The following is a 56,674-nucleotide window of genomic DNA, read 5'->3' as shown; positions in this document are numbered from 1 at the left end:
GCGGCGATGGCGTCCAGCTTGCTCTGGACCGCCCGTTCGGCCCGCAGCTCGGAGTTCTTGAGCAAGGCCAGCAGGAGCAGGGTCACCGCCGACATCGCCTCGCCCGCGAACAGGAGCCACTTGATCGGCAGGCCGATCAGGTGCAGTACGACAGCCACGGCGACCAGGATCAGGCAGGCCACGAAGAACGTCGCTGAGCTGGTGAACAGTGAGGCATTCTCGGCCAGCCTCTCGAACGGTTTGTTCCGCGAGCCACCTCGGTCGGACGGGTGCTTGAGAATCATGCGACTTCTCTACAGCGGACCGTGGCCCGCCCGGCGCTGCCACGCACACTGACGGACCGGCTTGAGCAGTCGGTCAGCCTGTTTGTCGCAAGGGGGCGCTGGCGTGGTGCAGGCTCTTGATTGCTTGCCTGTAGGAGTCGATCAGTCCCGTCTGGAGGTACGGCACGTCCAGTTGCTCGCAGTACCGGCGGACGATGGCCTGGGCGTGTCGCAGATTCGGTGACGGCATGCTGGGAAACAGGTGGTGTTCGATCTGGTAGTTCAGGCCGCCCAGGATGACGTCGGTGATCCGTCCGCCGCGGACATTGCGTGAGGTGAGGACTTGGCGGCGCAGGAAGTCGGGGCGGTGCGGGCCGGTCAGGGTGGGCATCCCCTTGTGGTTGGGCGCGAAGATGGAGCCCAGGTACACCCCGAACAGGCACTGGTGCACAGCGAGAAAGGCCACGGCCTTGCCCGGCGGCAGGACGGCGAACAGCAGGGCGCAGTAGAGCGTGAAGTGTCCGAACAGCAGGATGCCTTCCAGGTGGCGCTGTTTGAGGGAACGGTCCGCGAGGGCACGGACGCCGGCTACGTGGAGGTTGAATCCCTCCAGGGTGAGGAGCGGCAGGAAGAGGACGGACTGGACCCTTCCGACCATGCGGGGCAGCTTTGAGGCTTGGCGGGCCTGGGCCTGGCTCCAGACAAAGATGTCGGGTGCGACGTCCGGGTCGAGGTCCTCGTGGTTGGGGTTGGCGTGGTGGCGGGAGTGTTTGTCCTGCCACCATGCGTATCCCATCCCGATCCCGAGGTTTCCCGCTAGGCGACCTGCGCGGGCGCTCGCTTTCTTGCGCCTGAACACCTGCCGGTGCCCCACGTCGTGCGCGACCAGAGCCACCTGTCCGAACACCCCCGCCAGAACAACACCAACGGCGAGCGTCCACCAACTGTTGCCCACCAGCAGGAAGGCACCCCAGCCGGCCAGGTACAGGGCAACGACGAGCACCATGCGCACGGCGTAGTAGGCGGGGCGGCGACGCATCAGACCGGCCTGCTTGATCTGTTTCGACAACCGGGCGAAGTCACTGCCGCCCGTTGGGTGACTTTCAGCAGCGGATGAGCGGAGCGGCGCCTGGGTACTCATGACCGTTCCTCAGTCCCGGATGCCGGGCTCATCCCACTCAGGCTGCCTGCAACGCCAGACCGTTTGCCAGAACCGCGATCCGTCCGGACCGTCTCGTACCGAAGCTGATGAGGGTGGCCTTGAGGGGACGTGACGTGGACGAGCTGTTGTTCCGACATCGTGGTCAGTCCATGTGTGTGGGTCGGAAAGAGGGCGCGGGGCATATACCGGGCGTTGGGGTCGTCGGCGAGGTTCGCCGTCGGCGTCAGAGGGCCGATGCCTGGCGTGGGGCCCGCGATCACGAGGCACTTGCCGGGAAGAGGCGCAGTACCGGAGCGGTGACGGGCCATCGATGAGGAAGCGGGTACCGGTCACGGCCAAGAACCGGACGACAGCGGGCAACGCACCGTGCAGACGCACAGAACCTCCCTGATACCGGCCCGATGTGCGGGCGGACAGCAGAGTATTCAGACCGCTGACGTCGCAGAACGTCAGCCCCCTGACATCGATTTCGATGTCCAAGTCCACCAAGAGGATGTGCGCAATATTCATAGCGCCTCAGTCAGAAACGGCCCGACACCGCAGCAACACACCCGGGGTCAGGCGGTCCCGCACGCCGCAAGTGCGGACCTTCCTCCGGACAAAACGCAGGAAATGAGCCACCACGTGATCACACACGCTGCTCCCGCCACGCAAGAACTCCGCTCCCAAGGAAGCGCGCTTCTGCACGGCCCTGCATCACCGCTGTGCTCAACACGCCAAGGGTCCGGGGCGCTGGTCCCACCCTACGCCCCCCGGCCAAGTCCCGGACAGGGTGCGGGACGTACTGACGGCGGTTGAGCGCACGGCATCCGCGGCGACGATGTCTCCGAGCACGACCCGGCGCTCCAACACTGGCCTCCTTGGAAATCCAGCGCCTGGCACCTCTCGCGGGCGAGGAAGCCCGCACCGCTGTCAGCCGTGCGCTGCCGCAGATGTCATGTCACGGCAGATCCCCGGGGCCGTCACGCCTGAGGACCATCCGGCGACGGGTTGGAGGTACCGGTGGCGGCGTGGGCCTTGTGCTTGCCCACCGCTCAGGGTCACCGAGCCGGAAGAGGAGTGCGGCAGGTGCAGCCGCCGGGGGTAGGCAGCTACGGGGCTGCATTTCCTCTGCGGCGTTTCAGTGCGTGCGCCATGCGTGAAAAATCCTCGTACAGGAGCCGACCGGCCAGCGCGCCGCCGAAGACGACGACACCCACACCGACCAGCCAGGACTGGATGACAGGACAGTTCCGACAGGGCCGTAGGTGACGGTGCTGGATGCGATCAACGGCGAGAAGACGAGCCTGGAGAAGACCCGCAGACCGAGCAGTCCGATAACGGTGAGGACGGCGCCGGGAAACAGGGCGCAGCGAATCCGCCCGCCGAGCAGCAGGCGCTGGGACCACCAGAGGAACAGGACGGCGCTCAGCGACGCGACCGCCCCACCCGCCAGCGGCTCGCGCCGCAGAGTCGTGGTGGCGGAGAAGAAGAGGTATCCGGTGAGGACGGCGAGCCACACCACATGCCGCCACCTGGCCCACCACCGGGCCGCCGGCGGCAGGTCCCAGACCTTCTCGTAGCCGCTCTGCACCGCCGCACCGAAGGTCAGGCCGAACACGGCGAGGGCGGCAATACCGAAGGCCGTCGTGGTCCGCAGGGCCTGGCCGGGCCCGATGAACAACTGCTCGACCTGTTCTCTGGAGGCCGTCGACACGCCGAGCCCCTCCCCCAGCCACTGCGCGAACCCCTGCCCCTGCTTGGGATCGCCCGAGGAGACAATGATCAGCAGCGGAACCAGCGTGAGGAATCCGAGCGCGGCGACCCAGGGCGCGCTGCCCCAGTCCGAGTTCGCTGCTCCGCCGCCACACGCGCCCGACTGGTGAGCGGCTGACCGTTCGGCGTACCCGACGCAGCGGAGACGAACGGTTCCCGGCAGTGGAAGGCTTCATTGACATGGTGCTCGTGGATCGGCGGTCCGACATCTACCGCACGGGTCAGTGGGCCGGGCGACGGCGCGAGCGCGATATCGAGCGCACGAGCAGGTACAGCACGGCGACCACGGCAAGCAGCACCCCTGTGGACAGTAGATACAGGAGGCCGTCCACGACAGCGCCGATGACGACCAGCGCGATGGCGCTGCCGAGCAGAACCAGGAAGAAGATCATGGCGCTACGCCTCCTGGAGTCGTGGCGGCGGTAGGGACTGGTCGACGGGGTCGCACCAGGGCGGGCCCAAGCCGTCTACCAGTAGTGCCGGCGTCCGCCGACCGCGTGACCGACCGCCCCCAGGACCCACAGGATGAGCCCGATGACGACCAGGATGATCCCGAGGGTCCACAAGATGGCGATGCTGGCCACGAAACCGATGACGAGCAAGATGACCCCGAGAATGATCATGATGACCTCCGATCTCGCAGGCACCTCAATCTCAGAGTAGGCGCAACCTGTGACGGTAGCCTGGCGGCTGGCCCCCCCTTGCGCGTACCCGCGGGTAGGTCTTCGCACGAGCTGCTGGAGCGCTCGGCACTGCTGCCCGACCGCACCGTCGAGAGCTGCGGGTGGACCGACCCAGGATCGCGTAGCGAAGGCGACCGCGGGACGTCCACGCTTGTGACGAGGCACGTTCGGCACAGATGCGCAAGGCGCGCTTCCGATGGAGCGCGGTCAACCTCTCGACGCAGCCGGGGCTCGGGGATGCTGATGCACCGTGCACGTCAGGCGTTGCCGCACTCCGTGAAGAGGCGTCAATTTTGCGATTCAGGCCGTTCCTGCAGCCCGAGGTAGGGGCGCTATCCGTAACCTTCAGGCAGGACTACGGTGTTGAGTGAAGCCCCAGTCCCCGGCAGCGATGTTCTGTTGTGCTCCGGGAAGGTTGGCCGTGTCCGTCTTACTTCTCATCCTCATAGTGGCCCTGTTCGGCCTCGGCTTCCTCAGCCCCGTCTGGTGGGTGGCCGCAGCCGTTCTCATCTTCGGTCTCGTGCACTCCGGCCGAGGTGGCGCCAGGGGTGGGTCCCGCGGCGGCCATTCCGAGTACCAGGGTTACCAGGACTACCGGGCTTACAGGGACCGTCAGGACCGCTGGGACCGCCGGTACAGGCGACAGCGCCTGAGCCATTGGAACCGTCGGGACGGCCCGTGAAGCCGGACGCCGGAGGAACGTGCCGCGGGGTCGGTGGAAGGCGGTGGCCGAGGAACGGCTGCCGGGGGGTGGGCGCGAGGGCTATGCTGCGATGGACGTCCCAGACCCCGGCGTGGCCCAATGCTGTTGTCGTGCTGGTGCCTGCGGGGAGTGACAGTTCGTCTGGATCACCACAGGCCCACCTTCGAGGCGAAGCCGGTCGGGTTCACGGCCCTGCAACAGGGTTGCCATCCGTCGCTCTTGCCTGCCCTGTAAAGGCGTCCGACCACGCGGAATGCGTGCCAGGCGTAGCCGAAATCCCAGGCCCGCCCAGCGCTGCACCAGGTGGTCATAAGACCTGAGGCACTATGCCTGTTCTGTCAAGCTTGAACATCCACCGGCGCGACCGGGGAAGCCACGCGACCATCACCCTGGCGGGTGAACTCGACCTGGAGACGGCACACTCCGTGCGCGTGGTGGTCGAACACTGCCTGGGGGACGGAATCCGTACGGTCGACATCGACCTGACCCTCCTCACCTTCTGCGATGTCAGCGGCCTCAATGCCTTCCTGGTCGCATCTCGGCTCACCACCACGGCCGGGGGGTCGCTGTGTCTGCGCCACCCGAGTCCGATGCTGACCCGCCTCCTGGATCTGACCGCCACCGGCTTCCTCCTCTACGACCGGCCCTTGGTATCCGCGTCGCGTGCCGCCGTCGCGGACGACCTGGCCGCCGGGCGTCCCACATCGCTGGCCTCGTGACCGGGCCGGGAAGCATGACCAAGAGCCCGCTCGGCGCCGGCGGCACGGGGCAAGGTGGTGGTAGGTGATCAGTGACCGCATGGTCAGGGTTCTGCGCCTGCTGCAGTCCGACGACGGCTCCGGCCAGGTCGCCGATGTCACCGCGGCCGGCGCCGCCGCGCTGGGCGTGGACGGCCTCGCGGTCTCCATGGTCACCGAGGGCGACCTCACCGAGCTCCTGTGGTGCTCGGACGCCGCGACGCGCCGCTTCGAGGACCTTCAGCTCACCCTCGGGGAGGGCCCCGGGCCCGACGCGGCCCGTACCGGCGCGATGGTGTGGGTGCCCGACCTGGTCGGCGTTCGCCTAGCGCGCTGGCCCGCGCTGGCCATGGAGGCCCCCGCCCTGCCGACCCGGGCGGTCTTCTGCTTCCCGATGGGGATCGGCGCGATCCGCACAGGTGTCCTGACCGCCGTACGCCGCACCCCGGGCCCGCTGACCGCACAGCAGGCCGACGACGCGCTGATCCTGGCCGACGCCCTCACCGCCCGGTGCCTGGGCAGCGGCGAGCCACGCGTGGCCGGGCCGACCCCGGCCGGCTCCCCGCCCACCCTGCAGCACGCCGTGATCCACCAGGCGACGGGCATGGTCAGCGTCCAACTCTCCCTGCCCCTGCCCCAAGCCCTGCTGCGGCTGCGCGCGCATGCCTACAGCAGTGGGCGCTCCATCACCGACATCTCCCAGGACGTGGTGGACCGACGGCTCCGCCTGGACCACAACGGCAACGGCAAGCCCCCGACCGTCGTAGACAAGGACTGATCGACATGCCCCGCGAACAACGGCTCACCGAGGTCTTCGTGGAAGTCGCCGACTCCCTGACCGACGACTTCGACCTCATCGACTTCCTCCAGCAGCTCTCGGTGCGCTGCATGGAACTGCTGGACGTGGCGGCGGTCGGCATCCTGCTGGCCGACCAGCACGACACCCTGCAGACCATCGCCGCCTCCGACGAACACACCCGGCTGCTGGAACTCTTCGCCCTGCAGCACGACCAAGGCCCCTGCGTGGACTGCTACAAGAGTGGCCAGGCCCGCACCAACATCAACCTCACCGATCCGAAGACCACGGAGAGCTGGCCGCAGTTCGCCACCCGCGCCCACGAGACGGGATTCGTGGCCACCAACGCACTCCCGCTACGGCTGCGCGGCCGCGTCATCGGCGCACTCGCCCTGTTCCAGACCGACCCCGAACCCCTCAGTGATCAGGACATCACCCTCGCCCAAGCCCTGGCAGACATCGCGACCATCGCCATCCTGCAGCAGCGCACCCTGGACCACAGCCACATCGAGCGTGCCCAACTCCAGTACGCCCTCACCAGCCGCATCGTCCTGGAACAGGTCAAGGGCATCCTCGCGGAACGCTGGCACATCTCACTCGACGACGCGTTCACCGCCTTCCGCTCCTACGCCCGCGCCCACCAACGTCAGCTCGCACAGCTCGCCCGCGAGATCGCCGACGGCGACTTCGACACCACCCTGATCCCCCACCCGGCCACTCGCCACCCGAGCGGTGACCCGACGACACCGGGTGCCGTCAGCCGGCACCCCGAACATCCGCTGCCGTAGAGGTCTCGGCGCCGAATCCGCCCACCGCTGCCTGTCGGCTCTGGACCGACTGGCAGCGAAAAGCCATGTTTCCGCAAAGCCGGACCGGACAGCTCCGCCCTTCAACCGCCTGAGCAGCATCAACAGCGAGGTGACACCCCCTCAGAATGAGCGTCAAGATATCGCCCGTAACACCCACACCGCACATAATGCGCATGCACAGAACCGCAGGTCAGGCGTCCTTCTTCACCGGCTCAAGGATCGCCACGCACTCCACGTGGTGGGTCATCGGAATGCGGTCGAAGCAGATCGTCTCGCCCCGACCAGTACACCCGCTCCACGATCCCTTGGCTCACTGCCTGAGCGCGACACCGCTGTACGATTACTCTCCGTTCTCCGGTGGCCGACGCTTGATGGCTGGCTGAAGCACGCCGAGATCGCGCTCAGCGGCATCTCTCAATGGGCTCCCTGGGGAGAATCTGGGGAGAAACGACAGAGCTGGGGAGCCACACCCCTTCACCGGTTCGGGCCAGCGGATGCGCGCCGGCCGCACAGCGGAGTTCGTTGTTGACCGGCATCCCCTCCGCGAACAGCGACCAGTCCGCCTAGCAGATCACCCTGGCCGTGCCGTCAGTTGCCAGCCGTTCGTATCGTCGCGCCACCGTGCGGGCCGAACTGCCCAGCAGGCGGGCCAGAACATCGAACGGGGCGCGGGGCGCGATCTGCAGCGCAGCCGAATACAACACGACGAGGTCCACTCCGGGCGTTGCCGCACCTCAGGCGCCGGCCTTCGATGCCTAAAGGAGAGAAGAAAGCATGAACCGAACCACTGCAGGGGCGTCCAGCCTCCCCACGCGGTGCAGGTCGCCTTCAGAGCGGCCTGTGTAACGGTCTTTCTTGAAGCGGGTGCTGGGTACTGGCGGTGTTCGTCATACCCCCCGCGGGTTTCCGGGAGTTGCGCGGTCACCTGGGTTTTTCGGGCGCGCTCCTGCAGCTCGCCCTGTTCGCGGGTGTCCTCGTCGTTCTCGCTGCAGTGTGGCTGCTGTGCGCCTTCTTGATGCGCCGGGGAAACAACTGGGCCCGGCTGGCCATGATTGCCGTAGGCGGTCTCTTCCTGCTGTTCGTGCTGAACGACATCAGCATGAGTGGACTGCCACTCGACTGGACGGCCGTATACCAATACGTACCCGACCTGTTCACTGCCGCCATCGCGATCGTATTGCTCCTGCCTTCCTCCAACGCCTATTTCTCAGCGGTCAGACGCACGACCTGAATCACCAGGCGGTCCAACCGTCTTCGCAGTGGGAGCACCGCTTCCTCACCATGCACACCACCCCGGGGACAACATCCGCATACAGGGAGGGAATTCCGTGTCCAGACGCATCTGTGCGTCGCGGCGGGTCGCTCCCGAGCTCGAGGCAGTCGTCGGAGGGTGAAGAACGGGGCGGCAGCCCCCGGGGGCACGATCCACGTCGATGGGGACCGTCTTCCTTCCGGCGATGCCCGACGCGCCCGGGCTTCGGCCTCCCGCAGCTGCGCACACCACATGCAGCGGTCCACTTCAGGCCCCTGAGCGGCCAGCCGGTACGCGCCGACAAGCCGGGCGTCGGGAGCCGGGATCAGGGCGTTACCGAAGGCGGTCATGTCCGGTCCAACGGCACAATCGAGCCACAGGGAACGGCTGTCCCCGGCCTGCAACCCAACCGTCACCCACTCGCCAAGAAGTCAACCCCGTCTCCTCCGCCAACTGTTTCCGGCTCAGCCCGAAGGGTTGATCGTGGAACGCGCGGCCGATCTTCCCCGCTCACAGCTCTTCACTCACGAATCGCCGCTGTTTGTACTGGCCCTCGAGCTCACTGAGGTGGTCATTGGAGCAAGCGACCAGGAATCGCTCCACGTCCAGCTCCGGGTCACGCGCATGGATCACAGACGAATCCCCCATCAGGCCGCAGACCTCCAGCCCGTAAGGGATCGTCATACCACAGAAGTTGCACAGCCCGGCAAGCAGCACGCCTTCGGCCTGCGGGTAGTCCCCCTTGCCGCGGCCCTTCCACCAGCGGCGGATGGATTCGACGGCGAAGGCTGCGGTCATGGTCGGTGCCGACGCTGACCCAGCCAACCTGCACGGGGTCACCTGCGGGCCGCCATTCGCGGCCGCCGTTCCTGTACGGCCCCATGATTTCCTTCTTCTTCGTATCGACACTGATCACCGGGTCTCCGGCGTCGATATGGTCCTTGGCCTGCTCGTTGATGTAGCGGAACTGGCCGTCCCGGTCCGGGGTGCTGGCCGCCCTCGACGGTCTTGGCGTTGCCCTGCAGGCTGAAGCCCTCCTCGCGCACCACGTCAGCGACAGTGTCGGCGGATATCCGGTGGCCCTGGCGGGTGAGTTCGGCGGCCAGGTGACGGGTGGACGTCGTCGTCCACCGCAACGGCGACATCGGATCACCCCGCACATCCGGCTCGACCAGAGCCAGCAGCGCCGGACGCAGTCCCGGGTCCAGATCGACCGTCCGCTTGCGGCCCCCGCCCGCCCGGCGCACCCCCCCCCAACGGGGCCTCGCCGGACTCCAGTTCATCCGCACCCAGCGAAACCGTGGCCTCCCGGACGCCGGCGGCGCCCCGCCTCCAGCACCCCGCTGGGCTGGCTGAGGTGTGGTGTTCCAGGCGTTCCAGGATGAGCCGGATGCCGGGACGGCACCGCACGGCCGCCGTGGGCACAGAGGTCGGCGACGGCCTCGGAGGTGATCCGGCGGCCTGGTGTGACGGGGATCACGTGGAGATGAAATCCTGTCGTCCGTGTCCGGCGTCTAGAGGGTGTGAGATCAGTCAGGAAGGCACCGGGCGAGCTGGACGAGGAGCATCTCGTCCGGAGGGTGGCCAAGGGGGACCGCGCGGCGTTCGAGGAGCTGTACCGGCGTACGTCGCCGTGGATGGCGGTGCGGCTGCGCCGACGCTGCGCCGACGAGCAGATCGTCGCCGAGGTCATGCAGGAGACGTATCTGGCGGTGTGGCGCGCGGCGGGCGCGTTCGCGGGGTCCTCGGTCAGTGGGACGGCCGTCGGTTGGCTGTGGACGATCGCGGCGCGCCGCCTCGTCGACGCGTTCCGGCGCAGGGCTCATCATGCCGAGCCGCCGCCGGCAGCCGCTCTCCCCGACGCGGCGCCCGCCGCCGAGGAGGAGGTGCTCGCGGCGACCGTCGGCGGGGACGTCGGCGACGCGCTGCGGCGCCTGGCACCGGAACTCAGCCAGGTATTGCAGGCCATGGTTCTCGACGGGCTGTCCGTCCGGGAGACCGCGGTCCTGCTGGGGCTGCCCGAGGGCACGGTCAAGACCCGTGCCCGCCGGGCCAGGAGCGCGATGCGGGAGGCGCTGTCATGAGCGTGGAACACGTGTCGATGCGGATCATCGACGGTTACGCGCGCGGCGACACGGACCTCGCCGCCGACGAGGTGTGGGCCCTGGAGGCCCATCTGGAGACATGCGGGACGTGCCGTGACCGGCTGTCGGCCGCCGTCACGGCCGAGGCGCCCGCCGTGGCGGCACTGGTCGACACCGTGTGGTCCGGCCTCGAACCCCAGCTGGCCGCCACGGCCACGGCGCCGCGCCGACGGCAGTGGTCGGCGCGGCTGTCGAGGTGGCTGACGCCGACGATGGTGCCGTGGCTGGGCATGGTCGTGAGCGTGACACTGCTCGCGCTGCTGCTCGACCTGGTCGGCACCGGCTCCGGCGAGGTGTCGCTGGTGCTGCTGCTCGCGCCTGTCCTACCCGTGCTGGGAGTCGCGGCGTCCTGGTCGCGCAGCCTGGACCCGGCGTACGAGCTGACGGCCTCCGCGCCGAGAGCCGGGCTGTACCTGGTGCTGCGGCGCACCGCTTCCGTGCTCGCCGTGGTGCTTCCCGCACTGCTGGTGGGCGGATGGGCAACGGGGGTGATGGCGGCCCAGTGGCTGCTGCCCTGCCTCGCCTTCACCTCCGCGACCCTGGCGCTCGGCGGTGTCGTCGGCGTGACCCGCGCCGCCGTTGGGCTGGTGGCCGTGTGGACCGCCCTGGTCGTGCCGCCGAGCCTGGCCACCAGCCGTACGACCTTCGCCCTGGACACGGGCGTGCTGCCGGTGTGGGGGCTGATCCTCGCGCTCGGCATCGGTGTCGTGATCGCCCGCAGGGGCGCGTACTCCGTGCTGGGAACCCATCGATGACCATCGGAAAGGACCAACACCCCATGCCCACGGTGAACGCGGCTGACATCGCACCGACGGCCTACGCCTGGGAGATCCGCGCCACCGGCCTGAAGGTCAGGGTCGGCAGGAAACGGATGGCCGTCGACGGGCTCGATCTGTCGCTGGGCACCGGCGTACACGGTCTGCTCGGCCCCAACGGAGCGGGCAAGACCACCCTCATCCGGGCGCTGGCCACCGTGCTGCGCCCCACCGGGGGCACGCTGGAACTGCTCGGCGAGTCCGTCGGCGGCGTGGGCGAGTACCGTGCGCTGCGCCGCCGGATCGGCTACCTGCCGCAGGAGTTCGGCTACTACAAGCGCTTCACGGTGCGCGAGTTCGTCGAGTACATGGCGTGGCTGAAAGAGGTGCCCAAGACGGACATCCCTGCGGCGGTGCAGCGCGCCGTGGAGCGGGCCGGCCTGGCGGACCGCGCCGACGAGAAGATGAAGTCCCTGTCGGGCGGCATGGTGCGGCGGGTCGGTATCGCCCAGGCCATCGTCAACGACCCGTCGATCCTGCTGCTGGACGAACCGACGGTCGGCCTTGATCCGGCGCAGCGGCTGCGCTTCCGTGAGCTGCTGCAGGAGCTGGGTGGGGACACGTGCGTGGTGGTCTCCACCCACCTGGTGGAGGACGTGGCCGCGGCCTGCACCGACGTGGTGCTGCTCGCCGAGGGGCGGCTGGTCTTCCAGGGCACCCCGGACGAGCTGGCCGCGGCGGGCGGTCCCGAGCACGTGGGCGACAGCCCGCTGGAGCGCGGCTACTCGGCGCTTCTGCGGGTCCCCGGGCAGGAAAGGGGCACCTGGTGAACACCCGTGTCCTGCGCACCGAACTGAAGCGTTCCGTCGCGCCGTGGGCCGGCATCGTGGCCCTGGCGACCGCGCTGGCGTTCCTCTACCTGATTCCCGGACCGTGGTGGGACGGCACCGCGCTGTGGACGGCCCAGTGGACCCCCATGGCCCTGTGGACCCGCATGCTGCTGGCCTTTCTGTGGCCGCTGGCCCTGGGGTTCGGGGCACTCCAGGGGCTGCGCGACCACCGCTCGGCGATGTCCGAGCTGCTGACGAGCACACCCCGGCCAGCCCGGCACCGCGCGGCCACGCTGGCGTGCGCGACCGCGATCACACTGGTCTCGGCCTTCGTGCTCCCCGTCCTCTTCGGCTCCGTCCAGGTGCTCACCGGCAGTGCGTACGCACACCTCGGATGGCTGCCGATCTCGCTCGTCGGGGCACTCTCCCTCGTCGCGGGAGCCGTGCTGGGCATGGGAGTCGGGCGAGCCCTGCCGTCCCCCCTCACCCCGCCCGCGCTGGCCGTGGTCGCCTTGGCCTTCACCACCCTCCTGCGGCTGTCGTCGGACTCGGCGGTGCCGACGGGCGCGGTGCCGATCCGGTTCCCGCTGCTGTCACCGGCGGTGGCACCGGTGCGCGAAGTGCTCCTCACGCTCTCAGCCTCCGTGCACATCGGGCAGACGGTCTGGCTGCTCGGCATGGCCGCGACAGGCTTCGCCCTGCTGCTGGCGGCGACCCCGCGCGCCCGACTCCTCGCCCTGGCCCCCGTCCTGGCGGGCGCGGCGATCGCCCTGCTCGTCCTCCCCTCCGATCCGCGCCGGACGTACGTCGTCGACGAGGCCGCCGCCGCGCAGGTGTGCGACGGCCCGGTGTGTGTGACGAGGATGCACCAGGCACGACTCGCCGACCTCGCGGGTCCCGGCAAGGAAGCGCTGCGCCTGCTGAGGAAGACCCTGGGCAGCCAGGCTCCGGTCTCGATCCGGGAAGTCACCGCCCCACGGGCATCGAGCGCCACGCTCGAGCGGTCCCGCACGTCCGTGCTCATCGACTTCGACGACGGGGCGATCTCCACCGTGAAGGGAAAGGACCTGACCCGGGCTCTGCTCGCCCAGGGCATGGCGCCGCACTGCTCCCCCCGCACCACCGTCAGCAGCAGCGGCATGCCCAGCGAGACCGCCGCGCAGAGCATCGTCGCGGGCTGGGTCCTCGGGGACCTCACACCACTCCGCGGCACCCAGCACCCTGAGAGCGACCTGATGGTGCTGGCCGAACCGGTGTGGAAGGAACTCAAGGCGCTGCCGCGGGCCGAACAGCGGTCGCGGATCCGTGCCACGCACGCCGCGGCGCTCTCCTGCACGAGCGACACGCTCTTCGTACTGTCCGGCGGTGAGTCCCCGTGAGATGGCTGACGCTGTACGCGCGCTCACGGCAGGTGCCCGCGTCGTTCGCCGTGGTGGTCGCCAGTGCGGTGGCGGTGTGGGCCCTCACCCGGGAGGTCAGCGAAGGGCCCGGTGATCCGCGGCTGCCCGCGCTCGTCCTCGCCGCGGGCGCGATGGCGGTGTCAGTCGGATTCGGCGGGCAGGACGTCGCCCTGGACCGGACGGCAGCGATCCGCTGGGTACCCCGCAGGGCGGCTCATGTGCTGCTCGGCGGTGCGGTCATCGGCGCGGTGCTCCTGGCAGTGCAGACGATGGGCGAGGACCTGGCCACCACCGCGTTCGTCATCCGCAACAGTGCGGGGCTGATGGGGCTCGTCGCCGTCGGAGCGACGGTATGGGGGGCGCAGTACGCGTGGATGCTGCCGATCATCTGGCTCTCGTACGCGATCTTCGCTCCGTCTCCGGTGGGTGTGCCGACGCAGGTGGCGAGTTGGATGCTGCTGCCGCCCGGCACGGCGGCGGGCACCTGGACGGCTCTGGTCATCACGTTCGTCGGCACCGCGGCCTACGCCGTCGCGGGACCGAGACGGTAGCCGGTCCCGGCCACCGGATCGGGCGACCGGCCGGCAGAGTCCTGGACCGGCCCGACCACGGGACAGCGGCCGCACCACCGGCGTCGTTGTCCTTGGTCCGTTGTCCCACGGGCCGTCCGCCGAAAGGTTTGTGCAGCACCACCCGCACCGGGAGCAGCCATGCGAACCCGAGTAAGCATCAGCGACGTTGTCGCGACCTTCGTACTGATCTGCTGCATCGCAGTCGTGATCGGACTGGTCAACAGTCGCTGAAATCCACCAACACCACGGGGAGTCGATCCACTATGAACACCATCCGCACCCGCACCGCCTGCATGACCAGCTGGAGCACATGCGCCACCGCTGATGGTCCTGCCCCAGCTGGCTCTGACCGCACCTGCACTGCGGACAAGCGCCCCCGCGCCACAGCCAGCCGCGGCGCCGGAAACCGACACGGAGGCCGTCAAGCGCCTGCGTAGGGAACTGGCCGATGTGTCGTGGCCCTCGTCCTCGCCGAGCCGAGGCCCCCCAGAAACGGCCATGGCTCTAACGGTTGGCGGGGGCGCGCCGACCGGCTGCGCCCCCGCCAACTACGGGGGCGACGCCTGTGTCACCAAGCGTCCGTATGCGCGGCTGACGGTCACGCCTTGCTGAGCCGCACCACGTCCCCTGCCCTGCCGCCCGCGAGGACATCGATCCGGGCTCCGGTGTCCGGATCGGTGAAGGTCTGGCCAGGCGCGTAAGCGGCCAGGTCCAGCTGGGTGCAACCAGTGGGCGGGGTGGCGGTCGGGTTGGCGTTCATGATCCTGACCGGTCCCTCGCCGGTCTGGGTGGCGGAATCGACCTTGTAGATGAGCACGCCGGTGGAACAGGCGGCCTGGTCATTGCCCTCGGCGCGGCGGGACTCCACGACGTACGCCGTCGTCTCGCCGGTGCGCAGTACGGCGATCTTGGTCCCGCCGGGGCGCTCCACCGGGGTCAGCCGTACCGTGCGGCGTCCGGGCCTGGGCAGACACGCGACCTGGTTGTCGCGGGTCCAGCCGAGCTTCCACGAGTGCCAGCCGAGGTACTGCGGGGCGGGCCCTGCGATGTTGCCCATGACGTCCCAGCCGCCGGCGTACTGATGGGTGGAGCCGGTGAAGGAATACAGGTCCGGGAGGCCGAAGGTGTGACCGGTCTCGTGGGCGGCGACCTTGTATCCCCAGCGCCACATGTCCTGCCCGAAGGTGACCGCCCACTTGACCCGGGTGCCGTCGGCGGTGACACCGGGCGTGGTCGGGTCGTAGAGGTAGGTCGGGGAGAAGGAGATCGCGCCCGCTGCCTTCGTGGGGACGACATAGACCATGTCGTACTGGGAGAGGTCCACGTAGGGGTCGGCGGCGGTGATCGCGTCGCGTACGTACTTCTCGTGGATCTCGAAGGTGAGGCCGCGCGCGAACCCGTACGAGGTGGAGTCCGCGGGCATCCGGATCCAGCGGTGCAACGAGCTGATGGCGAGCCGGGAGCGGCCGTAGCTGGCTCTGCTCATCCAGTCGGCGGCCGGGGCGAGTTGGGCAGCGTACCCGTCCGTGGAGTCCGTGGCCTGCGCGTCGGGGAAGTCCACGAAAAGGGTCAGGACGCGGCGGGTGCCGCTGGAACGCTGGAACTGGATCCCATCGGTGTTGTGGCCTTCGTCGGTCCAGCCGGTCTTGCCCGGAAGAGCACAATCTGCCGCCGGAGCTGGCGAATTGGGCTTTGCGGCAGCGGTCGCCGTGGTCGGGGCGGCAAGACAGGAGACGAGGGCGAATGCGGCGGCGAGAGGCCGCAGGCGGGTCGGCAGAGCGGACATGTCTCTCCCTTAGGGGGCAGTGGTGGCAGACGGAAGCGGAAAGGAAGGACAAAAGAGGATGGGGTTACACGCGGTCTGCGGCCAGATCCATCAGGCGGGCCAGCACACGGCCGCCGGAGGCGGTGACGCCATCGTGCTCCCATTCATTGGTGATCCAGACGCGGGTGGCACCGACCTCGCACGCGGTACGCAGGGAGAGTGCGGCGTCCACATACATGTCGTCGTGGTAGACGACCGCGGCGAGGGGGACCTGGTTGGCGGCGAGGCGGTGGGGGTCGTACAGCGGCGGCCAGTCGGCGCGTTCGGCCAGCAGGTCGGCGGCGCCCGCGAAAGGGCGCAGACCCGTGATGTCGCGGAACATCCACGGGTAGATCATTTCTCCGGTGAGGAGGAGGGGATCCGCATCCTCGGCGAATTCGGGCAGGTCCGCGAGCGCCCGCGAGGCGGCCCAGCCGCTCGAGCCCGCGCCCTGACCGTAGAGCGTCTCCTGCATCACGGCGAACAGCGGATTGTCGGTGAAGCCGGTGAGGGCCATCACCTGGTGGAGGAAGGTGTCGCTCGGCTCGCCCTCGGCATCCAGGGATTCGTCGAGCAGCCAGTGGATCCGTTCGAAGCCGTCGCCCATGCCGAGGACGAGTCCGAGGGTGCGCAGGCGGCGGGTGGTGAGGCGGTCTCCATTGGGCAGGTGGACCTCGGTGGCCGCGAGGAGATCGGCGATCTTGCGGAGGCGGGGGGCGTCGTCGGGGTAACGGGCGTAGAAGTCGAGAGCGCGGTCCCGCACCCGCGGGTAGGTGCGGGCGTATACGTCGTCGGCGGTGGCGGTGAGACCGGGCAGACCACCGGTCACGTAGCAGGCCCGCAGTCCCTCGGGCGCCTGGGAGAGGTACGAGAGGGTGATGAAGCCGCCGTAGCTCTGGCCGAGTGTCTCCCAGGGCTGTTCAGCGCAGAGCTGACGGCGAATCAGTTCTGCGTCGGCAACCACGGCATCTGCACGGAAATGGCAGAGATGCGCGGCGAGTTGGGCGGCGGAAGCGAAACGGGCGGCGGACCGGGCGGTGATCGGGGTGGAGCGGCCGGTGCCGCGCTGGTCCAGCAGGAGCACCCGGTGGGTCTTGAGCGCCTGGGGCAGCCAGCTCGGTGAACCGGCCGACGGACGGGGTGATTTGCCGCCCGGGCCGCCCTGCAGGTAGAGCAGCCAGGGGAGTCGCTCGCCGACGCGGGCCGAATCGTTGACCTCACGGGCGAAGACCTGGATGTCCGGCCCGTTGGGGGCGGAGTGGTCCAGGGGGACGGTGAAGACGTGGTCGACGGTCGCGTACGCGGGGTTCATGGATCCCTTTCACAGCCCAAGAACTGCGGTATGAAGTGTGACATTGCATGGATCAGCATGGTGCGGCCGACTGTCGGTGGGGAGCCCCCAAGTCCGCATAACTCCACGTTATGGAGGGCTGTGCCGCCTGAGTCAGCCGTGGCCCGCGTCGACCGGGGCCGCTAACCGGCTGTCTTCGCCGCGGTCTCGCTCTTGGCCCAGAGGGAGCGGACATGGCCCAGGTGCTTGGCCATGAGCTTCTCCGCTCCCTTCGCGTCACCGGCGAGCATCAGGTCGAGGAGTTCCAGGTGTTCCTCGGCCGAGGGGATCAGCCCGCCGCGCTCGTCGAGGGCGGTGAGTCCGTACAGGCGCGATCGCTTACGCAGGTCGCCGACGGTTTCGACGAGCCTCTCATTGCCGGAGAGGGTGAGAAGCGAGAGGTGGAACTGCCGGTCGGCCTCCAGGTAGCCAATGAGGTCGTGGTCGCGCGCGGCCCGGACGATCTCCTCGGCGACCGGCCGCAGTGCCTCCAGTTCCTCACGAGCGGCGGACCGGGTGATCCGGCCGACCGTGGGGATCTCGATCAGGGCACGGATCTCGGTGTACTGGTCGAGATCGCGCTCGTTGACCTCGGTGACCCGGAACCCCTTGTTGCGGACGGGCTCGACCAGGCCCTCCCGGGCCAGGTCGAGCATCGCCTCGCGCACGGGCGTCGCGGAGATCCCGAAGTCCTCGGCAAGGACCGGCGCCGAGTACACCTCGCCCGGCCGCAGCTCGCCGGAGATCAGGGCGGCCCGCAGGGCATGGGCGACCTGGTCGCGCAGCCGCTCGCGGGTGGCGTTGAGGTCGCGCTGCTTCAGGTGCCCCATAACGGTGGTGATCCCTTCATCCCGGAGCGGATCACCAGCGTACAATGTCACGTTGTTTGCACAGGTGACAGGGTGTACGTACGGCTGGAGGTGTAGAACTCCAGGGCCGCGTGACCCTGTTCGCGCGGCCCGTGGCTGGATGCCTTGGCGCCGCCGAAAGGCAGGTGGAAGTCGACGCCGGTGGACGGGGCGTTGATCCGGATCATCCCGGTGTCGAGCTGATCCAGGCCGTTCAGGGCCGTGTCCAGGTCCGCGGTGTGGACCGAGGTGACCAGGCCGTACGGGACCGAGTTGGTGATCCGTACCGCATGGTCGAGGTCATCGGCGGGCAGCAGGGCCGCGATGGGCCCGAAGACCTCCTCGCGCAGCAGCCGGTGGCCCGGGGACACCTTCTCGACCAGGGTCGGGGCCGTGTACCAGCCGGGGCCGTCGGGCACGATGCCGCCCGCGAGCACCGAGGGCCCGCCCCAGGCACTGCTGACCTGATCGCGGGCATGTTCGTTGATGAGTGGTCCGCACACCGTGGACGGGTCGGCCGGGTCGCCGACCGGGACGGTCCGCAGCGCCTCGGAGAGTGCCTCGCGCAGGGGGTCGAGGGCCGCGCCGACCGCGATCACGCGGCTGGTGGCGGTGCACTTCTGGCCCGCGTATCCGGCGATCGCGGCGGCGATGTGGGCCGCGGCCTGCTCGATGTCGGCGTCCGGAAGGACGAGGGCCGCGTTCAGGCCGCCCATCTCCGACTGGACCGGGATGCCCCGGGCCGTGGCGGCACGTGCGACTGCCTGGCCGACAGTTGTCGAGCCGGTGAACGAGACGACGTCGGCGGCGGAGACGAGTGCGTTGCCCTCGGTCGCACCGCCGGGCAACACGGTGAACTCCCCTGCCGACAGGCTCTGTTGGACGATCTCTGCCAGGCGCTGGGCGCACGCCGTCGCTTCCGGAGCAGGCTTGAGGACGACCACGTTGCCCACGGCGAGTGCCGGGGCGGCCTTCCAGCTCGGGATGGCGAAGGGGAAGTTCCAGGGTGTGATGAGGCCCGCGACGCCGTGCGGGCGCCGGCGGGTGAGGAGGAGTCCGGGGCCGGCCGCCGGTTCGTGGACGGCGCCGGTGGGTTCGTAGGGGGCCTGGGCGTAGTACCGCCAGATCGCTGCGGTCCGCGCGACCTCGGCCCGGGCCTCGGCGAGCGGCTTGCCCACCTCGCGCACGGCGAGTTCGGCAAGCTCGTCCACGACGGCCTCGATGCCGGTGGCGACCGCGGTGAGCGCCGCCGAACGGGCGGCCGCGCCACCGATCAGCCAGCCGGGCTGGGCGGCACGTGCCCGCTCGACGGCGTCAACCGTCGCGAACGCGCCGGGAGTCGGGATGTTGACGAGTACGTCGGTGGGGTCGGCCGGGTTGTGGGAGACGAGGCTGGTCACAGGAGGAAACCTCCGGGGAAGGGGTCGTCCGGGTCGAGGAAGTACTGGGCGGTGCCGGTGATCCAGGCGCGGCCGGTGATGGCCGGCACGACGGCGGGCAGCCCCCCGACCTCCGTCTGGGAGAGGAGCCGGCCGGTGAAGCGAGTCCCGATGAAGGACTCGTTGACGAAGTCGCGGCCCAGGGGCAATTCACCGCGAGCGTGCAACTGTGCCATCCGTGCCGAAGTGCCGGTGCCGCACGGGGAGCGGTCGAACCAGCCCGGGTGAATCGCCATCGCGTGCCGCGAGTGGCCGGCGTCCGAGCCGGGAGCCGCCAGGTAGACATGCTTGACCCCGGCGATCTCCGGCTGTTCCGGGTGGACGGGCCGGTCCGGCGACGCGTTGATCGCGTCCATGACCGCGAGCCCGGCGGCCAGCAGGTCGTCCTTGCGGGCGCGGTCGAACGGCAGCCCCAGGTCGTCGAGGTTGACGAAGGCGTAGAAGTTGCCGCCGAACGCGAGGTCGTAGGTGACCGTCCCATACCTGGGGACGTCCACCTTGCGGTCCAGGCCGACACAGAAGGCAGGCACATTGGTGAACGTGACCGACTTCGCCACGCCCTCCAGTACCTCTACGTCGACGGTGACAAGGCCGGCCGGGGTGTCGAGCCGCACCGTGGTGACCGGTTCACTCACCGGCACCATGCCCGTTTCGACGAGGACGGTGGCGACGCCGATCGTGCCGTGCCCGCACATCGGCAGCAGCCCGGACACCTCGATGTAGAGGACCCCGAAGTCGGCGTCGGGCCGGGTCGGCGGCTGGAGGATCGCCCCGCTCATCGCGGCATGGCCGCGCGGCTCGTACATCAGAAGCGTTCGGAGATGGTCCAGATGCTCGATGAAGTGCAGCCTGCGCTCGGCCATGGTGGCGCCGGGGATCACACCGACGCCGCCGGTGATCACCCGGGTGGGCATGCCCTCGGTGTGCGAATCGACGGCGTGGAAAACATGACGCGTACGCACGATGAATCCTTTCGAAGCAGCTCGGATGCGGTCAGTGGTGACCGTCGGCGACGGCCTTCTCGGTGGCGGCCCGGACGCCGGCCTCGATCTCCCCCGTGAGAGGGAAGCGCGGCGGGCGGGTGGGACCACCGCGGCGGCCGACGATGTCCATGGACAGCTTGATGGACTGGACGAACTCCGTCTTCGAATCCCAGCGCAGCAGCGAGTGCAGGGACTTGTAGAGCGGCAGGGCGGTGTCCAGGTCACCAGCGACGGCGGCGTTGTAGAGCTCGGCGCAGGTGGCGGGGAAGGCGTTGGGGTAGCCGGCGATCCAGCCGACCGCGCCGGCCAGGGCAAGCTCCAGCAGGACGTCGTCCGCGCCGATCAGCAGGTCGAGTTCCGGGGCGAGTTCGGCGATCTCGTACGCCCGGCGGACATCGCCGGTGAACTCCTTGACGGCGACGATGTGCCCGTCGCCGTGCAGCTCGGCCAGCAGCCCGGGCGTCAGGTCCACCTTGGTGTCGATGGGGTTGTTGTACGCGACGACCGGCACCCCCGCCCTGGCGGCCTCGGCGTAGTGGGCGCGGACGGCCTGCTCGTCGGCTCGGTAGGCGTTCGGGGGCAGCAGGAGGACCGAGCCGCAGTCGGCTTCGGCCGCCTGCTCCGCCCAGCGGCGGGCCTCGGCGCTGCCGTACGCGGCGACACCGGGCATGACCCGCGCGCCGTCGCCCGCGGCGTCGACGGCGGTACGGACCACGCGGGCCCGCTCCTCGTCGGTGAGGGTCTGGTACTCGCCGAGCGAACCGTTCGGCACGACACCGTCGCAGCCGTTCTCGATCAGCCAGTGGACATGCTCGGCGTACGCGTCGTAGTCGACGGACAGATCGTCGCGCAGGGGCAGCGCGGTGGCGACCATGATCCCGCGCCAGGGGCGGGTGCTGTTCCAGGTGGTGGCGGTCATGCCAGTAAGCCTTTCTATAATGTGTGACATTTTACTGGTAGGTGTGCGGCGCCCACAAGGGCGGACCGCGGGTCAGTGGTCGGCGCCCGGGGCGGTATCGGGCCCGATCTCGGCGGGCCCGTCGAGCGAGGCGAGTGCCGAGAGCGGAACAGGCACGGCGAACGGACGGCGTTCAGCGGGTGGTTCCACGGCACCCTCGCGGGCCGCGAGGCAAGCTACAGCCGTCCCGCACATACGCCCCTGGCACCAGCCCATGCCGGCCCGGGTGAGGAGTTTGACGGTGCGTGCGTCGCGGGCCCCGAGGTCGGTGACGGCTTCGCGGATGCTTCCGGCGGATACTTCCTCACAGCGGCACACGTCCGTGTCGTCGGTCAGCCAGCCCGTCCAGCCCGGTGCCGGGGCATGGGCGATGGTCATCGCGTCGGCGAAGACGCGCATCCGGTCCCGGCGGCGTTGCAGCTCGCGGACGCGCCCCTCACGGACGGGGTGCCCGTACAGTCTGGCGGCTGCCGCCAGCCCGGCCAGTTCCCCTTCCGAGCGGGCGAGCTGTGCGCCACCGACTCCCCCGGTCTCCCCCGCCGCCCACAGGCCACGCACCGAGGTTTCCTGAAGGCCGTCCAGGACCAGGGCGGATGTCCCGTCAGCCAAGGAGTGGGTGGCGCAGCCGAGTGCAGTGGCCAGTTCGATCTGCGGGGCAAGGCCGTGCCCCACAGCGAGCGCGTCGCACTCGATCCGCCGGCCCGCCCCCCGTACGGGCCGCCAGTCGCGGTCGAGCCGGGTGACGGTGACGGCCTCCACCCGGTCGGTGCCGTGCGCCTGGGTGACCGCGCTGCGCAGCCGCAGCCGCACCCGGTGCCGCAGCAGAGCGGCACCGTGGACCGCAGCCTCGGCCAGTTTCTGCGGGTTGGCCGCGAGCGCGCGGGGATGGCGGGCGTATCCCAGATAGCCGCCCGCCTCGATCACGGCCGGGACCTGCGCGCCGGCGGCGGCGAGCGAGGAGGCGACCGCGAGCAGCAGGGGCCCGCTGCCTGCCACGACAACGCGCTTACCGGGCAGCACCAGGCCGGACTTGAGCATGGCCTGCGCTCCCCCGGCACCCACGACACCCGGCAACGTCCAGCCAGGAAAAGGCAGTTGGCGTTCGTACGCCCCGGTCGCGAGCAGGACCGTACGGGCCCGCACCTGCACCGACCGCTCTGCGGTGCCGTCGACCCCGGTGACGGCGTGCACCGCCCACAGACCGTGGTCCTCCTTGGTGACCGCCCAGACATGGTGTCCGGACAGGTGGCTGACGTCGCTCTGCTCCAGGCGTCGGCGGAGCTCGGCGAAGGCAGCCCAGTCGTGGTGCAGGGCCTCGGGCCGCGCCGACCCCAGGCTGGGCGCCGGATGCCGGTAGAACTGTCCGCCGTGCTGCGGCGATCCGTCCAACAGGGCGACGGACAGTCCGAGTTCGGCGGCGGTGACGGCCCCTGCGAGACCGGCCGAGCCCGCTCCGATCACTGCGAGGCCGTACGGGTCAGACGCTGAGGCGGGCATGGCCGTGTCCCTCCTGGGTGGTGATCACGTCGCCGGGAGCGGCAGGCACCAGACAGGCCCTGCGGTTGGGCTCCCCATTGATGGTGGCGAGGCAGTCGTAGCACTGCCCGATGCCGCAGAAGACACCCCGCGGGCGGCCGGCGTTGCGCGTAGTGCGCCAGGCGACGATGCCCGCGGACCACAGGGCTGCGGCGACGGACTGCCCAGGCAGGGCGGTGACCGGACTGCCGTCCATCGTGATCTCGAACGACGGGCCGGGGTTCGCACCGACCAGGTCGGCGGGGGTACGGGCCACTGCGGGCCTCCTCTCGTAGCAGACGGGTCAAACGGCGGCTTCGAAACGGCCGGGACGGAACGGGCCCAGGTCCAGCGGTAGTTCACCGCCGTCCAAGGAGCGCGCGATGAGCAGCCCGGTGGCCGGGGCAAGCCCGATCCCCGCGCCTTCGTGACCGCAGGCGTGCAGCAGGCCGGGCACCCGCGGATCGGGGCCGATGGCCGGTAGATGGTCGGGCAGGTACGGGCGGAAACCGGCATACGTCCGCATCGCCCGGACCCCGGCCAGGAACGGGAACAGTGCGGTGGCCTGGGCCGCCAGGCGGCGCAGCACCTCGGTCGACAACGTACGGTCGAAGCCGACCCGCTCCCGACTGGCACCGATCAGGACGGGGCCCGCCGGGGTGCCCTCGACCACGGCCGAGGTCTGCAGCGCGGCGGAACCGCTCGCGACATCGGCGACATAGTCCGCGGAGTACACCTTGTGCCGCACCACACGCGGCAGCGGTTCCGTGACGAGAACGAAACCGCGGCGGGGCAGCACGGGAAGCTCGACGCCCGCGAGCCGGGCCAGCTCGCCACCCCAGGTGCCGGCGGCGTTGACCACGTACGGGGCATGCACGTCGCCGGCCACCGTACGCACCCCCCGTACCCATCCGTCCGCCGTGGTGAGCAGGCCGGTGACCTCCTCGCCGAGCCTGAGGCGCACCCGCCCGCCGCCCGCGCGCAGCAAATGCGCGGCCGCCAGGGCCGGCATGACCTGCGCATCCTGGGGGTAGTGGAAGCCACCTGCCAGGCCGGGGGCCAGATGCGGCTCCAGGTCTTTCAACCGGTCCCCCGGGACTTCCTCCGCCTGCACACCGGCCTTCTCCTGTCCGGCCGCGAAGTGGCGCAGGGCGCGCATCCCTGCCTCCCCGGAGGCGACGACGAGGCCGCCCTTGGGTTCGTACTCGATCTGCGGCGGGAGCAGTTCGGCCAGCTCCCGCCACAGCCCGGTGGACAGCAGCGCGAGATCGAGTTCGGGTCCGGGCTCCTTGTCGGAGACCAGGAGGTTGCCCTCGCCGGCACCCGTGGTGCCGCCCGCGACGGAGCCGCGGTCGATCACGGTGACGGAGAGGCCGGCTCGGGCTGCGTAGTAGGCGCAGGCCGCGCCGACCACGCCCGCACCGACGACGATGACGTCCGAGGTGTTTCTCGTAGGCACAAGCAGTAATATTTCACATTGCACTGACGATGCCAAGGGCTTCACGTGATCTGCCCGCGGTTCACCCCTCCAGCAGGGCGCCCATCCACGTCTCGACGGCGTCCGGCGTCCTCGGCAGCGCGCCCGACATCAGTCGTGCCCCCTCCGCAGTAATCACAAGATCGTCCTCGATGCGTACGCCGATGCCACGCAGCTCGGGCGGCAGGGTCTCGTCGTCGGGCTGGAGGTAGAGCCCGGGTTCGACGGTCAGGACCTGCCCCTCCTCCAGGATCCCGTCGAGGTACACCTCGGCCCTCGCCTGTGCGCAGTCGTGGACGTCCAGGCCGAGCATGTGCCCGCTGCTGCACAGGGTGTACCGGCGATAAAAGTCTCCCCCGGCGCTCTTCAACACCCCCCATTCCACGAGACCTTCGGCGATCACCCGCATGCAGGCCCGGTGGAAGTCGCGGAAGCTCGCGCCCGGCTTCAGGGCCGCGATGCCCGCTTCCTGTGCGGCGAGGACGAGTTCGTACACCTGTCGCTGCACCGACGAGAAACGCCCGGAGAGCGGGAGGGTGCGGGTGATGTCCGCGGTGTAGAGGCTGTCGGTCTCCACGCCCGCGTCCAGGAGCAGCAACTGCCGTGCGTCCAGCGGCCCGTCGTTGCGTATCCAGTGCAGCACGCAGGCATGGGCGCCGGAGGCCGCGATCGTCTCGTAGCCGGTGCCATTGCCCTCGGCACGGGCCCGCAGGCCGAAGACACCCTCGATCCAGCGCTCGCCGCGCGGATGGGTAAGTGCGCGCGGCAGAGCCCGTACGACGTCCTCGAAGCCGGTGGCGGTGTGGTCGACGGCGAGCTGGAGCTGGCCGACCTCCCAGGCGTCCTTCACCAGCCTCAACCCGCTCAGCACCGCAGCAAGTTCGGCATCGGATGCCACATTCCTGCCGGGCGGCAGACCGTCGTACCCATCCAGGTGTACACACCTGATGCCGGTCATCCGCTCGGCCTCCGCAAGATCGGGACGGCGCCCGACCCAGAACTCGCCGTAGCGGCGGTCCCGGTAGAACCCATCACCGGTGCGCAGGGAGCGGGGCCGGATGTACAGCACCGCATCATGACCGCTCGGCCCATCCGGTTCGAGGACGAGGACATGCCCCGCCTGCTCCTCTCCGGCGAGGCCCGTCAGCCAGGTGTAGGCGCTGTACGGCCGGAAGCGGTAGTCACAGTCGTTGGAGCGGACCTTCAGCTCCCCCGCAGGGACGATCACGCGCTCCCCGGGAAAGTGGGCCGAGAGCCGGGCGCGCCGGGCGGGGGTCAGGTCGGCGACGGGCAGCCGGATCCCATCGGGCAACGAGGTGACCGCCCAGTCGCCCGCCATGAAGGACTCGAACTCGGATGAGACGGGCAGATCATGGCTTACCACGCGAATCCCGGTGGTTACTGACTCATTCATGAAGGCCCCCTCGGACACAGGTGAGTAACGGACTTGCCAACGCCTTGTCAGTGCAATTTCACATTACTATGTTACCGGTCACATTCCAGCCCTCATTGGCCGACTGTCCTCGGAGTGACCACTGATGAACCAGCGCACCCTTACCGCCGTCGCTACCGCCCTGGCGGCGACCATCACACTCGGCACCGCCGGCTGTTCCGGCTCCAAGCACCCGGCCGGGGGCCGAGGCGCCGGCGGCGGCAAGAACCCGGCGACCGCCAACCAAGGTGCCGTAGTCGGCGGCACTCCGCAGAAGGGCGGCACCCTCACGGTCCTGTCCAACCAGGACTTCACCCACCTCGACCCGGCCCGCAACTGGGTGATGAGCGACATGGAGTTCGGGACCCGGCTGCTCTACCGCACCCTGGTCACCTACAAGGCGGCCCCCGGCACGGCGGGCGGTGAACTCGTCCCGGACCTGGCGACCGACCTCGGCACCTCCTCCAACGGCGCCAAGACCTGGACCTTCCACCTCAAGCAGGGAGTCAAGTACGAGGACGGCACGCCCGTCACCGCGCAGGACATCAAGTACAACGTGGAGCGGTCCTTCTCCCCCGACCTGCCCGGCGGCGCCGACTACGCGGCCCGCTACCTGGCCGGCGCCGAGGGCTACCAGGGGCCGGCCGAGGGCAAGCACCTCGACTCCATCAGGACGCCCGACGACCACACGATCGTCTTCGAACTCCGCAAGCCCTTCGCGGAGTTCCCCAACGCCACCGTCATGCCGACTTTCGCCCCGGTGCCCAAGGGCCAGGACAAGGGGCCTCAGTACGACAACCGGCCGTTTTCCTCGGGCCCGTACAAGATCGAGTCGTACCAGCGCGGCAAGAAGCTGGTGCTGGTGCGCAACACCAGCTGGGACGCCTCGACCGACGAGGTGCGCAAGGCGTACCCGGACAAGCTGGTCATGGTGATGGGGCTGAAGGCCAACCAGATCGACGACCGGCTGATCTCCAGCCAGGGCGCGGACGCCTCCGCCGTCTCCTGGGGTTCGCTGCGGCCGGAGAGCGCGGCCAAGGTGCTGCCCGACGCGGAGGTGCGCAAGCGGCTGATTGCCGAGTCGACCAACTGCACGGACATGGTCCAAATGCACACCGGGCGGGCCCCGTTCAACGATGTGAAGATCCGTCAGGCCGTGCAGTACGCGCTCGACAGGGACTCGGTGCTCACCGCCTCGGGCGGCCCCGCCTTCAACGACCTGTCCACCGCCTACATGCCGGCCACCCTCTTCGACGGCAAGGAACCGGACACTCTCAAGATCCCCGCGACCGGTGACGTCGAGAAGGCGAAGCAACTGCTGAAGGAGGCGGGCAAGCCGGACGGGTTCGAGACGAAGATGACCGTCTCGACCGGGGACAAGGGGCGGGCCGAGGCGATCCAGCAGTCGCTGGGCAAGGCCGGGATCAAGGTCACCATCGAGACCGTCGACCCGTCGGCGTTCTACGCGACGATCGGCGACACCAAGAACCGCACCGACATCGCGTACACGGGCTGGTGCCCCGACTACCCGTCCGGCTCCACCTTCCTGCCGTTCGTCTTCGACGGCCGCTACATCAAGGAGAAGGGCAACTCCGGCAACCACTCGCTCTTCCGCGACGAGCCGACCATGAAGCGGATGGACGAAATCGCCGCCATGACCGACGCCAAGCAGGCCAACACCGCCTGGCAGCAGCTGGACGGCGAGATCCTCGTCAAGGCCCCCGCCGTACCGGTCCTGGTCCGCCGCTGGCCCCTGGTGCTCGGCAGCAACATCGCGGGCGCCTACGGTCAGACCTCCTTCGGCGGTCAGCTCGACTACGCCACAGTCGGCCTCAAGGACCCGTCCAAGAGCCAGGGCTGAGGGCCGTAAAGATCATGGCTCTCGCAACCGCACCGGTGGAGGTTCCGGCGGGCAGCGGCCCCTGGCAGCTGGCCCGCGCGGAACTACGCCGCCGCACCTCCGTCAAGATCTCCCTCGTCATCGTCGCGCTCTTCGTCGTCATGGCCGCCGCCGCGCCCCTGCTGAGCGCACTCGGCGGCTGGTCGCCCGAGGAGTTCGACAAGTCCGCCGTCGACCCCTACCTGGGCGGGCTGCCGCTCGGACCGCTCGGCGGGATCTCCGCCGACCACTGGCTGGGCGTCGAACCCATCACCGGCCGCGACCTGTTCGCCCGGGTCGTGCACGGCGCCCAGGTCTCCCTCCTGATCGCCTTCACCGCGACCGCGATCGTCGTGGTCGCGGGCACGGCGGCCGGGATCGCGGCCGGCTACTTCGGCGGCCGCACCGACGCGGTCCTCAGCCGGATCATGGACCTGACCATGTCTTTCCCCTCTCTCATCTTCATGATCGCGATGATGTCGGTGGCCAAGGACGTCAACCGGATCGTGCTGATGACCGCGGTGATCGGGCTGTTCGGCTGGCCCGGCATCGCCCGCGTGGTGCGCGGCCAGACGCTCTCGCTCAAGCACCGCGAATACGTCGACGCCGCGCGGGTGGGCGGATCGGGGCCCTGGCGGATCCTCACCCGCGACATCCTCCCGGGCGTCGCCGGGCCCGTCATCGCGTACACCACCCTGATCATCCCGGGCATGATCGCCACCGAAGCGGCCCTGAGCTATCTGGGTGTCGGCGTCCGCCCGCCCACCCCCTCCTGGGGCCAGATGATCGCCGAGAGCGTCGCCTTCTACGACACGGATCCCATGTACTTCGTCATCCCGAGCATCTGCCTCTTCCTCACCGTGCTCGCCTTCACCCTCCTCGGAGACGCGCTGCGGGACGTCCTCGACCCGAGGGGAAGCCGCACATGACCCGCTACCTCGGCCGCCGGCTGCTCGGCGTGATCGGCGTGCTGATCGCGATCGCCGCCGTCACCTTCACCATCTTCTACGTCCTGCCCTCCGACCCGGCCGCCGCGGCCTGCGGCAAGTCGTGCAGCGCCGAACGCCTGACGGCGATCCGCGCCCACATGGGCCTGGACCAGCCGATCTGGGTGCAGTTCTGGGACTTCCTCAGCGGCATCTTCACCGGCCGCACCCTGGGCAGCGGCCAGTACGCGCTGCACTGCCGCTTTCCTTGCCTCGGCTACTCGTACGAGAACAGCGAGTCCGTCTGGGGCCTGCTGATGGACCGGCTTCCGGTCTCCGCCTCGCTCGCGTTCGGCGCGGCGGTGCTGTGGCTGCTGCTCGGCCTGACCACCGGAGTCACCGCCGCCCTGCGCAAGGACAGCCTGCTCGACCGGGTCCTGATGATCGGCGCGGTCGGCGCCGCCTCGCTGCCGGTGTACTTCACCTCGATGATGCTCATCTACGGGCTGATCCGGGTGGCGGGGCTGCTCCCCTATCCGCAGTACGTGCCCTTCGGCAGCGACCCCGTCCACTGGGCGACCAACCTGCTCCTGCCGTGGCTGGCACTTGCCATTCTGTACGCGGCCATGTACGCACGCCAGAGCCGCAGTTCGATGATCGAGACGATGGCGGAGCCGTTCATCCGCACTGCCCGTGCCAAGGGCCTGCCGCGTCGCACGGTCGTCGTCAAGCACGGGTTGCGGGCCGGAATGACGCCGATCCTCACCATCTTCGGCATGGACCTGGGCGGGCTCCTCGCGGGCGCCGTCATCACCGAGTCCATCTTCGGACTCCCGGGCATCGGCCGGCTCTTCTACGGCGCGCTCTCCACCGGGGACCAGCCGGTCATCCTCGGGGTCACGCTGCTCGCCGCCACCTTCATCGTCGTCGCCAACCTGGCCGTCGACCTGCTGTACGCCGTCGTCGACCCGAGGGTGAGGTTCTGATGACCGACAGCCAATCCTTGTTGAACGTACGGGACTTGAGTGTCATTTTCTCGACGAAGCGGGGGCCGGTGCGGGCCGTGGACTCGCTCAGCTTCGACGTCCACCGGGGCCGCACCCTGGGCATCGTCGGCGAGTCCGGTTCGGGCAAGTCCGTCACCTCGATGGCGGTGCTCGGGCTGCACACCGCCGCCGAGGTCACCGGCTCGATCAGCCTCGACGGACAGGAGCTGCTGGGGCTCCCGGAGCGGGAGATGAACCGGCTGCGGGGCCGCCGGATGGCCATGATCTTCCAGGACCCGCTCTCCAGCCTCCACCCGTACTACACGGTCGGCGAACAGATCGCCGAACACCACCGGGTCCACTTCAACTCCCGCCGTGCGGTGGCCCACAGACGGGCCGTGGAGATGCTCGCCGAGGTCGGCATCCCCGAGCCGGAACGCCGGGCGGGCGAGTATCCGCACCAGTTCTCCGGCGGGATGCGCCAGCGCGTGATGATCGCCATGGCGCTGGCCTGCGAGCCGGAACTCCTCATTGCGGACGAGCCGACCACCGCCCTCGACGTCACCGTCCAGGCCCAGATCCTGGAGCTGATCGCCCGGCTGCAGGAGGAGCGCGGGCTCGCTGTCGTCATGATCACCCACGATCTCGGGGTGGTCGCCCGGGTCGCCCACGAGGTGCTGGTGATGTACGGCGGGCGGGCGGCCGAACAGGCCCCGGTGGACACCCTGTTCGCAACCCCAGCCCACCCCTACACGCGCGGGCTGCTCGACTCCCTGCCCCGGCTCGACGACAGCGACGACGAACCGCTGCGGGCCATCCCCGGCAGCCCACCGTCCCTGCTGGCCCCCGCCCCCGGCTGTGCGTTCGCGCCCCGCTGTGCCCGGGCGGCAGGCGCCCTGGAGAGCGAGCGGCTGCGCTGCGAGACCGAACGACCCCTGCTCTCCGGACCGACCGGCCATCCGGCTGCCTGCCACCTCCCCGCATACGAAGGGGTCGCCTCATGACCAGTACAGCTCAGCCACTCCTCAGCGTGCGGGATGTAACGATGGCGTTCCCGGGAAAGCGCCGCGGTACCGCTCCCGTGCGAGCCGTCGACGGCATCAGCTTCGATGTGGCCGCCGGGGAAACACTGGGCCTGGTCGGGGAGTCCGGCTGCGGCAAGTCCACCACCGGCCGCATGGTCGTACGGCTCCTCGAACCCACCACCGGCTCGATCACCTACGACGGCCACGACATCAGCCACCTGTCCCAGCGTGAACTCAAGCCACTGCGCCGCGAACTCCAGATGGTCTTCCAGGACCCGCACTCCTCCCTCAACCCGCGCCAGACCGTGGCCCGGATCATCGCCGACCCCCTTCTGGTGCAAGGGAGTTCGCCGACGGGCGCACGCAAGCGGGCAGCCGAGCTGATGGACCTGGTCGGACTCATTCCCGAGCACATCGACCGCTATCCGCACGAGTTCTCCGGCGGCCAGGCCCAGCGCATCGGCATCGCCCGCTCGCTCGCCACCAGCCCCCGGCTGGTCGTCGCCGACGAGCCCGTCTCCGCCCTCGACGTCTCCGTACAGGCCCAGATCGTCAACCTCATGGAACGCCTCCAGCAGGAGCTCGGCCTGGCCTACCTCTTCATCGCCCACGACCTCTCGGTCGTAAAGCGCGTCTGCGACCGGGTCGCCGTCATGTACCTCGGCCGGATCGTCGAAATCGGCGACAAGGAACGGGTGTACGCCGCCCCCGCCCACCCCTACACCCGGGCACTGCTCTCCGCGGTGCCCCTGCCCGACCCCGCAGCCGAGCGGGCCCGTGAGCGCATCACGCTCCTGGGCGACCCGCCCAGCCCGGCCGCTCCCCCACCGGGCTGCACCTTCCACCCGCGCTGTGCCAAGGCCCAGGCCATCTGCCGCGCCGAGGCGCCACTGCTGCGGATCGCCACACCGGGCGAGCCGCGGGAGGTCGCCTGCCACTTCCCCGAGGCGGCCTGAACACGGTTGTGCCCCGGATCCGCACAACGGATCCGGGGCACAACTGTTTTTTATTTGCTACGACTTGGTGACTCGCACCGTCTCGCCGTAGCCATCGGCGCTCAGCACGTCGATCCGTACACCGGCCGCGGAGTCCGTGAATGACTCACCGGCCCAGTACGGGGCATCGTCCAGCGGGCGGCACCCGCTCGCCGGAGTGGCACTGGGCTTGGCGTCCATGACCCGGATCGGTCCGTAGCCGGTCCGCACGGACGTGTCGACCTTGTAGACCAGGGCGCCGGTCGAACAGGCTGCCGTGTCCGCCTGGACCGCCCTGCGGGATTCGACGACGTACGCGGTCGTCGGTCCCGTACGCACCACGGCCATCTTGGTGCCGCTGCCGTACTCGACCGCGGTGAGATACACCGTGCCGCTGCCCGCCGAGGCCTGGCAGTAGACCTGGCTGTCATCGGTCCAGCCGAGCTTCCACGACTCCCAGCCGAAATACTGCGGCGCCTTCCCCCCGACCAGACCCATCACGTCCCAGCCTCCGACGAACGAGTGGCCATCGGTGCCCGTGTCAAAGGCGTACAGGTCCGGCAGCCCGAAGCTGTGGGCGGTCTCATGGGCGACCAGCTTCGGACCCCAGTGCCACATGTCCTGGCCGAAGGTCACCGCCCACTTGATTCTGGTGCCGTCGGCGACGACACCCGCCGTGCCCGGGTCGTACACGTACGTGGGGGTGAAGGAGATCGCCGCCGCGTTCCTCGTCGCGACGACGTACACCATGTCGTACTGCGAGAAGTCCACATACGGGTCGGCGGCCGTCACGGCATCTCTGAGGTACGCCTCGTGTGCCTCGTGGCCGAGACCGCGTGCGAAGCCGTAGTCGGTGGAATTGCGCGGCATCCGAACCCAGCGCTGCTGCTGGGTGATGGCGAGCCACACCTTGCCGTACGAGGCGTTCCACACCCAGTCCGCGCCGGGCGTGAGCTGCGCGGCGTCGTCGGCCGGGGACTCGGTGGCCGGCGCGTCCGGGAAATCCACGAAGATCATGCCGACCCTGATGGTGCCAACGGGGCGCTGGAAGACGGAGTAGTCGGTGTCGTGGCCCTCGTCCGTCCAGCCGGTGGTGCCGCGGAGGGCACAGGCTGATGGGCCGGCTGAGGCCGCCTCGGCGGACGGCGTGCCGAGGAGCAGCAGGAGCACGGCGGCGAGCAGCGCGGGCAAGAGCACCCTGTGCGCCGGCGTCAAGGGGTGGGACTGTCTCACCGGATCACTACCTCTCGATGTATGGTGTGTGACATTTCACATAAGACTGCGGATGCACGACCCTGTCCGAAAGCTGTCGTCGCTCCATAACATCCACGCCATGGATCTGGAGGTACGGCATCTGCGGGTGGTGTGCGCGATCGCCGAGGCGGGCAGCCTCACTCGCGCCGCTGCCTCGTTGTGCATGACTCAGCCAGGACTCAGCACCCAACTGCGCCGCATTGAGGCCATGCTGGGCGGAGCCCTGTTCGACCGGAGGCAAGCCGGCGCCGTCCCCACACCCTTCGGCGAGCTGGTACTGAGCCGGGCCCGCGCCATCCTGCCGGGCATCGACGGCCTCCTCACCGACACCGCCCGGGCCGCCCGCCGAACCTCGACCCCTGATCGAGTCCGCATCGGCTCGGTCGGCGCCCCGCTGCTCGGCCATCTCATCTTGGCTGTAAAGGAGTTGCTGCCCCCTTCCGAAGTGACCTCACGCTGCCAGTACTCCCCCGCAACTCTGCTCGACGACCTTGCGGCCGACCGCTTGGAAGCGACGGTGCTCGGCGACCATCCCGACCAGGAGCTACCGCCACGTGAGGGGGTGGTGCTCAACCCGATCGTCACCGAGCCCGTATTCGCCCTCCTGCCGACGGCCCATCCGCTGGCGGCGCAGGAGGAGGTCTTGCTGGCCCAACTCATGGACGAGGACTGGGCAGTCCCCCGCCCCGACAGCGACCGCACCCGCGAATACTGGTCGTCCGTCTGCGCTCAGGTGGATCGCCGTCCGTTCACCCCGTACGAAGCCGAGGGGCGGCAGTTGATCGAGATCGTACGGACCGGCTTGGCCGTCAGCCTCTGCCAGGCCACCTTCATCGAAGCCCCGGGCATCGCTGTCCGCCCCCTCGCCGGAAATCCTCTGTGGTACCGGCATGTCCTGGCCTGGCGCCGCGACGGCCCCCTCGCCGCACACGGTGCCGAAATCCACCGCAGAGTCGCCGACGGCTATCTGGACACCTGCGCCGCCAGCCCTGTGTACGCACGCTGGCGGGAACAGCATCCGCAATCGGCCAGGGTGGCGGAGACCAGAACCTGAGCCCATGGGTGAGGGGCACACCGCTGACTTGCCGTGGCCGTCCAGTAGTCGCAGGCCGCGAATACCAGCAGCCCTGAGCTGCGATCACCGCCCACCGCGGCCGACGGCCATCCCCCTGTGCCAACAGGACCTTGCCTGCGGCCGTAAGCGGGGCCCCGCGCGCCTGGCACTCAGCCAGTCGTGGGGGCCCCGCTCATACGGTGCTGCCTTCGAACCCCTTCCGCTACGGGTGCAGCACGACCTTCGTGTAGCCCTCGATCCGCTTGTCGAACTTGTCGTACGCCGACGGCGCCTGATCCAGCGGCAGTTCATGCGAGACGACGAAGCTCGGCTTCGCCCGGCCCTCGATGATCATGTCGCGCAGGTACCGGTTGTAGCGCTTCACGTTGCACTGCCCCGTTCCGATCTTCAGGCCCTTCTCGAAGAGCTTGCCGATCGAGACGAGGAGCATGCCGTGCTTGGCCTGCTCGTCGGGGCCTCCGGGGTCGGCCGGGACGTAGAGGCCGGGCACCCCGAGCATTCCGGTGGGCCGGACCGTGCCTACGAGCGAGTTCAGGACGGTCGCCGGTTCCTCGCGGTCAGTGCCGTGCGCCATCGCCTGGTAGCCGACGGCGTCCACACCCTTGTCCGTGCCGACACCCTCGGTCTGATCCTTGATCTGCTCCACGGGATCGCCCTCGGCGAAGTTGATCGGAACCGCGCCGATCTCCCGGGCCTTCTCCAGCCGCTCGGGAACCCGGTCCACGACGAAGACCTTCTTCGCGCCGCGCAGCATGGCCGAGTAGGCGGCCATGAGCCCGACCGGCCCGCCGCCGTACACGGCGACGCTCTCGCCCGGGCGGACCTGAGCGAGTTCACAGCCGTGATAGCCGGTGGGGAAGATGTCGGCGAGCAGCATGAAGTCGGTCTCGTTCTCGCTTCCCTCCGGCAGCTTCAGGCAGTTGAAGTCGGCGTAGGGAACGCGTAGGTATTCCGCCTGGCCGCCCGGCCAGGGCCCCATGGCGACATAGCCGTAAGCGCCGCCCGCGAAGCCGGGATTGACGGTCTGACAGAATCCGGTGAATCCCTCGACACAATTGGTGCAGAACCCGCAGGCGACATTGAAGGGCATCACCACGCGGTCGCCTTTCTTGAGCGACGTGACGCCCTGACCGATTTCCTCGATGATTCCCATGTTCTCGTGGCCGAAGACTATGCCAGGCTCTGCCGCGGTACGGCCCTCGTACATGTGCAGGTCGGAACCGCAGATCGCGGTGGAGGTGACCCGTACGACGATGTCGTTCGGGTGCTGAATTTTGGGCTTTTCAACATCTTCTACCGCCACGGTGAACGGTCCCTTGTATACGACAGCTTTCATGGCTGCCACCTCCGCTCGGCGTGCAGGTATGATTCCCTCCCCGCCCGCGATATTTCGCGTGACCTATCTCTCATGATTCTCCCGCCTGCGCCGACAGACAACCCGGTAATCTCGGGAGGAATATCTTCCCTGGTGTCGTACCGGGGAAAGGAAAGGAAGGGAGGACGAGGAGTGGCAGCACAACGGCTCGGGACCCTGCTCGTCCCCGTACCCGGCCTGTCCGGCACCACGTACCCGCCCGGAACGACGGTGACTGTCCGCGGTCGCGGCGCGACTGTCGATGCCTTTGTCAACGGCGACTGGCTTCCGCTGTCGTGGTGGGAGTTCTCCGACGGCCTCCGCGAGGACATCGCCGACCGCTGACCCCGGCGCGCGGGGGCGCCCCCGCCGTCTCGCGGGACACTGCCCCCACGATCACCCGCGGCGACCACTGGCTCCAGGCCGTAACGGCCCGCCAGGCGATGGTGCAGCTGACCGACGTTGGCGCGCCCCACGTTCACCGTGGCGGCGACTCCTGTGGTGCCACCTCCGGTGTGCTTCCCTCTGCCTCGCCCTCTGCCAGGAATTCCACCACTGCCAGCGCGAGAAGCAGTACGAGCGCAATGCCGACGACGACCCACCCCGTGGGGTAGCTCCACAGGAGGTACGTCAGGACGGCCGCGGCGACCAGCACCCAGGTGATCCATGCCCGGTAGCGGTTGACGAACGGGCCGACCGGCCCGGTTCGCAGACCGGCGCGGTCGGCGGTGGAGCGGACCGCGCCGATGCCCGCATTCCACAACTGCCGTACGAACGTTGCCCGTCGGCCGTGGCCGGTCAGCCAGGCGGCCAGCGCGATCACTACGCCGAGCACCACGGTCATCCGGACCGTGGTGCGCAGGTAGCGCGTCAGTGTGTCGTAGACGGCCCCGGCGGCGGGCTGCGAGACGTTGTCCGGCAGTGCGTTCAGATACACCACGCGGAACACGCTCAGGACGAGGCCGAGGATCAACATCGCGAAGGCGAAGGCGAGTGCGGAAATCACGAGCGTTCGCCGACGGTGGACGGAGAGCAGAACGCCGGCGGCGATCAGCACGACCGCGATCACCGGCAGCCAGAACCCGGCGACCTCAAGGACCTGGAAGGCGGTCTTGACCTTGCCGATGTTGTCGGCTCGCAGGACCGTGAAGTCGGTGTGCACTTCGGGGATCTTTCCGGCCACCGTCATTCCTTCGGCGACGAGGCGCTGTTTGACCTGGTCGACGACCGGGCCGAGGTCGACGGTCACCGAGTCGTTGTTGATCTTCACCGCGCTGTCGGCGCTGCCCGTCAGAGCTTTGTCCACAGCCGCGTGGATCCGGCGGTTGGCGTCGATCCAGATCTTCTTGAAGGTGTCGGAGGCGACGATGTCCTGCGCCTTGTCGTGGACGAAGCTGCGGACGGCGTTCTCCAGGGCGTCGCCCAGCTTGCCGAGCGCCTTCTGCAGGAGGGGCCGGTCCGCAGGGCTCGCACCCTCCAGCAGGGTCGCCAGGTCGATGTGTTCCATCACCGCGTTGGTGACCCGGTTCGCCGCGGCCGCCTGGATGTCCGGGTCGGAGGCGAGAGGCGCGACCGTGTCGACGTACCGGTCCGTGTTGCCGACCTCGTCCGCCGTCCACGCGGCAACGGCGCCGAGCGGTGCGAAGATGCAGCCGATCACGATGAGCAGCGCCGCGAAGAAGGACCTCCACCGGTGCCGGGGGACCCGGGACGCCAGATCGGCCTCCAGCGCCGCGACGCGTGTGCGCAGCTGCTCCACTCCGGCGTGCGCGTCGTCCGCGCCCGGCGCCCCGGGGTGCTCCGCGCCTCCGTCCGGGCCGGTCGCTCCGTTGTCGGGCATTGCAGGTCCTCCCCGTACGGATGGGTGGATACCAGCAGACCCCGCGGACCGGGCACACGCGAGCTGTTCAGGGCCACACGGGTACGTGCACGGTCTTGGCGTGGCGCTCTGGATGCGGCGGCCCGCTCATCCGGGCGGCTCGCTCATCCGGGCGGTGCGGTCTCCGGTCGGTGCCCGCCGCCGATGCCCTGACGGTCGCCCGTCCTCGCCATGGCGCGGCGAACAGGATCGGTGAACTCCCGCTCGACCGCCTCGTCCAGGAGCCCCAGCTCCGTGCGGACCGCCGGCAGGTGTTCGGCCGGCAGGGTGTCCAGCAGGCCCTCCAGCAGCACACGGAGCCGTCGGCAGATCTGGGTGGACCTCGCCCCGTACTCACGGATCTCGGTGACGGCGAGCTGAAGGTAGTCCTCCCAGCCCCGGCTCGGCACCACCAGTCGCGGCCGGCCACGGTCGTCGCCGAGCACGTAGCGGCGGCGGATTTCGGTCCTGCCGACGGTGTACAGAAACGCCTCGATGTGATTCAGCACCTGAACGGCGGTCGTGGGGTCGTTCACGGCCGGGGAGAGGGCTCGGATGGCGATGTCGACGAGAATGCGCAGGGCGAAGGCGGGGTCCTGCTCGATGGTCCGCTCGGAGCCGAGGGCGATGAGTCCGGTCACCCGCCGCGGATCGGGCGTCGAGGTCCCGCCGTGGACCTCGACGACGGTGGCGCCGGGCGGTACGAAGTCCCCGACCGGGTGGGTGACCACGAAGGTGCAGTCGTGGCGGACCGCGGCGACCGTCAGCCCGGCCATGTCCAACGCCTGGATGGCTCCGCCGCGTTCGGACCGGATGCGCGTCACCGGGCCGCCCGGCAGTGCGTGTTCCTCGTCGAGGAGCGCGGAGCCGCCGGTTTTGGCCGCCCGGCGGACGAGGATCTTCTCCCCCATCCGTCCGACCAGGTCGGCGATTGCCACCGGCCGGAGGTTGTGGGTGAACCGGCTGAGGTAGACCAGCAGGAGCAGCAGACTGACGGCGACGGCCAGCCCGGCCAGGGTGACTCCCAGGTCGGGGACGGAGTCCGACTCGATGCTGCGCAGCAGGGAGAAGGCGAACGCGAACGTCCCGGTGAAGGTGGCCAGAACGGCCTTCTGCAGGCGGTCCCGGTACCACAGGCGCATGTACCGCGGGGACAGCGTTCCCGTGGCCTGCTGGACGACGAGTACACCGATGGTCACGACGAACCCGAGCAGGGCGACCATGGCCCCGACGATCGCAGTCAGCACACCGCTCGCCGTTGTCGCGGAATACCGCCAGCTTGTCGGCAGCCAATCCGTTACGTCCACGGCCACGGCCCACTCCGCGAGAATCACGCCGAGTGCGAATCCGAACAGCGGGACGATCCACAGGCTGGCCTTGGCGTATTGCCGCAGCCGGAACGCGGTCGCCCAGGACATCATCCGCACCCGCGGACCCTTCCCCTCCTGAGCACAGGCGCGAGGCTCGACAGCACGGCACCCTCCGGGTTCAGTTCTGAAATCAGGCCTTCGCATCCACGGTAATGCCGCTACTCGGCGGGCGCAGAGACAGGAAGCCGTCGCCGTTCCGTCGCCGTTCAAAGGAGCCGTTGCCGGCTCGACAGGCTCATGGGGAATTCCTTGCTTAAGCTGTCCGGGTGGCACCGAGTCGGCGCAGCGGCAAACGGGTGATCTACATCCGCGACGCGAGCGAGCCGTACTGAGGGTTGCGCACGCGGTGCGTTTTTCGGCACGAGCCGAAAGGGGCTCACGATGGACGACTACCCGCTGATCGAGAATCACGGCCTGATCGGTGATTTGCAGACCGCGGCGCTGGTGACCACCGATGGGACGATCGACTGGTTCTGCTGTCCACGCTTCGACTCGCCAAGTGTGTTCGGCGCTTTGCTGGACCGTGAAAAGGGCGGGCATTTCACGGTCACCCCGGCCCACAAGACCTACGCGACCAAGCAGTTGTACTTTCCCGACACCGCGGTTCTCGTGACCCGGTTCATGACCGAGGCGGGCGCCGGCGAGGTGGTCGACTTCATGCCGGTGACCGGGCGGACGGCCACCCCTCGCCATCGTCTGGTCCGCATGCTGCGGTGCGTGCGCGGCAGCATGTCCTTCGAGATCGAGATCGCCCCCCGGTTCGACTACGGCCGTAAGCCCCACAAGCTGCACATCACCGACCACGGTGCGGTGTTCGCCTCGGAGGGACTGGAGCTGACCGTGCACGCGGTCCGGGAACCGGGGGACGAGCGACTGGTGAACTCCCTCACAGGCGAACAGGACCTGCACTTCTCGCTGACCCTGCAGGCCGGTCAGGAGCGGGGTCTGGTCATGGAGTCGTCCGCCGACGGACCGCCGCGCGGCATCCGCCTCACCGAATTCCAGGGGCTTTTCGACGACACCGTCCGCTACTGGCGGTCCTGGCTCGGCCAGTCCCGCTACTCGGGCCGGTGGAGGGAGGCGGTGGAGCGCTCCGCCGTGACGCTGAAGCTGATGACGTACGCACCCAGCGGCGCTCTGGTCGCGGCCCCGACGGCGGGGCTGCCGGAACAACTGGGCGGCGAGCGCAACTGGGACTACCGCTTCACCTGGATCCGCGACGCCTCGTTCTCCGTATACGCCCTGCTGGGACTGGGGTTCAAGGAGGAGGCGACCTCCTTCATCGGCTGGCTGCGCGACCGCGTGAAAGAGAGGGCGGGCAATGCCAGTGATACGGGACCGCTGAACATCATGTACCGGGTCGACGGCTCGTCCGACCTCGTCGAAGAGACCCTGGAGCACTGGGAGGGGTACCAGGGCTCTGCCCCGGTGCGCATCGGCAACGGCGCCGCGGACCAGCTGCAACTGGACATCTACGGCGAGGCGTTGGACAGCATCTACTTCGCCCACCAGCACGGGATCCAGCTGGACCACGGGGGCTGGACCTCGCTGCACACGCTCCTCGACTGGCTCACCGATCACTGGGACCAGGCCGAGGAGGGCCTGTGGGAGACCCGGGGCGGCCGCCAGGACTTCACCTACGGCCGGGTGATGTCCTGGGTCGCCTTCGACCGCGCGTTGCGGCTGGCTGCCGCCAGCGGCCGGCCCGCCGCCGTCGAGCGCTGGAGCCGTGAGCGGAACAAGATCTACGAGCAGGTCCTGACACAGGGCTGGGATGCCGGGCGCAATACCTTCGTCCAGCACTACGGCAGCGATGTGCTCGACTCCGCGCTGCTGCGCATGCCGACAGTGGGCTTCATCACCCCCGACGACCCGATATGGAAGTCCACGCTGGACGCGATGGACCGGGAGCTGGTCTCAGACAGCCTGGTCTACCGGTACAACCCCGAGGCCTCGCCAGACGGGCTGCGCGGCTCCGAAGGCACCTTCTCCCTGTGCACGTTCATGTACGTCGACGCGCTCGCGCGGGCCGGGCGGCCCGATCAGGCCAGACTCGTACTGGAAAAGATGCTGACGTACGCCAACCATCTGGGCCTGTACTCCGAGGAGATCGGCCTGACGGGGCGGCAACTGGGGAACTTTCCCCAGGCATTCACCCATCTGGCCTTCATCGACGCGGCCATCACCCTGGACGCGACGCTGAACCGGGCCGGCAGCAACGAGACGTAGGTGCCGCCGGGTACGACGGATCAGCCGTCCAGGGCGAGTCGGACCGGCCTCACGGGCCCGGCGGCGCGGGGCCGAGCAGCACGACGGTGTCACCGGCGCGCGGCGTGACCGCGTGGGCCTCGGTGACCGGGTCCAGCCGGCCGTCGGCCCGTACCACGAACAGTGTGCTGTGGCCGGACGGCGGGGCATCGCCTGCGGACTCCACCACGAAGCGGGCCCCTTGCTCGTACCGGGCTGCCAGCGTGTGCCGGACCAGGGCCCGGCCGAACAGGATGTCGCCACCGGTGAAAGGGGCGACGACGCCATGGCTGTCGTGCGGGGGGGCCGACGCGGTAGACCGGGCCCTCGACGCTGTCCTGAACCATGACCGATGCGAGCGCGTTGAAGTCGTCGGCGTCGGTGAGCAGGAACACCGCCGTGACCCCTTCGAGCCGCGCCTTGGGGACGGTGGCCGCCGCCAGCAACTCACCGGTGGCCAGCTCGATCCCCGCTTCTCTGATCCGTTCCCGCTGCTGCTCGAGGCCCGCCCACATCAGCACCTCGAGTCCCGCGGACTTCAGGGACCGCCCCAGGTCGATCACCCACGGATCCCCGCCGACCAGTAGGGGCCTGGTACGCGCCGATCTGATGACTCCCAGCCGCGCGGCCACGGGCGCCGCGGTCAGCGCGTACAGCAGGACCGTCCCCACGATCACCAGGAAGGTGACCGGCAGGATCTTGGAGGCGCCGTCCAGCCCCTTGTCGACCAAGGTGGCGGAGAAGGCCGACGCGGTGGAGGCCGCGACGATGCCGCGTGGGGCCATCCACCCGATGAAGGCCCGTTCCCCGCCGGTCAGGCCCATGCGATGCGTGGAGGCGTAAGCGACGAGCGGCCTCACCAGCAGGACGAGGACGGCGATGAGGCCGAGGGCCGGCAGGAGCACCGGGGTGACGGATGCCGGGGTGACGGTGGCCGAGATGGAGATGAACAGCAGCCCGATGATCAGCTGGACCAGCGTCTCGAAGAAGGGCCGGCGTGCGGGCATGTCAAAACCCGGGAGGTTCGCGACGGCCAGCCCGGTGACGATCGCGGCGATGAGCCCCGTGTCGTCGATCACGATGTCGCATCCCGCCGACACGGCGATCACAGTGGCGAGCTGCGCCAGCGTGCCGAGCGACTCGCCGAGCCGGAGGGTGCGCAGCGTCAGCCACAGCAACGCGGCTCCTACCGCGCCGCCCGCAAGACCGACGGCGATGCTGAGGAAGAGCACGCCGAAGTGGAATCCCTTGCCGACTTCGAAGTTGCTCGCGACGAGGGAGTGGAAGACGAGGGCCCCGAGGATGCCGCCGACCGGGTCGATCAGCGACCCCTCCCAGATCAGGATGCGCCGCACCTTGTCCGTCGGGCGTACGTAGTCGAGCAGCGGACCGACGACCGTCGGCCCCGACACGACGAGAATCACGCCCAGCATCACGGCCACCGCGAGGGGAACGCCGAAGAGCGCCGGGCCGAGACCCGCAATGGCCCCCCAGGTGAGCACCACACCGAGCAGCAGCAGCCTGGCCACGACACTGCGGACGGGGCCGGTGAGATGGCGGAAATCCAGTCCGAGACCGGCGTCGTAGAGAATCACCGCCACGGACAGCGACACCAGGGCGGAGAACTCCGGTCCCACCAGCCGGTCCGGATGGATGACGTCCGTCAGGGCTCCCGCGGCGAAGCCGACCGGCAGCAGCACGATCAGCGCGGGGACACGCAGACGGCTCGCCAGGACCTGGGAGCCGACCGCGAGTACCACGGTCAAGCCGATGCCAAGAAGGATCTCGTCGTCAGTCAGAGCGGGTTCTCTCCTCGGATTCCGGGCGCCTTGGGGATTGAACCGGCTTCGGGCGGACAGCGCGCGGCTCCGTCGGGCGGACACCGGTCCGGCCACCCGGTCGGCTCACGCGCTTCACCCGTTGCGGCAATCCCCCGAGATGCGAGCCGTACGTGGTCACGGACAATTGGACTGACCCCGCCGGACAGGAAGGGCATGCGATGAGCAAGGGCAGCCGGACCTCCGACGACGTAGAGCACCTGTCGCCCCGGGAGCGGGCGGACAGGGGCAGGGCGGCCCGCAAGCAGGTGCCGAGATCGAGCCATGCCGGCTTCTCCCCCACCGCGGGACGGCCGGACCCGGTGGACGTGATCGAGGAGCAGTCGGCCGCGCGGGTGCCCGAGCTGGTTCCCATCCGCTACGGACGCATGACGGAGTCGCCGTTCCGCTTCTACCGGGGGGCTGCCGCGATCATGGCCGGCGACCTGGCCTCCACCCCCCGCTCGGGAATCACGGCCCAACTGTGCGGAGACGCCCACCTGTTGAACTTCCGGCTGCTCGCCTCCCCCGAACGGCGGCTGATGTTCGACATCAACGACTTCGACGAGACGCTGCCCGGCCCCTGGGAATGGGACGTCAAGCGGCTGGCAGCGAGCCTGGTCATCGCGGGACGGGAGAACGGCTACACCGACGAGGAGCGTGCGACGATCGTCCGGGCCGCCGTTGGGTCGTACCGCCAGTGGATGCGCCGCTTCGCGGGCATGGGCAACCTCGAAGTGTGGTACGCCCGCGCCGACATGGAACAGATCGAGGCTCTGGTGGACCAGAAGCTCGACAAGAGGGGCCGTGGACGTCTGTCGGCGGCCATGGCGAAGGCGCGGACCCGGGACAACCTCAAGGCGTACGACAAGCTCACCCGGATCGTCGGTGGTGAACGCCGGTTCGCCGCCGATCCGCCGTTGGTCGTACCGATCGAGGACATGATGCCCGGCACCGAGCGCGACCGGATCGAACAGCAGCTCCGCGAGCTCGTCGACCGGTACGCCCGTACCCTGGCAACCGACCGGAGGCACCTGCTCCGGCAGTACCGGGTGGTCGACATCGCACGCAAGGTGGTCGGCGTCGGCAGTGTCGGGACCCGCTGCTGGATCCTCCTGCTGCTGGGCAAGGACGACGAGGATCCGCTGATCCTGCAGGCCAAGGAGGCCGACCGGTCGGTGCTAGCCGCACACGTCGGCGAGAGCAGGCACGACAACCAGGGGCAGCGCGTGGTCGCGGGGCAGCGCCTTATGCAGGCCGCCAGTGACATCTTCCTGGGCTGGGACCGCGTCGTGGGAATCGACGGCCGCCGACGGGACTTCTACGTCCGCCAGTTGCACGACTGGAAGGGCATCGCAGTGCCCCAGATGATGGTGCCGAACGATATGCAGGTGTTCGGCGAGGTCTGCGGTGCCACCCTGGCCCGCGCTCACGCCCGCTCCGGGGACCGGATCGCCATCGCCGCGTACCTGGGCGGCGGCGACGGTTTCGACCGTGCGCTGACCGGGTTCGCGGAGAGTTACGCGGACCAGAACGAGCGCGACCACCGGTCCCTGGTCGACGCGGTACAGACCGGCCGGGTGGCCGCCGCACCCGCATGACACCCGCCTGATGGTCAGTCGCCGTCGGCCGTGCCACCGAGGCCGGGCGCGCTCCGCTGAAGGTCGGCATCGGTGAGGGGTTCCAGCTCGCCGTGGGTGTCCAGCCAGTAGAGCAGGACGACGGCAGGTCCGACGAGCAGCACGGCGATGAGCGTGACGACGCCGAGCCAGCGCAGCGTCGTGGGAGCGCCGGCCGCTTCCGCCACGGTCAGGGACGTGGGGATGAGGTAGGGGCGCTGGGCGGCCCCCCAAGCGATGACGGCCGCCGCGACCACGCCCACGGCCGTGATGCGGGACCAGGCGCCGGACGCCCGGAGCAGGAGCCAGACCGTGGCGGCGGCGCACACTGCGGCCAGAACGACGAACGCGAGGCCGAGGCCGCCCGTGAGCCCGTTCCACACATAGGGGGCGTCGCCGTGAGTGACGGCGAGCGCTGCCAATCCCAGCACGGCTACGACGGCGAGGCTGCCGAGGGCCCGCAGCCGGAAGTAGCCGACGAGGTCGGGCGCGCCGAAGCGTGCGGCGTCTCTGGCCAGGAACACGGCTCCGAGGAAGGCCGTCGATGCGACGGTGAGCAGCCCGAAGAGGACGGAAGTGGGGTTGGACCAGGCTTCCGCCGAGGCTTCGGTTCCCGGCGCCACCCGGCCGGAGGCGATGCCGCCGACGGCCGCGCCGAGGAAGAACGGGGTGAGCAGCGAGGCAACGGCGAACACCGCCCCGAGGATGCGCCGACGGGCCAGACGCCTGGCGGGTTTGCGCAGTGCGAACCCGGCGCCGCGCAGGACCATGCCGATGGCGGCGAGCGCCAGCGGCAGCCACATCGCGGAGAACACGGTCTGGAACAGCGTCGGGAATCCGGTCCACATGATGATGAAGACGAAGATCAGCCAGACGTTGTTGACCTCCCAGACGGGTGCCATGGCGTGGTCGATCAGCCATCTGGGGCGCTTGCCGCGTTCCGCGCCGCCGGCGGTCAGGTCCCAGAACCCGGCCCCGTAGTCGGTGCCGCCGGCGCAGGCATAGGCGGCCACCGCGAGCAGCAGTACGGCGGCGATGAGGTTCGCGGTCATGAGAGCCCGTCCTCGTCCGCTCCGGACCCGGCGCCACGGGAGGCAAGTACGTCGGCGGCGGGCGGCCGGGAGCGGGGCCCGTACGGCGTGTCCGTCTCCGGTCCCTCGCCCGGTTCCCCGGCCTCCCGGCGCTCGTCGGCAAGCCTCCAGCGGGTACGCATCCTGAGCAGTACGGCGAGCAGTGAGCCGAAGACCAGCACGTACACCACGATCACCACGCCCAGCATGATCCACAGGCTGGTGGACCTGGTCGACGTCACTGCTTCGGCGACCCGCATGTTCTGGTAGACGATCCAGGGCTGGCGGCCCACTTCGGTCGTGATCCAGCCGCATTCGACGGCGACGACCGAGGCGACTCCCGCACAGGCCGCGCCGCGGAAGAACCACGGGGAGGCGGGCAGCCGGCGGTGCCGCAGCCAGACCAGGCCGTACCAGAGGGCGATGAGCACCAGCAGCGAGCCGATCACGACCATGAGGTCGAAGGCCCAGTGGGCGATGGTGGCCTGAGTGGCCGTCGGCCGGTGGCTCGCCGGGACGGACGTCAGTCCCGTCACCTTGGTGCTGGGACTGAACCCGGCCAGGATGGAGTCGAGTTGGGGGATCTTGATGCCGCCGGAGATGGTTCCGTCCGGGTGAAGGCGTCCGAACAAGTACTCCGGCACGTGGGTGTCGGTCTTCCAGACGATCTCCGTCGCGGCGAACTTCACCGGCTGCTTGTGGAAGACCGACCGTGCGATGGAGTCTCCCAGCATGAGCTGCACCGGGGTGAACACCGCGGCAACGGTGAAGGGAAGGGTGAAGCCCAGCCGGTGGTAGCGGTCCCTGCGGCCCCGCAGCCAGCCGACCGCGTAGACGCCTGCGACGACGTATCCCGCGGTCACCAGCATTGCCACGACGAAGTGCCAGTACTGCGGTCCGAACATCGGGGTGAAGATCGCCGACCAGATGTCGACGTCGACGGGGTTGCCGTCGGAGTCGAGTGAGAAGCCTTGGGGCGTATTCATCCACGAGTTGGCCGCCAGGATGCCGAACGCTCCGAGCAGTGCGGCTGCGGGAAGCGGCAGGCCGAGCAGGAAATGGGTCCGCGGCTTCAGTCTGCGCCAGCCGTAGAGATAGATGGCGATGAGTACCGCTTCGAGGAAGAAGGCCCACGCCTCGACACCGAATCCGATGCCGAAGACGTCACCCCACTTGCCCATCAGGCCCGGCCAGAGCAGGCCGAACTCGAAGGACAGGACGGTGCCGGTGACGACGCCGACCGCGAACTGCACCGCCATGACGGCCGACCAGCGTCTGGCGAGGAGCAGGGCGACGGGGTCGTTGCGGCGCAGGCCGCGATAGTGCATCACCAGGGTGAGGAGCGGCAGCGCCACCCCGAACGGCACCAGGATGATGTGGGAGGCCAGGGTGAATGCCATGAGCTGCCTGGCCGGCAGCAGTTGGGCCGGGGCGTCCGCCAGCAGGTGGACCGTGGTATGCATACGTGCCTTTGCTGCTCGCGACGTGCAGGAGAGGGTCAGCCGCCGGTGGCGAATCCGGGGAAGAGAGTCATCCCGCCGTCCACGTAGAGGGTGGTCCCCACCACGTAGTCCATGAGGTCGGACGCGAGGCCCACGACGGCATGGGCGATGTCCTGGGGTTCGCCGATGCGCTTGTAGGGGATGAGCCGCAGCAGATCCTCCTGGGCCTGTGGCGTCTCCCAGGCGCTGCGGTTGATCGGCGTCTTGATGGCTCCCGGGGCGACCGCGTTCACCCGGATCTTCTGCGGTGCGAGTTCCTGCGCCAGTGTCTCCATCATCATCTGTACGCCGCCCTTGGAGGAGGCGTAGTTCACATGCCCCGCCCACGGGATGAGCTGGTGGACGGAACTCATGCAGATGATCTTCCCTGCCGCGCTCGACACCTCCGGGACGACCCCGCGCCGCAGGAACTCCTTCGTCGCCTCCCGGGCGCACAGGAACTGACCCGTCAGGTTGACGTCCAGCACCTTCTGCCACTGGGCGAGGGTCATCTCGGTGAACGGGGCGTCGCGCTGCAGACCGGCGTTGGCGACAAGGATGTCGATGGTCCCGAACTCCTGGACCATCCGGTCCACCATGCCGACGACCTCGTCCTCCCTGGACACATCCGCCTCGTACGCCGCCGCACGCACACCGAACGAGGTGATCTCCTTGACCACTTGCTCGGCCGCCTCACGGTCGGCCACGTAGTTCACGACCACGTCGGCGCCGGCCCGGCCGAGACCGATGGCCGTCGCCTTGCCGATACCGGAGTTGGCACCGGTCACCAGTGCCTTCTGGCCCTTCAGCAGATGCGTCGGGATCACGCCCTGGGGTGCGCCCGCGGTGGAATTCACGATTGCCTACCTCCTCGGTGCGCCGGTCGAGCCCGGCTCGTCACAGAATCACCGGCGGACGGGGGCGGCACCTGCGGCGAAGCAGACATTGGGCCGCACGGCGGAGCATCTTCGCCCGGTCGGACCAGCGGCCGGACCGCCGTCAGCTCAGCCGGTCAGCTCAGCCGGTCAAGGATGTGGTCGCCGACCCGCAAGGCGTTGGCCATGGCCGTCAGCGACGGGTTGACCGCGCCGATGCCCGGGAAGAAACTCGTGTCGACCACATAGAGGTTGTCGAGGTCGTGGGCCTTGCAGTTGACGTCCAGGGCAGAGCTGTTCGGATCGTCGCCGAACCGGACGGTTCCGGCCTGGTGCGCGGTGGCGCCGATGGGCATGCCCTTGTGCAAGTAGATGCTGTGCGAGAGCAGCTGGTGTTCGTGCATGCCCAAGTGGCCGAGCATTCCCTGCAGTTTGTGCTGCAGGCGCTTGAGCCCGGCGACGTTGTTCTTCTCGTCGAGGGACAGATGGATCCTGCCGTCCGCGTCCAGGGTGACGCGACTGTCCGGGAGAGGAAGATCCTCACTGCACAGCCAGAAGTCGACGGCGTGATGGGCCAGCACCTCGAACGGCATGTCCGGGGTCACGGCTCCGGCCCAGCGCGGCGCCTCGCCGTGGATCTGCTCGGCGTCCGACTTGCCGAGCATCTGGATGCCGCCCAGCGGGTAGTCCCAGTCGTCCGCTCCCAGGTACCAGTCGTGGAACGCGAGGGTCTTCTGGAACTGAGTGTCGTTGGGTTCCTTCGACAGGGCCATCAACGCCAGGTTGTTGTGCCGCATGTAGTGCCGGCCGACCACGTCGGAGCTGTTGGCCAGTCCTCGGGGGTGCCGGTCGTTGGACGATGCCAGCAGCAGGGCCGCGGAGTTGACCGCCCCGCACGCGACGACCACGATGTCCGCCTCGAACCGGGCCTCGGAGCCGTCCGCGAGCCGGGTGACGACCGTGCTGACGCTGAGCCCGGACGGGTCGGTCTCCAGCCTGACCACCCGGGCGTTGGTGATCATCTCTACGTTGGGGTGCTCCAGTGCGGGCTCGACGCAGATCACCTGGGCGTCGGACTTGCCACGCACCAGACACGGGAAGCCGTCCACCCGGTTGCAGCGGATACAGACGCTGGAATGGGTCGCCCGGCCGTTTCCGTCCTGGCTCAGATTGACGCCGATGGGCAGGTGGAACGGGTGCAGTCCGCGCTTCTCGAGGTCGTCGCTGAGCTGTTGGATGCGCGGCTCGTGTTCGACGGGCGGGTGCGCGTACTGCGCGCTCACCGGTCCTTCGCCGGGGTCCTCGCCGTGCCGCCCGTGCACCAGGTAGAGGTGTTCGGCCTGGGTGTAGTACGGCTCCAGGTCCTCGTAGCGGATCGGCCATGCGGGCGAGATGCCGTCGTGGTGGCGGAGTTCGCCGAAGTCCTCGGGGCGCAGCCGGAAGAGGGCGGCGCCGTAGAACTTGGTGTTGCCGCCGACGTAGTAGTTGACCTCGGGCGGGAACTCGTTGCCGTGCTTGTCGAGCCAGAACTCCGGGGCCCGGTACTTGCCCTTGACGAACACGGCGGTGGAGTCCCAGTTGTCCCGCTCGCGCGGGAGGAAGTCACCGCGCTCGAGGATGAGCACGCGTTTTCCGGAGGGGGCGAGCCGGTGGGCGAGCGTTCCGCCGCCGGCACCGGTACCGATGATGATGATGTCGTAGTCAGGGGCATCGCCCACGGCGACCACCGTCCTTGCGCTCGCGGCCCTGCGCTCCCCGCCGGGACCTGTCACTGCGCGCTGCGGAAAAGCACCCGTCCCACCCATTCGAACCTATCCGCCCTTTCGGTTCACGGCGACCGGACCGGTGCTGTCGCGGCCGTCGGGCCGCGGTCACAGGACGGCGATCGGATTCACCGGGGAGCCGGTGGCGGCGGGCAGCCGCAGCGGCGCGACCACACACAGGAAGCTCCAGCGGTCCGCTGCTGCGCACGCAGGAGCCAGCTCCTCGAACTGCAGATAGTCCATCAGGTGCAGCCCCATGGCGTGTATGGCCAGCACATGCACGGGAAAGGCGATGTCCGCAACCGCACTTGGGGCGGTGTCGTTGTTGCCGTCCGAGCCGAGCACCGCGACCTTCCGCTCGGCCAGGAACCGCATCGCCGTCGGATGAAGCCCGGCCCTGGCCTGCGCCGCGTTCCAGGCCCCGAGTTCCCGGCGCCGGCGGCGGTGACCCACCCGGACGAGCAGCAGGTCTCCCGGGCCGGCCCGGACGCCCTGGGCGGCCTCGGCGGCGGTCAGGTCGGCGGCCGTCACCTGATCGCCGGGCTCCAGCCAGGGCACGCCGCGCAGTCGTGGGATGTCCAGGAGCACCCCGCGGCCGACGATGCCGTCCCGAACGACGTCCAGGGAGAGTGGACCGGCGCCGTCCGGTGTCACACTGCTCGCGGGGATCCCGTTGTAGAGCTCACCGTCGAACAGCACGTGGCAGAGCGCGTCGAGATGGCTGTCGGCGTCCCCGTGCACGTTCATCGCGAACCGGTCGAGGGCGAAGTGCAGCCCGCCCGCACCGATGTCACCGGCTGCGGGTCCGGTCATCCGGTGGTCCGCGGGTTCAGGGTTGTCCGGTCCGGGCCGCGTCTCGATGGGCGCGGCGAGGGACACCGTACGGCCGGACCGGACCTCGGCGGCGGCTGCCACCACGCGCTCGGGCGTCAGGTGGCCGAGCGCCCCGCGCCGGTCGTCCGGACTGCGCCGGGCCTCGTCGCGAAGGTGCTCGTAAAGCGCCCGGAAGGCGTCCGTGGTCATGGCCTGCGGGGCCGGTGGTTCCGTGCGCGTGGCCATGAGGATGCTGCCTCCCGCCGACGAGTTGTGCGTACGGCCGTCTCATTGTCGATCGGCCGGTCCGGGGCCGCGACAGCGGCGCCGGCCTCAGCCGCTGGTCCCCCACGGGCCGAGCCCCCACCGGAGCACATGGCTGCCGCCCGGCTCGAGGGTGGTGAGATCCGTACCGCTGCGGAAGGCGTCCGCCGGGCAGGACATGGCCTCCACGGCGACACCGCGCCGCCGCCGCTCGGGCTCGGGCAGCGTGTCACCGGTGTACACCTGCACGTATCGGGTGCCTTCGCCGAGCCAGAGGTCGATGCCATTCAGGCCCGAGGGGTGGGCCAGCCGCACCACGGCCCGGCCGGAGCCGTCACGGTCGAGTCCGGCGAAGGCGGTGTCCAGCTGCTGGTCGCCGATGGGGCGGGCGGTGCGGAAGTCGTACGGAGTGCCCTCGACCGGTTCCTGACCGGTCGGCAGACCCTGCTCGTCGGTGCACAGCCGGTGGCGGGCGGGCACGGTCAGCAGTGCCGTGTCCACCGGACCGGGGCCCACGGTCAAGTAGGGGTGCTGGCCCACACCGTAGGGTGCCGCGGTGTCCCCCACGTTGGTCGCGGTGACGGCGGCCTCGAGCCCCTCCGGCCCCAGCCGGTAGTCGGCGAACACCTCCAGTTGGAAGGGATAGCCCGGCTGCGGGAAGAGCGTGGTGCCCACCCTGACTCCGTGGTCGCTGCGGGCGAGCAGTTGCCATGGGGTCCAGCGCAGCAGGCCGTGGATCGCGTTGTGCTTCTCCGGCTCGGTCAGCGGGAGTTGCAGGTCATGGCCGTTGAAGTGGTAACGCCCGCCGCCCACCCGGTTGGGCCAGGGGACGAGAAGCTGCCCTCGGCCGCCGGTGATCCGCGCGTCGGCGGTGAACCCGTCCAGCAGCTGCCGGCCGTCCACTTCGTAGTGGCGCAGGGCGCCGCCCAGTTGGAGCACGACGGCCGTCTGCCCGCCGTGGCGCAACTGCCACTGTTCTCCTGTCGCGCGCGGGGGCATGAGCGGCTCCTCGGTCAGTGCGGTGCGGGCGGCCGCGCGCCCGCGGTTGGCCGGGGGTTCGAGCCGGTGAAGTCCCGCGCGTCAGCTCTCCGAAGGACTGGGAGCCGCGCACAGCGCCCAGATGACGAAGCCGTCGATGGCGATCAGCACGATCGCCCAGAACGGCGCGTAGGGCAGCCACAGGAAGTTCGCGATCATGGCCAGACCTACCAGCACCACACCGACGACCCTCGCCCACGTGGTGCCCTGGAACAGGGCGAATCCGGCGAGGACGATCACGATGCCGAGGATGAGATGGATCCAGCCCCATCCGGTGAGGTCGAACCGGTAGACGTAGTCGTTGGTGGCGACGAACACGTCGTCGTTGGCGATGGCGGCAATGCCCGCGAAGAGCGTCATGAAGCCGCCGAAAACCATCAGGACGCCTGCGAAGACCAACCACCCGCTGCCGAGGCCGCTCTTCGTCGAACTGCGCGCCGCAGCGCCCGTGTGGGTTCCGCTCACATGACTCGTCATGGTGCGCTCCTTCGTGTCGTACGACCGACCTGACGGTCTCCCGTACGGCCGATCGGGTTACCTCCAACATCGGCCCAAGTGATCCGTTTCGCGACTCGGGGGCTGTTCCGCGGCGGCGCGACGCCGTCTCAGGCCCGGTCGGCCGCGACGGCGGGCACAGATCCGGCGGGCTTGCCCACCGGTGAAACAGCCCGTCCGGGAGGAAGCAGCTCGGCGGTCACGAACGCCACGACGGCCGCCAGGATCACCACGGGGGTCATGGCGACGCTGCCGAGCATCAGGACGACGAGCACCACGCTGCTGACCGGCAGCCGCAGGGCACTGGCCGCCGCGGCCGCCATGCCCGCGGCCAGTCCCGGCACGACCCCCAGACCCGGAAGGGGCGCGAGCAGCACGCCCACCGCGCCGCCCAGGAACAGCGAGGGAAAGATGGGTCCGCCTCGCAGGCTGCCCAGACAGAGCGCGTAGGCCGCGCCCTTGCAGAGCAGTACGGCGATCAGGGCGCCGACCCCCCAGGCGTGCGGATCGGCGGCGAGCTTGGTCAGGGTGGCCTGACCGGACGAGGCCACGTCCGCGGGCGACCGGTCGGTGAGGAGTGTGTACACGGCGGCGCAGGCGCCGGCGGCCAGCGCGCAGACGGCCGTGTGGACGACGGTACGTGTCGGGACGAAGGCGGCGACCCGCCGGCCTCCGACCTGCACCAGATGCACGGCGGCACCGATCGCGACGGCCATCAGCACCGACCAGACCACGTCTCCGGTGTCGAGATGCGGAATCGGTGCGCCCGGCTTCAGGGACAGACCGCCGGTCGAGAGGCCGGTCCAGTTGCCGAAGCCCGTGAACACGAGCGAACCCACCCCGCTGGACAGCAGTGCCGGCAACATGACCGCGAACAGTTGCGGACCGCCGACCCCTGCCACCTCCATCAGCAGCACCGCGGCGACCAACGGGTTCCCGAAGATGGCCGCGAGAGCCGACGCGGCCCCGGCCGCGCCCAGGAGCGCCGTGGTCGTCGGGGTGACCGGCCTGCGGGCGAGGTCCCTGAAGAGGAGCGCCAGGCCACCGCCGAGGGCGATCAGCGGGGCTTCGGGGCCCAGCGTCGCGCCCAGCGGGAGACTGGCCACGGCCGCGAGGATCACCCCGGGCAGGGCCCTGGCTGTGGCACCCCCCGGTTGCAGTCCCGCCGCGGGGATGTGACCGCCGGCGCCGGGCAGATGTGTGACCACCAGGCCTACGACGATGCCGGCGACCAGCAGCAGGGGCAGCGGCCACCACCACGGCGGGGTGTCCCAGTCCAGGGCCTGCGGCAGATCGGCCCACATCAGACGCTCCAGCTCGCGGAGCGCGACGAGGAACCAGAACGCGGCGAACGACACCGGAATACCGATGAGGGCGCAGAACACGAGCGTTTTCAGATAGCCCGGGCTGCGCAGCATGGCGCGCAGCCGGTCCGCCTCCTCCGGCTGCGTTCCGCCGCCGGATGTGGCCGGCCGCGGACTCGGCTCCGTCATGGGGTCGTCCCTTCCCAGTCCCCCATGTCCGGTGTCAGCTGTCCGGTGTCAGCCGAGGATCTGGCGCTTCTGTGCCGCGAATTCCTCTTCGGTCAGCGCCCCTTGGGCCTTCAGGTCGGTCAATTGCTTGAGCTGATCAATCTTGTTGGTCATGTCGTCGTCGGGGTCGGCCGGCGGCGGTGCGGTCTGGGGGGCGGCGGGGGCCGCGGCCTGCTGCTGGTCGTCCTGCTGTGCCCATCGGCCCGCCTGTCGCCGCGATACGCGATTGGACACCGCGGTGGCGGTTCCGGCAACGACGGCGGTGCGGGCGACGCCACGAAGAAGTCCGGGCATGTTCACTCATCTCCCACAGTGAGTGCGGGGCGGAGCGTCGCGGGGACGGTCCGCGGATTGTTGCTCTCAGCCGGCAACCGGCCTGTCGGAGGCCGTCGCCTCGGCCGCGTCCAGCGAGGCCAGCAGGGCCTGGACGGGAATTCGGCCGCCCGCCACCAGCTGCGCACCGCTTCGCCGCATGGCCCGGGCGAAAGGTGCCGCCCAGAGGTTCTCGTACACCAGGATTCCCGCGGAGTTGCCCGGCTCCAGTGCGGCCCCGGCCTCGTCGATGTCGTCCTGGCCCAGCAGCCCGGACGAGGCGCCCTCGAAGACGGTCAGGTCGACCTCGTCCCCGAGGTCCGTCAGTTCCAGTGCGGCTACCGAGCCGTCGCTGTCCTTACGGACGAAGAGGAGGTCGAGGATGCGGATGATGCCGCGATCGACCAGATCGACGAGCAGGGGGAAGCCCTCGCCCGTCATGCGATTGCCGGGGAACTCGACAACCATGTAGTCGACGGGTCCCATCGCTTCGAAGTCGTCGCTCATCGCCACTCCTCACGAGCGGGTAGGGGTCCGGGCCTCGCGCGCCGCTCATGTCGCACGGCGCTCGCCACGGCAGACCGCGGTGGTCAGCCCTCCAGGTCATTGCAGCACCCCGCGGAGGGCTTCGCACTTCCACTTCCCACGTGCGTCAGAACCGGGCGTGGGCGGTGATGTCCGCGCCGAACTCCTCGATCATCGCGGGCGTCACCGTCGGCCTGCACTGGGCGATCGCCGACAGATAGTCCTCTGTGCTCGCGCCGAGCGCCCCTTGGTCGCCCTTGCCGCTGCCGAGCGTCTCCAGGTCGCGCTCGAACGCCGTCTGGGCGGCGATCCGGGCCGCGTGCTCGATGTCGGCGGGGGTGAACAGTTCGGTGGCCGCCACCAGGACCGTCACATCCACGTCGGGACGGCCGTCCGTGTACCGGGACCAGATCGCCGCTCGGGCCGCCGTGTCCGGGGTGCCGATCGGGATCAGGTAGTCGAATCTGCCGGGGCGCAGGAACGCCGGGTCCAGCGAGCGGATGGAGTTGGTGGCGCACACCAGCAGGCGCTCGTCCCGCTCCCGGAAACCCGGTATGAGCTTGAGCAGTTCATTGGTCACCCCGTGCATCCCGCCCGGCTGAGCGGGCTCGGTGCGGACCGGGGCGATCTCCTCGACCTCGTCGATGAAGACCAGGACCCGTTCGAGCTCGGCGATCCGGGCGAACGCGCTGCGCAGGGCGGCCGCCAGGTTGCCCTCGTCGGCAAGGCGGGACGGGAGCAGTTCGACGAACGGCCAGCCGAGCTTGGAGGCGATGCCCCGGGCGAACGTGGTCTTCCCGGTACCGGGCGGGCCGAACAGGGCGATGGCCCGCGGCGGCCTGACACCGTGGCGGGCGGCTCGCTCAGGTTCCGCGAGCGGCAGTACGACGCGCCGTTCGATGAGATCCTTCTCCGCCTCCATGCCGGCGACCTTGGCCCACAGGTCGTTCGGCAGGAACCGGCCGCCGAGGTCCTCCAGCAGACTGGCCGCGGGGCCGTGGAGCGGCTCGACCTTCTCGAAGTAGGCCACGGCGGGCTGCCGCGTGTAGCCCGCGTTGAGCAGACCCTCGCCGAGCAGTTCTTCCTCGGGCAGTACGTAGGCGATACGGCCCACCCGGGCGGCGACGAGCCGTCGCTCCAGCTCCACCAGAAGGGCGCTCGCCAGTCCCCGGCCGCGCCAGGCCGAGGAGATGGCGATACGCATCACCCAGGCGCGCTCACCGGCCACGGAGGCGAGGGCCGCGCCGATGGGGACGCCCTGGTGGACGGCGACCACGGCGGGCTGCCGCGAGGTGAGCGCGCCGATGCATTCGGCGAGTGAGAAGACCGATTCCTGTCCGAGTTCGGCCGTGGTGTCGATCAGGTGGACCACCGCCGCGAGATCGCTCTCGCGGTAGTCGTGGATGAGCCAGTTCACCGGTACCGCCCCTCGTTGGGTGCTGTTCCGGTGAGGCTAGGGGCGGCTGCGCGGCGGGTCCTGCTCCACTGTGCACAATGCCCGGCCCGGAAACCCGACGTTACGTCGGTAGCCAGGACCGGCCAGGATCTGGCGGCCGGTGCGCGAAGTCAGGCCTCGGGGCCCGTCGTACGATGGACGACGTTCGACTGCTCGCCGTAGTAGTAGGCCCGGACGCGGACGGTCGACTTCTTCTCGTCGGGCAGGGTGATCATGCCGATGGATTCGATGTCGGGTCCCGCGACCGCGGCGACGCGGAAGTCGGGGTCGCCGTCGGGCCGCAGTTCGATGAGGTAGCCCTCCTCGCCGCGGGCGTGGTCCTGCCAGGTGAGTCTGATGCCGTTCGCATGCATGACCGTGGCCTTCAGCCCCCTGGGAGCGGCTGCCGTCGTTCTCACCGAGTGGGACGGGCCGCTGTCGCCCGCCAGCGTCCGCGGCTCCGCCCATTCGTGGTCGTTCCGCTGGTCCTGCTCGCTGAAGTCGCCCGCGGGCAGAGTGACGTTCACCGCTGCGGAGGTGGGCCCGTAGAAGGGCCGCAGCCGGTAGTAGAAGGGTGTCTTCGGCATCAGATCGGGGTGTGTGAACGTCGCCCGGCCGGGCGGCAGGAATTGCAGGATGGTGTACGGGCCGCCGGGCTCGGTGGCGAACTCGACGGTGCGGCCTGCGGCTCCCGGATCGCGGCCGTTCCAGCGCAGGGTGATGTCGGTCGGCGAGTCGAGCGTCGCGGTCAGTGTCATCCGCGGTCTCTCGGCGGTGGGGCTTTCTGCGGGCGCGTCCGCGCAGCCGGCCACGGTGGCCGACGCGACGGCAATGACGGCTGCGGCGGCCGGCGCGCGGTACGCGCCCCGAACTCCTTTCATCCCGGCCCTACTTGCGCCAGAACTTGATGCCGCTCCACACCACGGTGGCGGGCCCCTGACCACTGCTCGTCCGGTACGCCCCGAACTTGTCGTAGAAGCTGCCGCCCGGGCTGTCGTACGTGTGCTTCAGCGACCCGTTGATGTAGGTGCGGTGGCTGC

Annotated in this window: 51 protein-coding genes and 3 pseudogenes (2 of these 54 running past the window's edge); 18 read left to right on the top strand and 36 right to left on the bottom strand. The window is 69.5% G+C overall.

Translation table 11 applies throughout. From position 1 onward, the window contains the following. The 6 genes and pseudogenes from ACZ3H8_RS02190 to ACZ3H8_RS02165 form a co-directional block, all read right to left on the bottom strand. Nucleotides 1-284: the 5' portion of a low affinity iron permease family protein gene (locus ACZ3H8_RS02190; protein WP_467396370.1), read on the bottom strand. It extends 88 nt beyond the left edge of the window; only the first 284 of its 372 coding nucleotides appear in the window; the start codon lies at nucleotides 282-284; its stop codon lies off the left edge, out of view. Nucleotides 285-357: 73 nt separating this feature from the next. Beyond that, nucleotides 358-1,404, bottom strand: coding sequence for a fatty acid desaturase family protein (locus ACZ3H8_RS02185; protein WP_467396368.1), 1,047 nt, complete (start codon nucleotides 1,402-1,404; stop codon nucleotides 358-360). 9 nt (nucleotides 1,405-1,413) lie between these two features. Beyond that, nucleotides 1,414-1,935 (bottom strand): STAS domain-containing protein, encoded by a 522-nt coding sequence (locus ACZ3H8_RS02180; RefSeq protein WP_467396366.1) that lies wholly within the window; start codon nucleotides 1,933-1,935, stop codon nucleotides 1,414-1,416. Nucleotides 1,936-2,516: 581 nt separating this feature from the next. After that, nucleotides 2,517-3,362 (bottom strand): annotated as a pseudogene (locus ACZ3H8_RS02175) (ribonuclease BN). A 39-nt stretch (nucleotides 3,363-3,401) separates the two neighbouring features. Further along, nucleotides 3,402-3,572: a hypothetical protein gene (locus ACZ3H8_RS02170; protein ID WP_381194364.1), complete on the bottom strand. Its 171-nt coding sequence runs from the start codon at nucleotides 3,570-3,572 to the stop codon at nucleotides 3,402-3,404. Between the two features lie 75 nt (nucleotides 3,573-3,647). Beyond that, nucleotides 3,648-3,803, bottom strand: a complete 156-nt coding sequence (locus ACZ3H8_RS02165) for a DUF6131 family protein (protein ID WP_381194716.1) — start codon at nucleotides 3,801-3,803, stop codon at nucleotides 3,648-3,650. 1,107 nt (nucleotides 3,804-4,910) lie between these two features. Here ACZ3H8_RS02165 and ACZ3H8_RS02160 point away from each other — a divergent pair. From ACZ3H8_RS02160 to ACZ3H8_RS02150, 3 genes are all read left to right on the top strand, one after another. Next, nucleotides 4,911-5,285 (top strand): STAS domain-containing protein, encoded by a 375-nt coding sequence (locus tag ACZ3H8_RS02160; protein WP_467396363.1) that lies wholly within the window; start codon nucleotides 4,911-4,913, stop codon nucleotides 5,283-5,285. Nucleotides 5,286-5,349: 64 nt separating this feature from the next. After that, a complete protein-coding gene (locus ACZ3H8_RS02155) occupies nucleotides 5,350-6,081 on the top strand; it encodes an ANTAR domain-containing protein (protein WP_467396361.1) in 732 nt (243 codons plus the stop codon). A gap of 5 nt (nucleotides 6,082-6,086) precedes the next feature. Then, on the top strand, nucleotides 6,087-6,887 hold the full coding sequence (locus ACZ3H8_RS02150; RefSeq protein WP_467396359.1) for a GAF domain-containing protein: 801 nt from the start codon (nucleotides 6,087-6,089) through the stop codon (nucleotides 6,885-6,887). A 584-nt stretch (nucleotides 6,888-7,471) separates the two neighbouring features. Here ACZ3H8_RS02150 and ACZ3H8_RS02145 read toward each other — a convergent pair. Further along, a complete protein-coding gene (locus ACZ3H8_RS02145) occupies nucleotides 7,472-7,624 on the bottom strand; it encodes an AsnC family protein (protein WP_467396357.1) in 153 nt (50 codons plus the stop codon). A 164-nt stretch (nucleotides 7,625-7,788) separates the two neighbouring features. On the opposite strand from ACZ3H8_RS02145, the gene ACZ3H8_RS02140 reads away from it, so the two are divergent. Beyond that, the gene (locus tag ACZ3H8_RS02140) at nucleotides 7,789-8,139 is read left to right on the top strand and encodes a hypothetical protein (RefSeq protein ID WP_467396355.1); all 351 of its coding nucleotides are present in this window, start codon (nucleotides 7,789-7,791) and stop codon (nucleotides 8,137-8,139) included. Nucleotides 8,140-8,868: 729 nt separating this feature from the next. On the opposite strand, the pseudogene ACZ3H8_RS02135 reads toward ACZ3H8_RS02140, so the two are convergent. Beyond that, a pseudogene (locus ACZ3H8_RS02135) lies at nucleotides 8,869-9,543 on the bottom strand (ISAzo13-like element transposase-related protein); the annotation flags it as partial. 140 nt (nucleotides 9,544-9,683) lie between these two features. On the opposite strand from ACZ3H8_RS02135, the gene ACZ3H8_RS02130 reads away from it, so the two are divergent. From ACZ3H8_RS02130 to ACZ3H8_RS02110, 5 genes are read left to right on the top strand one after another with little or no spacing between them, the layout of a single operon-like run. Continuing rightward, the gene (locus tag ACZ3H8_RS02130) at nucleotides 9,684-10,244 is read left to right on the top strand and encodes an RNA polymerase sigma factor (RefSeq protein WP_467396353.1); all 561 of its coding nucleotides are present in this window, start codon (nucleotides 9,684-9,686) and stop codon (nucleotides 10,242-10,244) included. Then, on the top strand, nucleotides 10,241-11,059 hold the full coding sequence (locus tag ACZ3H8_RS02125; protein ID WP_467396351.1) for a zf-HC2 domain-containing protein: 819 nt from the start codon (nucleotides 10,241-10,243) through the stop codon (nucleotides 11,057-11,059). The genes ACZ3H8_RS02130 and ACZ3H8_RS02125 overlap by 4 nt, the downstream gene beginning before the upstream one ends. Further along, on the top strand, nucleotides 11,056-11,889 hold the full coding sequence (locus ACZ3H8_RS02120) for an ABC transporter ATP-binding protein (RefSeq protein WP_467396348.1): 834 nt from the start codon (nucleotides 11,056-11,058) through the stop codon (nucleotides 11,887-11,889). The genes ACZ3H8_RS02125 and ACZ3H8_RS02120 overlap by 4 nt, the downstream gene beginning before the upstream one ends. Continuing rightward, nucleotides 11,886-13,268, top strand: a complete 1,383-nt coding sequence (locus tag ACZ3H8_RS02115) for a hypothetical protein (protein ID WP_467396346.1) — start codon at nucleotides 11,886-11,888, stop codon at nucleotides 13,266-13,268. Before ACZ3H8_RS02120 ends, ACZ3H8_RS02115 begins: the two co-directional genes overlap by 4 nt. Then, on the top strand, nucleotides 13,265-13,840 hold the full coding sequence (locus tag ACZ3H8_RS02110) for a hypothetical protein (protein WP_467396344.1): 576 nt from the start codon (nucleotides 13,265-13,267) through the stop codon (nucleotides 13,838-13,840). Before ACZ3H8_RS02115 ends, ACZ3H8_RS02110 begins: the two co-directional genes overlap by 4 nt. A gap of 619 nt (nucleotides 13,841-14,459) precedes the next feature. On the opposite strand, the gene ACZ3H8_RS02105 is transcribed toward ACZ3H8_RS02110, so the two are convergent. The 10 genes from ACZ3H8_RS02105 to ACZ3H8_RS02060 all read right to left on the bottom strand — a co-directional run bounded on the left by ACZ3H8_RS02105 (nucleotide 14,460) and on the right by ACZ3H8_RS02060 (nucleotide 25,629). Beyond that, entirely contained in the window at nucleotides 14,460-15,647 is a 1,188-nt protein-coding gene (locus ACZ3H8_RS02105; protein ID WP_467396342.1) for a M6 family metalloprotease domain-containing protein, read from the bottom strand. A gap of 64 nt (nucleotides 15,648-15,711) precedes the next feature. Further along, nucleotides 15,712-16,977 (bottom strand): alpha/beta fold hydrolase, encoded by a 1,266-nt coding sequence (locus tag ACZ3H8_RS02100; RefSeq protein ID WP_467396340.1) that lies wholly within the window; start codon nucleotides 16,975-16,977, stop codon nucleotides 15,712-15,714. Between the two features lie 161 nt (nucleotides 16,978-17,138). Beyond that, nucleotides 17,139-17,825 (bottom strand): GntR family transcriptional regulator, encoded by a 687-nt coding sequence (locus ACZ3H8_RS02095; RefSeq protein WP_467396338.1) that lies wholly within the window; start codon nucleotides 17,823-17,825, stop codon nucleotides 17,139-17,141. 47 nt (nucleotides 17,826-17,872) lie between these two features. Further along, complete coding sequence (locus tag ACZ3H8_RS02090) at nucleotides 17,873-19,243, bottom strand: aldehyde dehydrogenase family protein (RefSeq protein ID WP_467396335.1); 1,371 nt, start codon at nucleotides 19,241-19,243, stop codon at nucleotides 17,873-17,875. Further along, the gene (locus ACZ3H8_RS02085; RefSeq protein ID WP_467396333.1) at nucleotides 19,240-20,244 is read right to left on the bottom strand and encodes a proline racemase family protein; all 1,005 of its coding nucleotides are present in this window, start codon (nucleotides 20,242-20,244) and stop codon (nucleotides 19,240-19,242) included. Before ACZ3H8_RS02085 ends, ACZ3H8_RS02090 begins: the two co-directional genes overlap by 4 nt. Before the next feature lie 31 nt (nucleotides 20,245-20,275). Continuing rightward, nucleotides 20,276-21,184 carry a dihydrodipicolinate synthase family protein gene (locus tag ACZ3H8_RS02080; protein ID WP_467396331.1) on the bottom strand — a complete coding sequence of 303 codons (909 nt, stop codon included), beginning with the start codon at nucleotides 21,182-21,184 and terminating at the stop codon, nucleotides 20,276-20,278. A 72-nt stretch (nucleotides 21,185-21,256) separates the two neighbouring features. Beyond that, the gene (locus ACZ3H8_RS02075) at nucleotides 21,257-22,720 is read right to left on the bottom strand and encodes an FAD-dependent oxidoreductase (RefSeq protein ID WP_467396329.1); all 1,464 of its coding nucleotides are present in this window, start codon (nucleotides 22,718-22,720) and stop codon (nucleotides 21,257-21,259) included. Next, the gene (locus tag ACZ3H8_RS02070) at nucleotides 22,701-23,015 is read right to left on the bottom strand and encodes a (2Fe-2S)-binding protein (RefSeq protein ID WP_467396327.1); all 315 of its coding nucleotides are present in this window, start codon (nucleotides 23,013-23,015) and stop codon (nucleotides 22,701-22,703) included. The genes ACZ3H8_RS02075 and ACZ3H8_RS02070 overlap by 20 nt, the downstream gene beginning before the upstream one ends. A 27-nt stretch (nucleotides 23,016-23,042) precedes the next feature. Next, on the bottom strand, nucleotides 23,043-24,197 hold the full coding sequence (locus ACZ3H8_RS02065; protein WP_467396324.1) for an NAD(P)/FAD-dependent oxidoreductase: 1,155 nt from the start codon (nucleotides 24,195-24,197) through the stop codon (nucleotides 23,043-23,045). Nucleotides 24,198-24,258: 61 nt separating this feature from the next. Next, on the bottom strand, nucleotides 24,259-25,629 hold the full coding sequence (locus tag ACZ3H8_RS02060) for an aminopeptidase P family protein (RefSeq protein ID WP_467396322.1): 1,371 nt from the start codon (nucleotides 25,627-25,629) through the stop codon (nucleotides 24,259-24,261). A 124-nt stretch (nucleotides 25,630-25,753) separates the two neighbouring features. Here ACZ3H8_RS02060 and ACZ3H8_RS02055 point away from each other — a divergent pair, with 124 nt between their 5' ends. Genes ACZ3H8_RS02055 through ACZ3H8_RS02035 form a run of 5 tightly spaced genes read left to right on the top strand, consistent with a single transcriptional unit; the run spans nucleotide 25,754 to nucleotide 31,419 of the window. Beyond that, entirely contained in the window at nucleotides 25,754-27,508 is a 1,755-nt protein-coding gene (locus tag ACZ3H8_RS02055; RefSeq protein WP_467396320.1) for an ABC transporter substrate-binding protein, read from the top strand. A gap of 14 nt (nucleotides 27,509-27,522) precedes the next feature. Then, a complete protein-coding gene (locus ACZ3H8_RS02050) occupies nucleotides 27,523-28,455 on the top strand; it encodes an ABC transporter permease (RefSeq protein WP_467396318.1) in 933 nt (310 codons plus the stop codon). Beyond that, nucleotides 28,452-29,438, top strand: a complete 987-nt coding sequence (locus ACZ3H8_RS02045) for an ABC transporter permease (RefSeq protein WP_467396316.1) — start codon at nucleotides 28,452-28,454, stop codon at nucleotides 29,436-29,438. Before ACZ3H8_RS02050 ends, ACZ3H8_RS02045 begins: the two co-directional genes overlap by 4 nt. Then, entirely contained in the window at nucleotides 29,438-30,442 is a 1,005-nt protein-coding gene (locus ACZ3H8_RS02040; RefSeq protein ID WP_467396314.1) for an ABC transporter ATP-binding protein, read from the top strand. Before ACZ3H8_RS02045 ends, ACZ3H8_RS02040 begins: the two co-directional genes overlap by 1 nt. Continuing rightward, nucleotides 30,439-31,419, top strand: coding sequence for an ABC transporter ATP-binding protein (locus ACZ3H8_RS02035; protein ID WP_467396312.1), 981 nt, complete (start codon nucleotides 30,439-30,441; stop codon nucleotides 31,417-31,419). Before ACZ3H8_RS02040 ends, ACZ3H8_RS02035 begins: the two co-directional genes overlap by 4 nt. Before the next feature lie 57 nt (nucleotides 31,420-31,476). Here the strand turns inward: ACZ3H8_RS02035 and ACZ3H8_RS02030 are convergent, their stop codons facing one another. Then, nucleotides 31,477-32,670: a M6 family metalloprotease domain-containing protein gene (locus tag ACZ3H8_RS02030; RefSeq protein ID WP_467396310.1), complete on the bottom strand. Its 1,194-nt coding sequence runs from the start codon at nucleotides 32,668-32,670 to the stop codon at nucleotides 31,477-31,479. A 100-nt stretch (nucleotides 32,671-32,770) separates the two neighbouring features. On the opposite strand from ACZ3H8_RS02030, the gene ACZ3H8_RS02025 reads away from it, so the two are divergent. Next, a complete protein-coding gene (locus tag ACZ3H8_RS02025) occupies nucleotides 32,771-33,745 on the top strand; it encodes a LysR family transcriptional regulator (RefSeq protein ID WP_467396308.1) in 975 nt (324 codons plus the stop codon). A 223-nt stretch (nucleotides 33,746-33,968) separates the two neighbouring features. Here the strand turns inward: ACZ3H8_RS02025 and ACZ3H8_RS02020 are convergent, their stop codons facing one another. Next, nucleotides 33,969-35,102 (bottom strand): glutathione-independent formaldehyde dehydrogenase, encoded by a 1,134-nt coding sequence (locus ACZ3H8_RS02020; protein ID WP_467396306.1) that lies wholly within the window; start codon nucleotides 35,100-35,102, stop codon nucleotides 33,969-33,971. A 171-nt stretch (nucleotides 35,103-35,273) separates the two neighbouring features. Here ACZ3H8_RS02020 and ACZ3H8_RS02015 point away from each other — a divergent pair, with 171 nt between their 5' ends. After that, on the top strand, nucleotides 35,274-35,465 hold the full coding sequence (locus ACZ3H8_RS02015; protein WP_030931808.1) for a hypothetical protein: 192 nt from the start codon (nucleotides 35,274-35,276) through the stop codon (nucleotides 35,463-35,465). Nucleotides 35,466-35,598: 133 nt separating this feature from the next. On the opposite strand, the gene ACZ3H8_RS02010 is transcribed toward ACZ3H8_RS02015, so the two are convergent. Then, entirely contained in the window at nucleotides 35,599-36,960 is a 1,362-nt protein-coding gene (locus ACZ3H8_RS02010; protein WP_467396304.1) for a hypothetical protein, read from the bottom strand. Between the two features lie 143 nt (nucleotides 36,961-37,103). After that, nucleotides 37,104-38,399 (bottom strand): DUF2254 domain-containing protein, encoded by a 1,296-nt coding sequence (locus ACZ3H8_RS02005; RefSeq protein ID WP_467397902.1) that lies wholly within the window; start codon nucleotides 38,397-38,399, stop codon nucleotides 37,104-37,106. A 330-nt stretch (nucleotides 38,400-38,729) separates the two neighbouring features. Here ACZ3H8_RS02005 and ACZ3H8_RS02000 point away from each other — a divergent pair, with 330 nt between their 5' ends. After that, a complete protein-coding gene (locus tag ACZ3H8_RS02000) occupies nucleotides 38,730-40,577 on the top strand; it encodes a glycoside hydrolase family 15 protein (protein WP_467396302.1) in 1,848 nt (615 codons plus the stop codon). A gap of 49 nt (nucleotides 40,578-40,626) precedes the next feature. Here the strand turns inward: ACZ3H8_RS02000 and ACZ3H8_RS01995 are convergent. Further along, a pseudogene (locus ACZ3H8_RS01995) lies at nucleotides 40,627-42,394 on the bottom strand (cation:proton antiporter). A 200-nt stretch (nucleotides 42,395-42,594) separates the two neighbouring features. On the opposite strand from ACZ3H8_RS01995, the gene ACZ3H8_RS01990 reads away from it, so the two are divergent. Beyond that, nucleotides 42,595-44,013, top strand: coding sequence for a DUF2252 domain-containing protein (locus tag ACZ3H8_RS01990; protein ID WP_467396300.1), 1,419 nt, complete (start codon nucleotides 42,595-42,597; stop codon nucleotides 44,011-44,013). Between the two features lie 14 nt (nucleotides 44,014-44,027). Here the strand turns inward: ACZ3H8_RS01990 and ACZ3H8_RS01985 are convergent, their stop codons facing one another. The 13 genes from ACZ3H8_RS01985 to ACZ3H8_RS01925 all read right to left on the bottom strand — a co-directional run. Continuing rightward, the gene (locus tag ACZ3H8_RS01985) at nucleotides 44,028-45,083 is read right to left on the bottom strand and encodes a cytochrome d ubiquinol oxidase subunit II (RefSeq protein ID WP_467396298.1); all 1,056 of its coding nucleotides are present in this window, start codon (nucleotides 45,081-45,083) and stop codon (nucleotides 44,028-44,030) included. Then, nucleotides 45,080-46,564 carry a cytochrome ubiquinol oxidase subunit I gene (locus ACZ3H8_RS01980; RefSeq protein WP_467396296.1) on the bottom strand — a complete coding sequence of 495 codons (1,485 nt, stop codon included), beginning with the start codon at nucleotides 46,562-46,564 and terminating at the stop codon, nucleotides 45,080-45,082. Before ACZ3H8_RS01980 ends, ACZ3H8_RS01985 begins: the two co-directional genes overlap by 4 nt. Before the next feature lie 35 nt (nucleotides 46,565-46,599). Then, complete coding sequence (locus tag ACZ3H8_RS01975) at nucleotides 46,600-47,394, bottom strand: SDR family oxidoreductase (protein WP_373430212.1); 795 nt, start codon at nucleotides 47,392-47,394, stop codon at nucleotides 46,600-46,602. A 200-nt stretch (nucleotides 47,395-47,594) separates the two neighbouring features. Next, nucleotides 47,595-49,175 carry a GMC oxidoreductase gene (locus ACZ3H8_RS01970; RefSeq protein ID WP_467396293.1) on the bottom strand — a complete coding sequence of 527 codons (1,581 nt, stop codon included), beginning with the start codon at nucleotides 49,173-49,175 and terminating at the stop codon, nucleotides 47,595-47,597. A 153-nt stretch (nucleotides 49,176-49,328) separates the two neighbouring features. Then, nucleotides 49,329-50,243, bottom strand: coding sequence for a cyclase family protein (locus tag ACZ3H8_RS01965; RefSeq protein ID WP_467397898.1), 915 nt, complete (start codon nucleotides 50,241-50,243; stop codon nucleotides 49,329-49,331). A gap of 123 nt (nucleotides 50,244-50,366) precedes the next feature. Next, a complete protein-coding gene (locus tag ACZ3H8_RS01960; RefSeq protein ID WP_467396291.1) occupies nucleotides 50,367-51,296 on the bottom strand; it encodes an aldose 1-epimerase family protein in 930 nt (309 codons plus the stop codon). An 81-nt stretch (nucleotides 51,297-51,377) separates the two neighbouring features. Next, nucleotides 51,378-51,812 carry a DUF7144 family membrane protein gene (locus ACZ3H8_RS01955; RefSeq protein ID WP_467396289.1) on the bottom strand — a complete coding sequence of 145 codons (435 nt, stop codon included), beginning with the start codon at nucleotides 51,810-51,812 and terminating at the stop codon, nucleotides 51,378-51,380. Nucleotides 51,813-51,940: 128 nt separating this feature from the next. Beyond that, nucleotides 51,941-53,323 carry a chloride channel protein gene (locus ACZ3H8_RS01950; protein ID WP_467396287.1) on the bottom strand — a complete coding sequence of 461 codons (1,383 nt, stop codon included), beginning with the start codon at nucleotides 53,321-53,323 and terminating at the stop codon, nucleotides 51,941-51,943. A 48-nt stretch (nucleotides 53,324-53,371) separates the two neighbouring features. Further along, on the bottom strand, nucleotides 53,372-53,656 hold the full coding sequence (locus ACZ3H8_RS01945; protein WP_467397896.1) for an SHOCT domain-containing protein: 285 nt from the start codon (nucleotides 53,654-53,656) through the stop codon (nucleotides 53,372-53,374). Nucleotides 53,657-53,722: 66 nt separating this feature from the next. Further along, nucleotides 53,723-54,181 carry a DUF6325 family protein gene (locus ACZ3H8_RS01940; RefSeq protein WP_467396285.1) on the bottom strand — a complete coding sequence of 153 codons (459 nt, stop codon included), beginning with the start codon at nucleotides 54,179-54,181 and terminating at the stop codon, nucleotides 53,723-53,725. Between the two features lie 145 nt (nucleotides 54,182-54,326). After that, complete coding sequence (locus tag ACZ3H8_RS01935; RefSeq protein WP_467396283.1) at nucleotides 54,327-55,616, bottom strand: ATP-binding protein; 1,290 nt, start codon at nucleotides 55,614-55,616, stop codon at nucleotides 54,327-54,329. A gap of 149 nt (nucleotides 55,617-55,765) precedes the next feature. Then, nucleotides 55,766-56,515: a fibronectin type III domain-containing protein gene (locus tag ACZ3H8_RS01930; RefSeq protein ID WP_467396281.1), complete on the bottom strand. Its 750-nt coding sequence runs from the start codon at nucleotides 56,513-56,515 to the stop codon at nucleotides 55,766-55,768. Between the two features lie 7 nt (nucleotides 56,516-56,522). Then, nucleotides 56,523-56,674: the 3' end of a hypothetical protein gene (locus ACZ3H8_RS01925; protein WP_467396279.1), read on the bottom strand. 451 nt of this gene lie beyond the right edge of the window; the window shows 152 of its 603 coding nt (coding positions 452-603); the start codon falls outside the window, past its right edge; its stop codon occupies nucleotides 56,523-56,525.

Source organism: Streptomyces sp. NPDC002868, assembly GCF_055563295.1.
This window is presented reverse-complemented; position numbering and strand designations above follow the sequence as displayed.

Bases quoted from the DNA above. Each gene is read 5' to 3' on its own strand.
- ACZ3H8_RS02045 (WP_467396316.1), top strand. From the start codon at position 28,452: ATGACCCGCTACCTCGGCCGCCGGCTGCTCGGCGTGATCGGCGTGCTG.
- ACZ3H8_RS01985 (WP_467396298.1), bottom strand. From the start codon at position 45,083: ATGACCGCGAACCTCATCGCCGCCGTACTGCTGCTCGCGGTGGCCGCC.
- ACZ3H8_RS02165 (WP_381194716.1), bottom strand. From the start codon at position 3,803: ATGATCATTCTCGGGGTCATCTTGCTCGTCATCGGTTTCGTGGCCAGC.
- ACZ3H8_RS01950 (WP_467396287.1), bottom strand. From the start codon at position 53,323: ATGACGGAGCCGAGTCCGCGGCCGGCCACATCCGGCGGCGGAACGCAG.
- ACZ3H8_RS02120 (WP_467396348.1), top strand. From the start codon at position 11,056: ATGACCATCGGAAAGGACCAACACCCCATGCCCACGGTGAACGCGGCT.
- ACZ3H8_RS02075 (WP_467396329.1), bottom strand. From the start codon at position 22,720: ATGCCCGCCTCAGCGTCTGACCCGTACGGCCTCGCAGTGATCGGAGCG.
- ACZ3H8_RS01990 (WP_467396300.1), top strand. From the start codon at position 42,595: ATGAGCAAGGGCAGCCGGACCTCCGACGACGTAGAGCACCTGTCGCCC.
- ACZ3H8_RS02050 (WP_467396318.1), top strand. From the start codon at position 27,523: ATGGCTCTCGCAACCGCACCGGTGGAGGTTCCGGCGGGCAGCGGCCCC.
- ACZ3H8_RS02080 (WP_467396331.1), bottom strand. From the start codon at position 21,184: ATGACCGCCACCACCTGGAACAGCACCCGCCCCTGGCGCGGGATCATG.
- ACZ3H8_RS02150 (WP_467396359.1), top strand. From the start codon at position 6,087: ATGCCCCGCGAACAACGGCTCACCGAGGTCTTCGTGGAAGTCGCCGAC.
- ACZ3H8_RS01960 (WP_467396291.1), bottom strand. From the start codon at position 51,296: ATGCCCCCGCGCGCGACAGGAGAACAGTGGCAGTTGCGCCACGGCGGG.
- ACZ3H8_RS02185 (WP_467396368.1), bottom strand. From the start codon at position 1,404: ATGAGTACCCAGGCGCCGCTCCGCTCATCCGCTGCTGAAAGTCACCCA.
- ACZ3H8_RS02060 (WP_467396322.1), bottom strand. From the start codon at position 25,629: ATGAATGAGTCAGTAACCACCGGGATTCGCGTGGTAAGCCATGATCTG.
- ACZ3H8_RS02005 (WP_467397902.1), bottom strand. From the start codon at position 38,399: ATGATGTCCTGGGCGACCGCGTTCCGGCTGCGGCAATACGCCAAGGCC.
- ACZ3H8_RS02105 (WP_467396342.1), bottom strand. From the start codon at position 15,647: ATGTCCGCTCTGCCGACCCGCCTGCGGCCTCTCGCCGCCGCATTCGCC.
- ACZ3H8_RS02055 (WP_467396320.1), top strand. From the start codon at position 25,754: ATGAACCAGCGCACCCTTACCGCCGTCGCTACCGCCCTGGCGGCGACC.
- ACZ3H8_RS02020 (WP_467396306.1), bottom strand. From the start codon at position 35,102: ATGAAAGCTGTCGTATACAAGGGACCGTTCACCGTGGCGGTAGAAGAT.
- ACZ3H8_RS02040 (WP_467396314.1), top strand. From the start codon at position 29,438: ATGACCGACAGCCAATCCTTGTTGAACGTACGGGACTTGAGTGTCATT.
- ACZ3H8_RS02010 (WP_467396304.1), bottom strand. From the start codon at position 36,960: ATGCCCGACAACGGAGCGACCGGCCCGGACGGAGGCGCGGAGCACCCC.
- ACZ3H8_RS01930 (WP_467396281.1), bottom strand. From the start codon at position 56,515: ATGAAAGGAGTTCGGGGCGCGTACCGCGCGCCGGCCGCCGCAGCCGTC.
- ACZ3H8_RS02125 (WP_467396351.1), top strand. From the start codon at position 10,241: ATGAGCGTGGAACACGTGTCGATGCGGATCATCGACGGTTACGCGCGC.
- ACZ3H8_RS01980 (WP_467396296.1), bottom strand. From the start codon at position 46,564: ATGCATACCACGGTCCACCTGCTGGCGGACGCCCCGGCCCAACTGCTG.
- ACZ3H8_RS02095 (WP_467396338.1), bottom strand. From the start codon at position 17,825: ATGGGGCACCTGAAGCAGCGCGACCTCAACGCCACCCGCGAGCGGCTG.
- ACZ3H8_RS02180 (WP_467396366.1), bottom strand. From the start codon at position 1,935: ATGAATATTGCGCACATCCTCTTGGTGGACTTGGACATCGAAATCGAT.
- ACZ3H8_RS01965 (WP_467397898.1), bottom strand. From the start codon at position 50,243: ATGACCACGGACGCCTTCCGGGCGCTTTACGAGCACCTTCGCGACGAG.
- ACZ3H8_RS01955 (WP_467396289.1), bottom strand. From the start codon at position 51,812: ATGACGAGTCATGTGAGCGGAACCCACACGGGCGCTGCGGCGCGCAGT.
- ACZ3H8_RS02100 (WP_467396340.1), bottom strand. From the start codon at position 16,977: ATGAACCCCGCGTACGCGACCGTCGACCACGTCTTCACCGTCCCCCTG.
- ACZ3H8_RS02025 (WP_467396308.1), top strand. From the start codon at position 32,771: ATGGATCTGGAGGTACGGCATCTGCGGGTGGTGTGCGCGATCGCCGAG.
- ACZ3H8_RS02170 (WP_381194364.1), bottom strand. From the start codon at position 3,572: ATGATCTTCTTCCTGGTTCTGCTCGGCAGCGCCATCGCGCTGGTCGTC.
- ACZ3H8_RS01940 (WP_467396285.1), bottom strand. From the start codon at position 54,181: ATGAGCGACGACTTCGAAGCGATGGGACCCGTCGACTACATGGTTGTC.
- ACZ3H8_RS01945 (WP_467397896.1), bottom strand. From the start codon at position 53,656: ATGCCCGGACTTCTTCGTGGCGTCGCCCGCACCGCCGTCGTTGCCGGA.
- ACZ3H8_RS02035 (WP_467396312.1), top strand. From the start codon at position 30,439: ATGACCAGTACAGCTCAGCCACTCCTCAGCGTGCGGGATGTAACGATG.
- ACZ3H8_RS02000 (WP_467396302.1), top strand. From the start codon at position 38,730: ATGGACGACTACCCGCTGATCGAGAATCACGGCCTGATCGGTGATTTG.